Origin of the sequence: Paenibacillus antri (genome assembly GCF_005765165.1) — a bacterium.
Taxonomy (GTDB): Bacteria; Bacillota; Bacilli; order Paenibacillales; family YIM-B00363; genus Paenibacillus_AE; species Paenibacillus_AE antri.
The window spans coordinates 57672-113667 of the sequence record NZ_VCIW01000019.1; the positions used below are offsets into that span (position 1 = coordinate 57672).

Genomic DNA, 55996 nt, shown 5'->3' on the forward strand with positions numbered 1-55996 from the left:
CGACACGCATGCGCATCTCGACAACGTCGCTCGCCGCTGGACCGCGATCCAGGACATTCGCGCGGAGACGCCGAATTCGATCCTCTTGGACGCCGGGGACGTATTCTCCGGTACGCTGTACTTCAATCAATATGTTGGACAAGCCGACCTAGGGTTCATGAACGAAATGGGCTACGACGCCATGGTGCCGGGCAATCATGAATTCGATAAGGGTCCCGCTCCGTTCGCCGATTTCGTGGCGAAGGCTTCGTTCCCGATCCTCAGCGCGAACGTAGATTACTCCAAAGAGCCCGAGCTCAGCGGCCTCGTGAAATCCGATGTGTCGGCGGACGCCGCCGGCGGCGCGATCTACCCGGCGACGGTGCTCGAGGTCGGGGGCGAACGATACGCGGTATTCGGCCTGACGACGCCGGAGACGGCGTTCCTCGCCACCCCGGGCGACAACATCGCGTTCAAGGAAGAGATCGCCGCCGCGAAGGCGACGGTCGCCGATCTGACCGCCAAGGGCTTCGATAAGATCATCGCTCTTACCCATCTCGGCTATAACAACGACGTACGGCTCGCCGAGGCGGTCGAAGGCATCGACATCATCATCGGCGGCCATTCGCATACGCGCCTCGACGACGCGGTCGTCGTGAACGAAGACGGCGCGCCTACGCTCATCGCGCAGACCGGCGAATACGGCCAGTACCTCGGCCGCCTCGACGCCGACTTCGACGACAAGGGCGTGCTGACCGACTGGGCATACGATCTCATCGAGGTCGACGCTCAGAACGAAGCGGGCGAGTACTTGATCGCTTCCGACGAAGCGTTCGAAGCGAAGCTCGCGGAGCTGCAAGCGCCGATCGAAGAGATGAAAGCCGAGATCGTCGGCAACTCCGACGTCTACCTTGAAGGCAGCCGCACGCAGGTGCGCCGCGGCGAGACGAACCTCGGCAACCTGATCGCGAACGCGGTGCTGCACGCGGCGAAGCCGGCCGGCGCGACGATCGCGCTCACGAACGGCGGCGGCATCCGCGCCTCCATCGACGCCGGCGAAATTTCGCTCGGCGAAGTGCTGACCGTCATGCCGTTCGGCAACTCGATGGTGACGCTCGACCTGACCGGCGCGGAAATCGTCGAAGCGCTCGAGAACGGCGTCGGCGCCGTCGAAGAAGGCCAAGGCCGCTTCCCGCAAGTCGCAGGCCTTACGTTCGCTTACAACTTGGCGAAGCCGGCCGGCGAGCGCGTCTCGAACGTGAAGGTCGCGGCCGAGGACGGCTCGTACGCGCCGATCGATCCGGAAGCGACGTATACGCTCGCGACGAACGCCTATATGGCGGACGGCGGCGACAATTACGCCGTCTTCAAGCGGGCGAAGGACGACGGCCGCCAGACGGATCTGTTCGTCGTCGACTACGACGCGTTCACCGGGTATCTCGCGACGCTCGAGACGGCGTCCCCGAGCGTCGAAGGCCGCATTACCCGCGTCTTCGTCGACGCCGGCACGGACCATCCGGCTTATGAAGCCGTCCAAGCGCTCGCGACGAAGGACGTCTTCCCGGAATTGTCCGCGGGCGGCGACGCGTTCGCGCCGAAGGACGCGCTGAAGCGGATCGACACGGCCGTCTGGCTCGCCCGCGGCCTCGGCTTGAAGCTGCCGGAAGCGGCGTCGGCGTTCTCGGACGTCGCGGCCGACCACGGCTTCGCGAAGGAATTGCTCGCGGCGAAGGAAGCCGGCATCTTCCTCGGTCTCCCCGGCGGCGCGTTCCACCCGGACGCGGCGCTGACGAAGGGCCAAGCCGCGCTCGTGCTGGAGCGCGCCTTCGGCGAAGCGCCTACGATCGAAGGCGACGCGAACGCGGCCATTACGCGCGGCGAATTCGCGATCTTGCTGCACGAAGCGATGACGAAGTAATAGTCATGTAACACGAAGAAGGCTGCGGCCCGGTCCGAGTTTCGGATCCGGTCGCAGCCTTCTTTTTTACTTCGCGTCGTTACGGCGCTTCGGACTTGCGAGAGTAGAGCAGCGGGTTTAAGCGGGACGCGGCGACGTCTCCCGGGGCTAAGCCGGGCAGCCACGTCGCCAAGTCCGCCCGGCGGGCGTTGCTGTCCGGCTCCGCGATGCGGACGCCGTCCGCCGCGTAGATGATCGTCATCACCTTGCGCATTAAGTCCGTCGGGTTGCCCGGGGCGCTGTGCACGGTCCAGCCCGCGTGGAACGTCGCGTCGCCGGGGCGCATCGCGCCGTACGTTTTCTGAGGGAAGCCTTTCCCTTCGATATACTGCGCCAGAGTCCGATGCGATTCGTCGGAGATGACGGTCTTGTCGATCAACCCGTTGCGATGCGAGCCGGACGCGAACGTCATGGAGCCGACCGTCTCGGGAATCGGGACGAGCGGCATCCACAGCGTGATCGTCTTGTCGGTGTCCAGCGGCCAGTAAATCTGGTCTTGATGCCACGGCGTATGGCCGCCGCCCGGCTCCTTGTACAGCGCCTGATCGTGGTACAGCCGCACGCCGTCGACCCCCATCAGCTCCGCGGCGATCTTCGCGAACCGGCGAGCCAGCGTGAACCGCGCCGCGGCCGCGCTCTTCTCCCACAGGTTGCCCACCTGAATGAACGCCTTCCCGTACGTGTCCCGCTGCTCGACCGGCTTGTCGTGGCGGTTGCCGCGCCGCACCAGCTCCGACAGCAGCGGCTCGTACGCGGCGACCTCCTCCTCGCTCGCGACGCCGCGCAGCAAGATGTGGCCGTCCCGCGCATACGCTTCGATCTGCGACGCGGCGAGCGGATAGTCCTCCGACAACCCCGGCGGCAGTTCCCGTTCGACTTCTTCCATCCCTCGTTCCTCCCCTTGTCTTTAACGATCCTGATCCGTTATGGTACATTCATAGTAATGCATAACGGACGGGCGAGGCATTGTCTAAATCTTCTCCTTCGCTTGTCAAAACCGACTAATGTCATCCGATGCGGGAAAGGGGGAGGAAGGCGATGTCGACGGCGGGACCGATCGCCCCATACGTCCGGGAGAGCGACCATGCGTCGCGCCGGCCCTGGCGCGTGCCCGAGCGGCGGCTGCTCGATTATTTGCTCGTGTTCGTCCGGCGCGGGAGCTGCGTCTTTACGATCGACGGGCGGCGCCATGCGTTCCGGGACGGCGACTTCGTCCTGATCCAGCCCGGCTCCCTCTGCGAGCTGGAGGGACTGACGGAGACGGAGACGCCGTTCGCGCATTTCGATATTTTCTATACCCCCGATCGGGAGCGCAGCTTCCCGACGCGGCCGGGACAGACGGATTTGTCCGCGTATGCCGATCTGCTGCAGCCCCGGCTGGACGACGTCTTGGGCTACCCCGTCCCCGTCCGGCTCCGCCCGCGGGACCCGAAGCGGATGCGGGACGCCCTGCTGCGGCTCGTCGACGCGTGGCTGGAGGGCGGGCCGTTCGCGTCGCTGCGCGCGCAAGCGCCGGCGACGGAGCTCGTCGCGATGATCGCGGAGGATCATGCGCCGCCGGGTCAGGGCGGGACGCCGAAGGGCGAGCCGCCCGACGCGCTCCGCTGGATTCCGTCGTATTTGTCGCTTCATCTGCACGAGCCGCTGACCGTCGATACGATGGCCGCCCGCGCCGGCTTGTCGCCGTCCCGCTTCGCCGCCAAGTTCAAGGCGACGTACGGCTTGCCGCCGCATCGGTATTTGCTCGAGATGCGGCTGTCCCACGCGCGGGAGCTGCTGCGCACGACGGCGCTGTCGCAGGAGGCCGTCGCGGCGTATTGCGGCTTCGCGGACATTCACCATTTTTCGAAGGCGTTCAAGCGGCGGACGGGCGTCACCCCCGGCGCTTGGCGCGAGGAAGGAGCCCGATCGTAGATGGCCGAGAAGACGAACCCGAAGCTGAGCGAGACGACGCCGAAGACGATGCTGACGCCGACCGGCGGCTTCCTCGCCGGCTATACCCATACGCTGAATCCGTACAGCGGCTGCTCGTTCGCATGCGCCTACTGCTACGTGCGCCGGATGCCCGTCGCCCTGTTCCGGGGCGAGCCGTGGGGCTCCTGGGTCGCCGCGAAGCGGTTCGACCCGAACGCGTTCCGCCGCGAACTCGCGCGCGCGTACAAGAAGGGGCCGACGTCGATCTTCCTCTCGTCGGCCACCGACCCGTATCAGCCCGCGGAGCACGGGCAACGGCTGACGCGCGAGCTGTTGGAGCTGCTCGCGAACGACCCGCCCGCGTTCCTGTTCGTGCAGACGCGCAGCCCGCTCGCGACGCGCGACATCGACCTGTTCGCGCGCTTCCCGGCCGACCGGCTCCGCGTGAGCGTCACGGTCGAGACCGACCGCGACGATATGCGCCGCGCGTTCGCCCCATATTCGCCGCCGATCGCCGGGCGGCTCCGAGCGCTGCGCCGGCTGCGGGACGCCGGCATTGCCACCCAAGCGGCGGTCGCGCCGCTGCTCCCTTGCACGGCGGGCTTCGCCGCCGCGCTGGCCGGGGTGACGGAACGCGTCACCCTCGACACGTTCGCGCTCGGCGACGGCGCGAGCGGACGGCGCTCCGAGGCGCTCGGCATGCGAAGCCGCCTCGAAGCGCTTGGGCTCGCGGAATGGTACGCGCCCGAGAAACTGGAAGAAGTGCGCGGCCTATTCGCCGCGCACTTCCCGTCGGACCGCATATTCGTGTCGCAGGACGGCTTCGCCCCGCACTAACCCTTTTCCTAAAAATTGAAGTTGTCCGGATCGGCGCCGAAGCGGCGATTTTCGTTCATGGCGTCGATCTTGCCCATGTCCTCCGCGCTCAGCTCGAAGTCGAACACGTCCGCGTTTTCCTTAATGCGCGCTTCCTTCGTCGATTTCGGAATCGTCACGACGCCGTGCTGGAGGTCCCAACGCAGCACGATCTGCGCCGTCGACTTGCCGTGCTTCGTCGCGAGCTCCTTCAGCGTCGGATGGTCGAGGTTATTGCCCTGCATGAGCGGGCTCCACGCCTCCATCTGGATGCCTTTCGACTTGCAATAGGAAAGCAGCTCCACCTGCGACAGCAGCGGATGATACTCCACCTGATTGACCGCCGGCACGACGCCCGTGTCGTTAATAATGTCGTCGAGGTGATGGATATGGTGGTTGCTGACGCCGATCGCGCGCACCCGCTTCTCCTCGTACAGCTTCACGAGCGCCTTCCACGTCTCGCGATACTTGCCCTTCACCGGCCAATGCACCAGATACAGATCGACGTAGTCGAGCCCGAGCTTCTCGAGGCTCGCTTCGTGCGCGCGCAGCGTGCTGTCGAAGCCTTGATCCGCGTTCCACACCTTCGTCGTGATGAAGAGCTCCTCCCGCTTCACGCCGCTCTCCCGCACCGCCTTGCCGACGCCGGCTTCGTTGCCGTACACCGCCGCCGTATCGATGCTCCGATATCCGTTCGCGATCGCCGCCGCGACCGATTGCTCCACCTGCGAGCCTTCCTCCACCCGCCATACGCCGAGGCCGAGCCAAGGCATCTTCACGCCGTTGTTCAGGGTCGTCGTATCCGCGAGCCCTCTCGCCGTTACCGTCATTTCGATCCGCTCCTTTCGTTTCTAACGAACATGCTCCCCTTCGACTATACCAAAAGCGTCGGGAAAAACAAAAAAGCCCCCTCGCGGGAGCTCTCTTCGAAACCGTTCGTTATTCGGCGCCCAATTTCTTGATCGCCTTCTTCAAATCGTAGCCCGAATCGACGAGAATCGGCAGGCTCTTCGTGCCGCCGACCATCACCGAACGGCACTGCGGGCAGGTCGGGACGTCCGCGAACGAATAATCCGCTCGCATCCATCCGTTGCAGCTTTCTTTCGTACAGGACCAGATGGACGTCATTTCGCTGGGGAAATCGTCGAACGATCGCTTCCGAGAGTAAAACATGTCAGCCCCACCCTTCTTGGTCTTCCTAGAAAAAAGGCTGCCCTACTCGGAAAGCAGGGCAGCCGTTTTCTTCATCTTAGTATACTTTTACGACGTTCTCGGCTTGCTTGCCGCGTTGGCCTTGAACGACGTTGAATTCTACGCGTTGGCCTTCGTCAAGCGACTTGAAGCCTTCGCCCGTAATCGCGCTGAAGTGTACGAATACGTCTTCGCCGCCTTCAACCTCGATGAAACCGAAACCCTTTTCCGCGTTGAACCATTTCACTGTACCTGTTTGCATTGTGTGTAGCCTCCAAAATGTTTATTGTTACATGGACTATAAAAAAAGCCACCATCAAAAAGGTGCGGCATCGCAACCCTTTCCAATAGGTGACTCAAAAAAGTCTCATATACGATAGTCTTACTATGACACATCCGACGGAGAAAGTCAAATTTTCAGAATACCTTTTTCTGGGTGCTTGTCCGTTGTCCGGAATTGCCTTTTCTTGGCGCGGTGCAAACAAATGTTTTTCACACGAAGCGCCGAACCCATGGTACTGTTTAGAAAAAGAGGAGGCGAAACGAACCCATGAAAGACATGTTCGCAAACATGCTCCGCCACATGGCTTGGGCGGACCGCCGCATCGGCGCGGCGCTCGCGGCGGCTCCGGACGCTCCGGCGGATGCCGTGAAGTGGTACGCCCATATCGTCGGGGCGGAGACGATCTGGCTGTCACGCATCGAAGGCGGCGACAGCTACCCCGTCCCGGTGTTCCCCGCATGGGACGTCGCGGCGAGCCGCGAAGCGTCCGAGGAGACGCTGACGAACTACTCGCGCTTCATCGAGACTTGCGACGACTTCGAGCGGATCGCCGTCTACCGCCTCAGCACCGGAGCCGAAGCCCGAACGTCCGTCTCGGACATCCTGACGCACGTCTTCCTGCACGGCAGCTATCACCGCGGCCAAATCAATGCGAAGCTGCGCGGCGCGGGGCTCGAGCCGATGCCGGTCGATTACATCTTGTACGCGAGGGAGAACCGCATATGAACGAGCGCGTACGTCTCTATTTAGACCGGATCGGGTACGACGGCCCCTTGGACGGCAGCGCCGAAGCGTTGGCCGGCTTGCAGGACCGCCACCTTCATGCCGTGCCGTACGAAAACTTGGACATTCTGCGCGGCGTGCCGCTGTCGCTCGCCGTCGACGATCTGTTCGACAAGATCGTCGTGCGCCGCCGCGGCGGCTATTGCTTCGAGCTGAACGCCTTGTTCGGCTGGCTGCTGCGCGAGCTCGGCTACCCGACGACGGATTTGTTCGCCCGCTTCTGGCGAGACGAGCCGTCCCCGCCGCCCAAGCGCCGCCATCAAGTGCTGAAGGTCGAAGCCGAGGGCGCCTCCTATTTGTGCGACGTCGGCGTCGGCGGCATCGTGCCTCGCCGTCCGATCGTTTTGGTTGAAGGCTTGGAGCAGGCCCAAGGCGATGAACGATATCGCATGGAGAAGGATCCTTCCTTCGGATGGATGCTTTGCGAATGGAAGCGCGGGGAATGGAGCAAGCTGTATTCGTTCACCGAGGAGCCGCAGCTGCCGAAGGATTATACGATGGCGAGCTTCTGGTGCGAGCATGCGCCGGAGTCGATCTTCCGCCAGGGCGCGATGATCGCGATTCGCACCCGCAACGGCCGCAACTCCGTCGCGGGGAAGGAATTCCGGCTCTTCACCCCGGAAGGCGTCAATGCATTCACTCCGCAATCGGAGGAACAATATAAAGAGGCGCTTCGCGCTTATTTCGGCATCGTCATCGAGTAGGACGTTCATTCGCACTAAAGGGCCTCCCAGGCGCGAGTAGTCGGAGAAACTCCGATTACTCGGCCACGGCGGGCCCTTCCGTTGTAATTAGTCGGAGAAACTCCGATTAAACAGGCGCATCGAGTCCCGAAAACGCAAGTAGTCGGAGAAACTCCGATTACTCGGCCACGGCGGGCTCTTCCGTTGTAATTAGTCGGAGAAACTCCGATTAAACAGGCGCATCGAGTCCCGAAAACGCGTTTAGTCGGAGTTTCTCCGACTATTCGGCCACGTCAGGCCCTTCGGTGCCGTTCTGACCTTACCACGTGTACTCGTCCGGCACGTACGCCAGCTTCGAGACCGCCCGCAGGCGCAGCGTCGACGAAGCTTCGTCGTACGACACGCTCTCGGGATCGACGTAATACCAATGCTTCACGACCGGCTGACGGTCCTCCTCGAAGACGAAGACGTTGAGCTCCCGGCGCCACGACAACACGTTCCGGACGGCTGGACCGTCCTCGAGCTTCGCCTCGAACGTCCAGCCCGCTCCGCCCGGCAGCTCGTTCACCGCGAACGCCGCCGGCGTCTTCGCCGTGTCCACGAACGTCCGCCCGCCGACCGCGTGCTTGATCAGCAATCTTCCCTGCATCTCCGTCGCTCCTTCCGACGCTTACGGCAGGTCGATGAGCAGGAAGAACGCTTCTTCCCCGCCCGCCGCCGTAAACTTCAAATCCGGGGTTTCCGTAATGCGAGCCGTATCCCGCGCCCGCAGCGTCGCCGTCTCCGTCGGATCGCCCGCGTTCGAGACGTACAGCGAGCCTTCGATGACGAACAGAAAGACGCGCCGGTCCATGCCTTGCAGAAACTCGACCGTCTCCCCCGCCGGCAGCCGGGACAGGAAGATCGCCATGTGCTGATGAATCTTCGCCGCATTCGGGCCGCCGTCCGGCGTCACGATCGGCACGAGGTCGCCGATCAACGCTTCGGGATCGAAAGAAGACGTCTCGTACGAAGGCGTCAGCCCCGTCTCCTCCGGCTCGAACCATAGCTGCAGCAGGTTCACCGGCTCGTCGTCGGACGGATTCGCCTCCGTGTGCACGACGCCGGTCCCCGCCGACATGCGCTGCACCTCGCCGAAGCCCGTTACGGCGACGTTGCCCATGCTGTCTTCGTGGCGCAGCTTGCCGCTCAGCACGATGGACACGATCTCCATGTCCGCGTGCGGATGGGCGCCGAACCCGCGGCGCGGCGCGATGACATCGTCGTTGCACACGCGCATCGGACCGAATTTGGAATTGTTCTCGTCGAAATCCTCTCCGAAGGAGAAGCTGAAGTTCGACTGCAGCCACCCGTGATCGTGGCTGATTCTCGTATGCTTCGGATATACGCGGATCATCCGGCGAACCCCTCCCCTGCTTCCATTATCCTAGCAATGCGACGATCTTGCCCCGCACATGCCGCCCCGACAACCGGACCATGGCGGCCGGCACGTCTTCGAGCGGGATCGTCTCGGCGACGATCGACCGGAAGCCGCCTTCGACGTACAGCGCGATGAATTCCTCCGCCAGCGCGCCCAGCTCCGCCTCCGCTTTCGGATGTCCGAACGCGCCGCCTAACATAAGCTTGTGCACGGTGAACGTCTTCGACGACGGCTTGAAATCCGCGACGTTCTCCGGCGCCCCCGCGATGCAGGCGAGCTGGCCGCCGAACGCGAGCAGCTCGAGATCCGCCTGCGCCGTCGCCCGGTTCACCGTGTTCAGCGCGGCGTCGACGCCTTCCCCGTTCGTCCATTCCATCACGCGTTCGCGCAGCGACTCCGTCGTATAATCGACGACGGCTTCGGCGCCGAGGCTTCGCACGTAGTCGTGGTTCGCCGCCGACGCCGTCGCGAGCACCCTCGCCCCGACCGACGCGGCGTATTGCACCGCGAACCCGCCGACGCCGCCGGCACCGGCATGCACGAGCAGCGTCTGCCCTTCGCGAAGACGCATCTTCCGGTTCAGCGCCTGATACGCGGTCAAGCCGGCGGTCGGGATCGACGCCGCGTCCGCGAACGACACCGTGTCCGGGATGCGCGCCGCGGCGGCCGCGGACGCTACGGCGTATTCCGCGAGCGCCCCCCGCTTCGCCATATCGCCGTGGTAATACACGCGATCGCCGATCTTCCACGGCGCCGCGCCCGGACCGACCGCGTCGACGACGCCCGCGCCGTCGAGCCCGGGAATATGCGGATACGTCCAGGACGGCAAGCCGCCGCCCATAATTTTATAATCGGCCGGATTGAGCGAAGCCGCATGCACCCGGACCCGAATTTCGCCGGGACCCGGCTCGGGGAGGTCGATGTTCCCGATTCGCAGCGTGTCCGGGGTCCCCGGACGATCCAATAATACCGCCTTCATCGTCATGAGCGGCAGCCCCCTTCTCAAGTACGTTTCGTTCCATCCATGATACCACGCCGCGGCGGACGGGCAAAAGAAAGCCGACGCCCCGTAAGGCGCCGGCTCGAATCCGTTATTTCTTCACCGTTGCGTTGTACTCGCCGATCTTCTTCGTAATTTCCGCCGCGGCCGCATCCAGCGCTTCCTTCGCCGGCTTGGCGCCGTTGACCGCTTCCTCCATCGCCGTCTCGACCAATTGCCGCGCTTCCGGGAACACGCCCATGACCGCGCCTTGCGTCGCCGTGCTCAGCTTCGTGCCGTGCAGCTGGTCTACCGCCGTCTGGAATTGCGGGAACTTCTCCGCGTTCTCCTTGACGATCGCTTGATCGTACGCCGCCTTCGTGATCGGGAAGTAGCCCGTGTTCACGTGCCACCAAGCTTGCTGCTCCGGGGAGACGAGGAACTTCATGAATTCCCAAGCCGCCAGCTGCTCCGCTTCCGGACGGTTGTTCAGCATCCAGAGGCTCGCGCCGCCGACGATGACGCCGCCCTCGGCCGCGTCGGCCGGCTTCGGAAGGAAGCCCGTGCCTACTTCGAACTTGCCGCCGACCGCGTCGACGTAGCCGCGCAGGCCTGCCGTAGAGTCGAGCGTCATCGCCACTTGGCCCGCCGCGAACGCCGCCTTCGTGTCGGACGTCTTGCGGCCGAGGTTAAGCGCCGTGCCGTCCTTCACCATGCCCGTCCACCATTCCATCGTCCGGACGGCCAGGTCGCCGTTCACGAGCGACGCCGTCGCCATCGCGTTCCGGCCGTTGCCGTTGTCGACGTAGTCGACGCCCGCGTTCGCGTGGAACTGCTCCATGAACCAGCCGTACAGCGCGAACGACGCGCCGTATTTGCCGTCCTTCGTCAGCTTCTTCGCGTACTCCGCCACTTCCTCGTACGTCTTCGGCGGCTTCTCCGGATCGAGACCCGCCGCGGCGAACATATCCTTGTTGTAGTAAAGAATCGGGTTCGACGTGTTGAACGGCATCGAGTTTAGCTGCCCGTCGAACGTGTAATAGCCGAGGATGTTTTCTTCGAGCTGCGACAAATCGTAGCCTTCCGCGTCCACGAACTTCTGGATCGGCTGAATCGCGCCCGTATCGATCATGAAGCGGCTGCCGATTTCGTACACCTGCATCATCGTCGGGCCTTCGTTCGTGCCGAGCGTCGTCTTCAGCTTGTTCAACGCCTCGTCGTACGAGCCTTGGAACACCGCTTCGACTTCGACCGTGTCGCTCTGCGCGTTGAAATCCGCCACGAGCTTGTCTACCGCTTTCCCGAGCTCGCCGCCCATCGCGTGCCAGAAGACGACCTTCGTCGGTTCCTTCGCCGGGGCCGGCGCGGCTTCCGTCGCCGCGGGGGCGCTTGCGGCCGGTTCGGCCGGAGCCGCCGCCTGGTTGTCGGTCGTGGACGCTTGCTCCGCGTTGCCGCCTCCGCATGCCGCGAGCGTCAGCATCGCCGTCGCCGTCAGAAGCGCGCCTATCGATTTGCCTGCCTTCATGAAATTCTCTCCCTCTCTCTTTTCCGAAAATGTATATGTGGAGCCGCAGCCATCCGCCGCGGCGCTGCCACCGGGACTCAGCCCTTCACCGCGCCCGCCGTAATGCCTCTCACCAGCTGCTTCAGCCCGAACGCGAGCAGCAGCAGCGACGGCAGCAGCACCATGGACACGCCGGCGAGCACCAAATTCCAAGACATCATCTCTTCCCACTGCAGCATCGTGACGCCGATCTGCACCGTGCGCATCTCCTCGCGGTTCGTGACGAGCAGCGGCCATAAATAGCTGTTCCATTGATTCAGGAACGTGTAGACGGCCAGCGTGGCGAGCGCGGGGCGGCCGAGCGGCAGCACGAGTCGGAAGAACGCGCGCGCATGCCCGCAGCCGTCGATGCGCGCCGCTTCGAACAGCTCCTTCGGAAGCTGGAGGAAAAATTGCCGCAGCAGGAAGACGCCGAACGCCGAAGCGAGGAACGGCACGATGAGCCCCGGGTACGAGTCCATCCAGCCGAGCGTCTTGATCGTCAGGTAGTTCGGGATGATCGTCACCTCCCACGGAATCATCATCGTGGAGAGGAACGCCGCGAACAGCGCCGCCTTGCCGCGGAACCGGACGAACGCGAACGCATACGCCGCCATGCTGCAAGTGACGAGCTGTCCGAGCGTGACCGCGCCGGCCATGACGAAGCTGTTCCAGAGGAAGCGCGGGATCGGCGCCAGCTCGAGCGCGGTCCTGAAGTTGCCCAGGTACAACCCCTCCGGGAACAACGGCGGCGGATACCGCCCCGCTTCCTCCGCGGTCATGAAGCTGGCCAGGAACGTAAACAACAGCGGATACATCGCGACGATCGCCGCGACGCCAAGGAGCGCGTACCGCAGCCAAAGCGACGGCCTCGCGCGGAAGCGCCGGGGACGCGCCGAGGGAACCGGCCGAAGACCGGTGGACGTCAGCGTCATTGGTAATGCACCTTCTTTTCCACGAATACGAATTGTACGATGGTCAAGACAAGCAGAATCGCGAACAAGACGAGCGCTTGCGCGCTGCCCGTGCCGAAGCGGAAGTTGACGAAGGCGTCTTGATAAATTTGATAGACGATCACGTTCGTCTGGTTCATCGGACCGCCCTTGGTCAAGATGTGGAACTGCCCGAACGCCTGGAACGACCCGATGACCGATACGATCGTAATGAAAAACAACGACGGCGACAGCAGCGGCAGCACGACTTGCCCGTACTTGCGCAGCGGTCCAGCTCCGTCGACGCTCAAGCTGTCGAAGATGTCGTCCGCGATGCCGTTCAGTCCGCCCAGCAGCACAATGTAGACGAAGCCGAGATTCATCCAGACGGTCAAGATCGACACCGAGATCATCGCCCACTTCGGATCGGACAGCCAGAAGATCGGCGCGACGCCGAGCTCGCCGAGGAAGTAATTCAGCATGCCGACGCTCGGATGGAACAGGAGCAGCCAGATGACGGCGGCCGTGCCGACCGATATCGCGACCGGCAGCGAGAAGACGAACCGGAACCACCGCATGCCGGGCAGCGCGCGATGCGTCAGCATCGCCAGCATTAAGCCGATCAAGATCGTCGTCGGCACCGTATAAAGAATGAATTGCCCCGTGACGCGCAGTCCGCTGTAGAACAGCGGGGACGCGAACAACGACGCGAAATTGTCCAAACCGACGAATTGCGCGATGCGCCCCTGCGGATCGGTTACATGCAAGCTCAGATACATCGATTGCGCCATAGGGTAAAAGACGAACGCGGCAAACAACAGCGCCGACGGCGCTAAGAAGGCGTACGCGGCCAGCTCTTCTTTCCAGCGAACCGCCCTTCCCCCGCTTCGCGCCGCGCCCGCGGCCGTCTGCGGTCTCGCCTTCGCGCCCCATGCGCTCTGACTCGTCTCCACGGATCATTCACGCTCCTCGTCCGAATGGAATGCTTCCTCAGCATAGGGGACGTATGTTAACCCCGTGTCAGAGCGGGATGAAGAATTTGTAAAATAATAAAACATCCCCCTCCGGACTCGCCCGGAAGGGGATGCTTCAGATCGGCATGATCGCGACGGATATTCCGCCCGTCGATTATGCGGAATTGTTCGCCTCCATAGACACCCTTGTGCGCACGACGTTCCTGGTCTACGCGATCCTCGCCGCGAACGTCGCCGTAACGTCCCTTATGCTGCTGATCGATCTGAAGTTCCGAATCATCGACGGCGCGTTAGACGGCGGGCTCATCCTCGAGCATTCGATACGCATGGTTACGAACGCCGTCGCCGCGGTCGGCATCGCGCAAACTCCGCTCGCGATCGCGGCCTTCGGCTTCCTGCTCACGACGTTGACGCTGCGCAGCATCGACCGCGCCGACGTCGTATAAGTCAGAACAACGAAATTTGCTCCGGCGGCGGCTCGCCGCGCGATTGCCCGAGCATCGCCATGAGCCGCTTCGCGTTGCCGGCGCCGTGGCCGCCCGAGTTGTTGTTGAAGACGACGTCGATCGCCGACGTCCGCTTCAGCATCGCCTCCAAGAGGCCGACCCATTCGCGCAGCTCTTCGTCGTTGTAATCGTACAAGTACCGCACCGCCCGCCAGTCGGGACTGCCGCTCGAATGCCAGCCGCCTATGTTGCGCCCGTGGAATCTTACGATCGTCCGATCCGGATGCGTCGGCTCCGGCACGGTCGGAACCGAGCCGAGTCCGGCCTGCGGTTCGTCGCAGACGCTGTGCATCCAACCCTCGCGCTCCATGAACGCGAGGGTTTTCGCGCGGTATTCCGGCGCGAACCAGCTCTGATGCCGGAATTCGAGCGCGACCGGCGCGTCCCCCATGAGCGCCTTCGCCCGACGCAGCGTCGCGACGTTGTCGCGCGTGCAGTCGAACCAAGGCGGGTATTGGAACAGGAACGCCCGCAGCTTCCCGGCGCGCTCCATCGGCTCGAACGCGGACCGGAACGCGGCGAACATCGTCGCTTCCTGCTCCTCGGTCAGCTCCCCGAGCGCGTCTCCGGACGGCACCGCCTCCCCCGTCAGCAGCTTGCCGATCGCGCGGCGTCCGGCGTCCCGATCGTGCCCGGTCATGCCCTGGAACGCCTTCACGACGAAGCCGAAATCGTCCGGCGTGTCGTCGACCCAGCGTTGCACCGACTCCGGCGTCGGGATCGCGTAGAACGAGTTATCCACCTCGACGAGCGCGAATTGCCGGGCGTACATCGCCAGCTTTCGCGAGGCGGGCGTCGCCGCCGGGTACACCGTATCGTGTCCGCCCCAGCCGGCGAGCCCGACGAACACTTGTTCAAAGCCGCCACGCTTCGGATTCGCCGCCTTCACGAGTCGCTCCCCCAGAGCCGGCGGCTCTTGCGGAAGAAGCGGTACCCCTTGCGGACCCCGTTCATGAGGGAACTTGGAATCGCTACGGGGCGGTCGTGCAGGAAGGGGACATAGATGCGATGGTACGCCCTTTTCATATCCCGCCACATGTTGCAAGGCTCCGGCTTGAGGAAGTCCGACACGTCCACGACGACGCCGTGCCCGTCGCTCGTCATCATGACGTTCTTCCCATGGACGTCGTGCGGGTTCAGGCCCCGCTCCCGCGCATAGTCGAGCGCCTCGTCGATGTCCTCGATGACGCGCTTCGGGATGCGGACGCCCTGCAGCACGCATTCGTACAGCGTCTTGCCGTACAGTCGCTTGAGGACGAGGAACTCCCGATCCTTATCGGAATGCAGGCATTCCGAGTACGCCTCGTGCCGTCCGAGCCGTCGGTACACCTCGACCTCTTCCTCCCACCCGTCCCGGCCCGGCGCGTACAGCTTCACGACGCGGTCCGGGTAATCCGGGTGTACGACGACGGCGGCGTAGTTTCCGCGGCCGATCGTCTTCCACGGCTTCGGCAGCTCGGAGACGACGACGGGATCGTGCGGGTCGAGGCTGCGCACCTCGATGTCCGGCAGCAGCTCCTCGTAGATCAATTCGACGAAACGTTCCACCTACGCGCCACCTCCGTCTTGGAGAAGCTCCCAATCCTGCCGCAGCGCCATATACAGCGCAAGCGCCCAAGCGACGGCGGCCGGGCGGCCGGACGGCGCCGGGCGGGGCGGCGGTTGCGAATGTTGTTGCGCCGTCTGCGGTCGGGACGGTTCCTCCGAAGCTTGCGAGGCCGCCTCGAGCGGCCCCGTCCCCGGCGCCGGCGCGGGTGCGGGCGATCGGGCGGGGCTCCAAGGCGTCGACGCGGCCTCCAGCGCCTCCGCCCACCGTTCGCCGAGCCCGAGCTTCGGGGCGATCAGCGAGACGACGCCCTTCGCGAGCTCCTCCGCGCGCCGCGGCGCCAAATACGGCAGTCGCTCCGCGAAGGCGGACAACAGCTCCCATTCCTCCTCGTTCACCCGTTCGCGCGTCCATGGCTCGAGCGTCAGCTCCGGCAGGAACGGTCCCCAAGCGCGAAGCTGCTTCTCCATCCGTTTCGTCCGCTTCTTGGCGCCTCCGACGTCGTAGACGACGACGGTGCCGGCGGCCAAGTCGCCGAGCCGCTTGTCGTGCGGATGAAAGAAGCTGCACAGCGCCCCGACGACGTAGAGCATCGGCAGCGTGTCGATCACCCGCAGCAGGTTTCGGATGACCGAAGCAACGAAGCTAAGCGGCCGGCCGTTGTCCTGCATGACCCGAAGGCCCATCGCGCGCTTTCCGATCGTCCGGCCGCCCGTCGCGTACTCGCCGATGAGGAAGTAGCCGCCGTTCAAAGCGGCGAGGACGACGATCGCGATCGCGGCGGCGTATTCGTCCAGCCATGCGGCCGCCTCGACGGGAACCGCCTCGGCGACCAGCATCCACGCCAATACGAGCGCGACGTTCACAAGCAACAAAATGAGCGTGTCGATCAGCTGCGCGCCGACCCGGCTGCCGATGCCCGCCGTCTCGAAGCGCAGCTCGACGTGCTCGGGCGTCGTAACGACGATCCGCCGAGGCGGCGCCGCCTCATGAAACTCATTCATCCGCGCCCTTCCTCCTTCCGTTCTTTTTCTCTATAATAGGTCTAATAATCATAAATATGGAATTTCCCTCCGGAGGAGTCCGCCCGAATGTTGGAACTAACCGCGTTCATGCGCAAGAACAAGCCGCTCTGGAGCGAACTCGATCGCCGGATCGACGAGATGTCGAAGCGCGGCGCCCGCCCGAAGGCGGAAGACGTCGATCGATTCGCCTCGCTGCACAAGCAAGCGTCTTCGCATCTGGCTTATTTGTATACGCATCATCCGAATCATGAAGCGACGGCACACTTGAACCGTCTCGTCTCGCGGTCGCATCACGCGCTATACCGCGATCAATGGAACAGCACGGAGTCGATTCGCGCCTTCTTCCGAACCGGGTTCGTCTCGATGCTTCGCGCCCGCGGCGTCTTCGTCGCCGTCGCCGCGCTGCTCGTCGCGATCGGCTTCCTGTCCGGCTTCGCCGCCGTCTGGAGCGACCCGCTGAAGCTCGCGGCCATCGTACCCGCCGAATACGCGGGCGTCGACCCGAGCCGCGTGACGGACGAACGCGAGAACCTGCAGCAGTCCGTCATGTCCGCGTCGATCATGACGAACAATATTCGCGTCGCGATCTTAGCGTTCGCGAGCGGCATTACGCTCGGAATCGGGACGCTCTATCTGCTCGTGTACAACGGCGTTCTGATCGGCGCGCTCGCCGCGCTGTTCCACCGCGAAGGGGCCGGGTACGAATTCTGGGCGTACATCCTGCCCCACGGCGTCATCGAATTGACGGCCATCTTCATCGCCGGCGGGGCGGGGCTGTACATGGGCTACGTCTTTCTCGCCCCGGGACCGTTCACCCGCCGTTTCCGCTTCCTGACCGCCGCGAAGGAATCCGCGCTGCTGCTCATCGGCACCGTGCCGCTGTTCGTCGCCGCCGGTCTGATCGAGGGGTACATCACCCCGACGACGATGCCGCTCGCGCTGAAATACGGCGTCGCCGGCCTCACCTTGGCGCTGCTTGCCGTCTATTACGCATACGGCTTGAAGAAAGTTGCGATCGAAGCCGGCGAACGGGCGGAGCGGCTACAGCGCGTCTCTTGACTTCATCTCCAAATACGCGTTCACGGCGGCGAGCGCCAGCTCGTTCGCCGGAACGTCCAACGCCTCGATGCCGAGCGCGGCCATTCGCGCCGCGAACGCCCTTCGGTCCTCCATGAATTTATACGCCGCGCTCTTCACGTAGGCGTCCTTCAGCCGCGTCACCCCGATCCGAGACCACTCGCGAAGCACAGGATCCTGCAAGCAAAGCAGCAGCACCGGATGCGTCCGCCGCAGCCGGATCAAGTACGGCACCAGCTCCGTTTCGAATAATACGTTCTCCATATCCGTAAACAAGACGATCAAGCTCCGCTTCTTCTGGACTCGCGCCAGATGCGCGAGCGCCAAAGCGTAGTTCGATTCCGCCGTATCGCTCTTCAAGTCGTAAACCGCGTCGATCAGCGTCTGCAAATGCGCGACGCCCTTGCCGGGCGGCACGTACGTCGACAGCCGTCCCGAGAAGGCGAGCGCCGCCACCTGATCGCCGCGTTGCAGCGCCACCGCCGCCATCGTCAGCGCCGCCTCGAGACTCCGATCGAGCTTCGTCTGCCCTTCCAGCTCGACGCCCATCATCCGTCCGCAATCGATCAAGAGCGTAACGATCTTGCCCCGCTCCGGCTGGAAGACGTTCACCTTCGTCTGCAGCGCGCGAGCCGTCGCCGACCAATTGATCGCGCGAGGATCGTCGTCCGGCGTGTAATCGCGGATGCCCTGCAGCTCCGTGCCGGCCGACGCGCGGCGATAGACGCGCTTGCCGTCCAGCACGAGCGTCCGCTGCAGCGAGGCGAGCATGCCGCGCACGCCGCTGAGGTCCGGCAGCACGCGCACCTCGCTCTCGCACGGGACATGCGCCTGACGTTCCCAGAGGCCGAGCGCGCCGCGCAGCCGTACGAAGACGGCGTGCAGCGCGTACCGGCCCCGTTCGCGGGGAAGCACGTCGTAGCGGACCGCCGCTTCGGCGCCGTCGAAGGCGAGAGGACGCGGCGCCGTTCCCGCTTCGGCGTCGAACGTGTCCGGCAGGTCGTCGAGCAGCGTTCCGCGCCTCGGCAGACGCGCCCCGTCGATCGTCACCGAGACCGCCGACTCGAACGGCCTGCCGAGATCGACCTTCTCCGGCGCGTCCCGGCGGACGCGGACGGCGGATGCCGCCGGAAGCGACCATAGGTCGGCGGCGGAGAACGCGGCCAGCGTGCCGTTCCATGCGATGATCGCCAGCAGGCCTAGCTCCGGGTTCGCCGCATAGGCGAGACCCGCGACCGGCGCGCCCGCGGCCAGCCAGCCCGCCAGCCGGAACGTGGGCACGACGCGAAGCTTATCGCGGTACCGGGATCCCGGCGAGCGTCTCTTCGACGATAACGTCACTCGTCACACCCTCCAATTCGGCCTGCGGCGCGAGCAGCAGCCGGTGCCGCAGCGCCGGGCGGGCCACCAGCTTCACGTCGTCGGGCGTCGCGTAGTCGCGGCCGTCGAGATAGGCCCATGCCTTCGAGGCGTTCAGCATGGCGAGCCCCGCTCTCGGGCTGGCGCCGAGCAGCACCTTCTTGTTATCGCGCGTCCGTCGAACGATATGCGCGATATATTCGACGATGCCGTCCTCCACCGTCACGCGGCTCATCTTCTCGCGATGCGCCAGCACGTCCGCGAGCGAGCATACCGGCTCGATCGCTCCGCCGCCGGACGCGCCGAGGCCGTGCGTCTTGTACACCTCGATCTCCTGCGCCTCCGCCGGATAATCGAGCGTCAGCTTGAATAAAAACCGGTCGAGCTGCGCTTCCGGGAGCGGATACGTGCCCTCGTATTCGACCGGGTTTTGCGTGGCGACGACGAAGAACGGCGACGGCAGCGCGCGCGTCTCGCCTTGGATCGTTACCTGCCGCTCCTCCATCGCCTCGAGCAGCGCCGATTGCGTCTTCGGCCCGGTCCGGTTGATTTCGTCCGCCAGCAAGATGTTGCAGAAAACCGGGCCCTCGACCGCGACGTACCGATTTTCCTGCAGGTTGTAAATCACGTTCCCCGTAATGTCGCTCGGCATCATGTCCGGCGTGAACTGTACGCGCCGGTACGACCCGTCGGTCAGCGCCGCGAGCGTCCGCGCCAGCTTCGTCTTGCCGAGCCCCGGCACGCCTTCGAGCAGCACGTGGCCGCCGGCGAGCATCGCGGCGACGACGAGGCGCACGTTCGTGCGCTGGCCGAAGATCGTCCGCTCCATGGCTTCTATTAATCGATGCATCTTATCGATCCTCCTCGAGTAAGTTGAGCGCCTCCGCCAGGGCGACGCCGTCCGCGAGCCACGTCTTCTCGCCGTACTCCGGCTTGCCTCCGGCGGCGATCGTTCGCCGATGCGCCTCCCACCGCGCGAGCGCGGCGCGCAGCGCCGTCGTCGACCGCAGCCGCCCGCCGAGCTCGCGTTCCGCCGCGTCGACGAGCGCCGCCGCGCCCGCGTCGGCGGGAACGCCGGCGCGCGTCTGCAGCGTGCGGCGCAGGCGCATCACCGCCGCATCCAGCGCCTCGGCCGTCAGCCGGCCGCGCTTGTGCCAGCCCGCGACCGCGAGCAGCGTCTCGTCGCCGCGGCGGACGAGGAACGCTCTCGGCGTATACGCCGGGCCGAACCGCTTGCCGCGCCGCCACAGCCAGACGGCGCCGGCGATGGCCGCTTGCAGCAGCGCCGCCAGCAGCCAGGCCGGATACACTTGGCCGATGCCGGGCGATACCGAATACCCATGATGATATTCGTCGAAATAGACCGTCCGTCCGGCGAGCGAGTCTCCGCCGAGCAGCATCCAAACCAGCTCGAAATGCCGCTCATCAAGAATCGTATCGTTCCGCAGCCACTCCGCGGGCAGCGCCGCCGTAATCGATCCTTCGCCGACCGCCGCGCGCACGGCGAGCGCGCCGGCGGCGTCGCCGATCCGCTCCGCGACGGCGTCCGCCGCCGGCACGAAGCGCAGCTCGCCCTGGACAACGGCCGTCTCCGACCGGATCGCCGTCCCGTCTTGACCGAACACCGTCACCTCGCCGGTCGCCTCGTCCGGATCTACATAAGCGATCGTCGTCTCGTCCCCGAGCAGCTCATAGGCGGGACCGAATACGACGACGTCGTTCCCGAGCGCCGCCCAGTCGCGCAGCCGCTCCGCCGACTCGGCCGTCATGCCGACCGGCTCCACCGTGACGTAGAGCTGCCCGTCGGCCTCGGGCAGCCGCTCCGGCGCAAGCCGCCATTCCGTCACCTCGGCGTCTCGCCGCTCCATCAATAGGCGCAGCCCCTTAACCCCATCCTTATCCGGGGAGAAAGACAAATACGGCGCATAATCGACCAGACCCGGGCGGGTCGTCGCGAACGCGAGGCCGATCAAGAGAAAGAGACATAAAGCTAACGCGGCGTATAGAAAAGTAATCCGATTGGTTGCGCGGGCGGGACCCTTCATGACGCCGCCTCCTCGACCGCGATCGCCGCTTCGACCTCGCGGCGCCAATCGTCGTATTCGGCGGGAGCGATGTCCCGACCGCCGTACCATATCGCGTCGAACCGTACCGCCGACGACCGGAACAACGCCGCCGCCGCGCCGCCTTTCCCGGCCAGCTCCTCCGCGTATTCCCAGTTCGTCTTCCAATCCGTCACGCGCAGCAAGCCGCGTTCCTGGAAGCCGAGCAGCAGCGCCAGGAACAGGAGACGCGACGCCTCGCGGTACGCTCCGTTCGCCGCCGCCGTACGAGACCGGTCGAGCAGCCCGGCGGGCGCCGCTTCCATCTCGTCCGCGCTCGCCGCGGCCTTACGGCGGAGCGCGCGACGCTCCACCCAGAGCAGACGGAACAGAAAGAGCGACAGAACTGCGAGCGCAACGAGCCCTCCGCCGATAATGACGTACCCGAGCGCGTCCCCCGACCCTTCCGCCATCTCCAGCTCCGGGAACAGCTTGCCGAGCGCGTCGAACAGCCGCTCCAGCCAATAGAGGAGCAGATTTTGCCCCGGCTCCTCCGCATCCTTCAAATAATCCGTAAATTCGCGCTGCGAAAGAATGTCCCGCAGCTCCTCCTTTTCCGGCGTCATACGGTCCCCTCGGCTTCCCGCGTCTCCGATCCAAGCGCCGGCTCCGGTCCGCGAAGCCGCGCCAACGCGTCTTCGATGTCGTCCGCGTCCGTTCGCGTCTTCTGCACCCGGTACGTCAGCGCATAGACGACCAGCCCGGCGGGCAGAAACGCGCTGACGACGACGAGGGTGAGCAGCAGCCCGACCACGCTGACGCCGAGGCCGGCCACGACGATGCCCAGCGCGACCGCAAAGACGTAACTCAACGCCGCGAAATTGATGTAGACGGCCAGCAGCCGCCAGAAGCTTCTCCGGGTGAGCGACCAGCTGCGGCCGATCGCGACCGATTCGTTCTCGAACAGCAGCGGCGGCAAGAAATACCCGAATCGAATGAGAAAATAGTAATACGCCAATGCGCCGCCGTAAGCGAACAACACGTATACGACCAAAGCGAACGCGCCCGCGACCGTGACCGCCGCTTCCGAATTGCCGAGCGCCGCCGTCGACAAAATCGCCCCGCCGTACACGAGGCTCAACACGAAGTTACCGACCGATACGATACTGTACGCGCCCATCGAGATGAGCCAATACAACAGCCCGTTGCCCAGCACGCGGCCGTACCGCCGCCACGCCTCGCGCAGCGCGTCGCCGGACGTCACCGCCTCCCCGTCGATCGCGCGATTCGAGAGAATGACGGCCCAAGCGAAATAAACGGGAACGACAAGAAACACCAAGACCAGCCCGATGAGGAAAATGCCGAGCGCCCTCGCCCACACGGCCGCCCCGCCGGCGAAGAGCTCTTCCGAAAAGCGGCTTTCCCAAAACCGATCCATATCGCCGAAGTCGAAATTCGGCACGATCGGCAGCGCGTTCAGGTTGACGAGCAGCACGTTCGATACCAGATAGAACGGACCGAACGCGAGCAGCGTCCCCAGAAACAGAGACGCGAACAGCTTCCGATAAACTTGCAAAGAACGGTCCAGCATCGGACCGACGCCCATCGGGCGCAACGTCGAACGCGTCATGATTCCCTCCGAAAGATTGGAATTGTTTCCTATTGTACCATGACGAAAGAGCCGGCGTCTCCGCCGGCTCCTCCCGTTCTTATATTCGGTTCAGAATCAAAGCGACCCCGAGCACCCCGATCCGGGCGGCGTTCATGATCAAGAAGTTGGACACCGCGAGCCGGAACGTCTCCGCCTTGGACGGATTCGCCGCGAACCGCTTCGCATGCCGGCGGACCGGAACGATCGTCGCCAGCGCCGCCGCGAGCAGCCAGATCGGCACATCGAGGAAATACAATACGATCAGATCCAAATACGCGACGTAATACAACGCTTGGAACAGCTTCACCGCGTTCGCCTTGCCGATATAGATCGGAAGCGTGTACCGCTTGTTTTCGATATCGTCCTCCATGTCGCATATATTGTTGGCCAGCATAATGTTCGCGACGCCGCACACGGCCGGGATCGAAGCCGCGAACACGAGCGACGCTTCCAGCAAGTTCAGTCGGATATCCGCCATGCCGCCCGCGTACGCGATCTCGATCAATTGCGGATCCTGCGGATGAATGAACGCCGCTAGGAATACGATAAGAAACCCCATAAACAAACCGGAGAAAATTTCGCCGAGCGGCATCCGCGATATCGCGATCGGACCGAAGGAATACAGGATGCCCACCGCGAACGACAGCGCCCCGAGCAGCAGCACGACCGTCCCGGTTTCCCGCACGAGAAGCAGGCCGGACGCGACTGCAGCGAGAAACAGCACGGCGATGACCGTCAACGCCGCGCCTTCGCTAATGCGATCCTTCACCATCGCGTTATGCTTTTCGTAGCCGTACCCGGTCTTCTTCACGGCCTTCTTATAATCGATATAATTGTTGATCGCCGTCGTCGCCATATCGATGCACAGCAGCGAGAAGAACATCAGCGCGAACGACGCCCACCGAAACTCGGCGAACCGCAGCCCGGCGTACAACGAACCGATCGCGAACGGGATCATGCTCGCCACCTTCGTTTGAATTTCTACCAGCTTGAGAAAACCTCGGAACGTCATCGCGCGCCACCCCGATCCTGCGAGTATGAACTTCCTTCACTATACCGAGATTCGCGGAACGGGAATGTGAGAAAAATTACACCCGGATTCGCCTCGCCCCAGGACTAGCGGTCTCTCCCTTTTCCGCCGGCTCCTTTCCAAGGTGATTCCCTTTGATCAGGCACCCTGCGGATTAGAATTTTTCAATTGGATATAGAACGTATGTTCGGTATAATGGGGAAAAGGAGGCGGCGTTCATGGACCAAGCGGAACAAGCGGCTTATTTCTTTCGGCGGCGGTGGCCGAACGGGTTTTCCTGCCCGAGCTGCGGATATGGGGCGTATTATACGATCGCGACGCGGCAGCTCCCGCTCTACGAATGCCGCCTGTGCGGACATCAGACGTCCGTGACGGCCGGCACCGTCATGGCCAAGACGCGCACGCCGCTCGCCAAGTGGGCCGCCGCCATCGAGCTGCTCGCCTCTACGAACGGCGTGAACGCGAAGCGGCTCGCCGCGCTCATCGACGTAAAGCACAAGACGGCGTGGCGCATGCTGCGCAAATTCCGGCAGGCGATCGGAGAAGTCGAGGACGCCTTCAAGCTGCAAGGGACCGTACATACCGGGCTTCATTTTCTGGCGCCCAAGTACATATTCATCTTCCTGCCCCACCGGCACTACCGCTGCGAACGCGTCGTGTCCGTCTCGGCTTCCGTCGGAAGAGACGGCAAACCGACCGCCCTGAAGCTCGGGTTCGTGCCTCGAGACCGTCTCGTCCCCCGATTCAAGGAACCGACCGCGCATGGGAAGGCGCGCATTCTGGAGGAGCACGTCGATCCGAGCGCGGACGTTCAATGGTTGAACTCCGATCGGATGCACCATAGCCCGCTGCGAGATTGCCTGCTTGAGGCTCGCGGCTGGATGAACCGACTGTTCCGCGGCGTCGGCACGAAGTACCTGCAGGGCTACCTCGACGAATTCTGCTTCCGTTGGAACGCCGCGTCGCGAGGGAAGCCGCCGCGCGAGGCATGGGACATGTTATGTTTTCCGAGCGACATAGCTGCTTAGCCCCCCTTCTCCCGTGCGCAACCCCACGCCGCCTGAGCAGAGGACATCACCTTGGAAAGGAACGCGGAAAGACACGCCCCCTTCATAAAAGGAAGGACCCGGCGACGTCCGCCGAGTCCATGTTAGGTTTCTTTTCGCTGCCGCTTGAACTACTACTATCCGCTCGCTTTCGCAGCGAACGGATCCGGCTGCTTCACGCTCACGCCCGTCGTGGCCTCGAAGTCGTACAACGCCTTCGTCGTTTCGGAGAAGCGATCCAGCTCGTTGTAGGCCGGAATGCCGTGGTACGCCATATCGAGCCCTTCTTCTTCCTCCTCCGCCGTCGCGCGCAGGCCTACCGTAACCTTCGCGACGTACGCGATCGCGGCTCCTCCGGCGAAGCCCCACGCGATGATCGCCAATGCGCCGATGGCTTGCGCGGCGAGCAGCGACGCATCCCCCGTCGTGAAGAGTCCGCCCTGCGCGTCGAACAATCCGACGGCGATCGTGCCGAACGCGCCATTGAAGCCGTGAACGGCGACCGCGCCGACCGGGTCGTCCACCTTCAGCCTGTCGATGAAGAGCGTCGCCCAGATGACGATCAGGCCTGCGACGAGACCGATGACGATCGACTGCCATTGATTCACGAACGCGCAGCCCGCCGTGATGGCGACGAGGCCCGACAAGGCGCCGTTCATGACCATGGACGGGTCGGTCTTGCCGAAGCGGAACATCGTGAACAGCATCGCGGACGCGCCGCCCGCCGCCGCGCCGAGCATCGTGTTGAGCGCGATCGACGACAGCATGCCGTCGCCGGCGTTCAGCGTGCTGCCGGCGTTGAAGCCGAACCAGCCGAACCAGAGCACGAACACGCCGGCCGAAGCGAGCGGAATGTTCGACGGCGCGAAGACGTTGACGCTGCCGTCCTTATAGCGGCCTTGACGGGGGCCGAGAATCCAGGCGATGACGAACGCCGCGGAACCGCCGAGCAGGTGGATGACGGCCGAGCCCGCGAAGTCCTTCATGCCGAGCTGCGCCAGCCAGCCGTCGGCGTTCCAAGCCCAGTGGCCGGAAATCGGGTACAAGAGAAGCGCGATCAAGCCGGCGACGATGACATAAGCTTTGAAGTTCATTCGCTCCGCCACCGCGCCCGAGACGATCGAGATGCAGGCCACCGCGAAGCCGAGCTGGAACAAAACGTATGCGGCAGCCGGCAAATCGAGGCCGAGGTCGATTTGCTGCGGGGCAAAGAACAGCGACGTCCCGATCAGACCGCCCGCGTCGGACCCGAACATGAGACCGAAGCCGATCGCCCAGAACGCTAAGGCGCCGATGGTCAGGTCGACGAAAATCTTCATCGTGACGTTGACCGCGTTCTTCGTCCTTACGAGGCCGGCCTCGAGCAGGCTGAATCCGCCCTCCATGAACAACACCATGGCCGCCGCGAGCACGACCCAGATCGTATTGAGATGTATCGCTTCCACCATGATCGACTACGCCTCCCCTGTCAGCGGCCGAAGCTCGTCGATCGTCTCGTCGATCCGGCCGGTACGAATGTTATAGGCTTGCTCTACGGAGGAGATGAAGATTTTCCCGTCCCCCGCCTCGCCCGTCTGCGCCGCCGACACGATCGCTTGCACCGTACGCTCGACCATGAAGTCCGAGATGACGATCTCCATCTTTACTTTCGGGTGCAGACTGACGTTGTAATTTTGCCCTCTATAGATGCCGCTTCGTTCTTTCTGCAATCCGCGTCCGACCACCTGATTCACCGTGAACGCCGTTACGCCGATCGCGTGCAGCGCCTTGATCGTATCGTGCAGCTTCTGCGGTCTAAGAATCGCCTCGATCTTCTTCAACCGGGTTCGCCTCCGTTTTGGTTACTAATACTGCCATAGCAAAACCTCACATGTAGATGTTATCTACAATTACATGTAACAATATCTCACGTCACCCGCTTTTCGTCAATACATGTCGCTGTATTTCACATAAAAAGTTCGAAATCGTCGTCATTCCTTCGTGTCACAACTTTGCGCCGACTCTCGTTACATGGGTAAACCCAAGCGAGGAGTGGTGTGCGATGCAAACGATCGTAGTGGTCGGAGGCGGTTATGCGGGCATTCATACGGTGAAAGCGGTCAAGGCGGAGAGCGAGCGGACCGGCGCGCCGGTCCGCATCGTTCTGATGGACCCGGCGACTTATCACGCGAAGAAGGTGCGGCTCGTGCAAGCGGCGGCGGTGCCGACCAGCTTGCGGGTGCCGTGGGAGGCGTTGTTTCCCGCGGGCGAAGCGGATTTCGTACAGGGGCGCTGTCTTGCCGTCGACGCCGCGGCGCGGAAGGTGAAATACGAGGACGCGTCGGGCGTCGAACGAACGCTGGCGTACGACCGGCTCGTGCTCGCGCTCGGCAGCGTCGTCCGCGAAGCGCCCGAGGGCGCCGGCGGCATCGCGCTGCGGGACGAAGTCCATGCGGAGCGCATTCGCCTCGCCGTCGAGGCGAATTTGTCGGCGGCGGCCCAGGAGCGAGATGCCTCGCGGCAAGCGGCGCTGTGCGCCGTCGTCGTCGCCGGGGGCGGGATCAGCGGCGTCGAGACCGCCGCCGAGCTCGCTAAGGCGATGAGGCGTCGGGCCGCCGCGCTCGGGCTTCCGGCGACGCTGCCGCGCGTGACGATCGTCGCCGGCGGAACGCGGCTCGTGCCGCTAATGACGGAAGCCGCGTCTAAGCGCCTGGAAGCACGGCTGCGCGCGGCAAGCGTACGCATCGTCCGCGGCGCGCGCGTCGCCCGGGAGGGCGGCGACGGGTTCGCCGTGCTTTCCGACGGGAGACGCCTCCCCTGCGGCCTCGTTATCTGGACAATCGGGGTAGACCCAAGCCCGTCGCTGCGCGGTCTCGGGCTGCCGCTCGGCTCGAACGGACGGCTCCAGACCGATTCGTGGTATCGGGTGCAAGGCGGCTATGATACGATATATGCCATTGGGGACAACGCGCGGATCGTCGATTCGGCGACGGGTATCGAAGACGGGATGACGTGCCGCGAAGCGATCCAACAAGCGCAGCGGCTCGGGAGGGTGCTGCTCGCGGACATCGCCGGCCGCCCCGCCGAACCGCATCGCGCGGCGACGCGGCAGCAGTATTGCGTGGACCTCGGCGAAGGCGAAGGCTTCGCATGGATCCGCCACTGGGGCGTCGACTTTACGATCGGCGGCGCGCTCGGCGGCAAGGTAAGAGAGTACACCTGGAACCTCGGCAGCTTGATGAAGTAATCGGAAGTCGATATAAGATTCGGTAGAGGAGCGCGATGGGAATGACGGAATCGTCGGCGGCGGCCGGAACGGAACATTTATATGAGAAATACAGGCCTTTGTTATTTTCATTGGCGTACCGCATGACCGGCTCCGCCGCGGAAGCCGAGGACGTCGTGCAGGACGTCTTCCTCCAGTGGGAGCGCCGGACGCCGGATGCGCGGGCGCTCGAGTATCCGAAGGCGTATTTGTGCAAGATGACCGTCAATCGTTGCACCGACCTCGCTCGCTCCGCCCGCGCGCGGCGGGAGACGTACGTCGGCCCTTGGCTCCCCGAGCCGCTCCTGACGACCGGAGCCGAGGGCGACCCGGCGGTCGTCGCGGAACGCGACGAGACGCTGTCGTTCGCCATGCTGCTGATGATGGAGCGGCTCTCCCCCGTCGAGCGCGCCGTCTTCGTGCTCCGGGAAGCGTTCGGCTTCGAGTATGAGGAGATCGCGGGCCTCGTTGACAAGTCGGCGGCGAACGTCCGGAAAATCATGAGCCGCGTCAGAGTCAAGCTCGACGCCGATCCCATGGAGGCCGCCGCGCCGTCCGAGCAATTCGCGGAAGAGCTGCTCCGGGCGTTCCATCACGCGGCCGGCACCGGCGACATGGAGCCGCTCTTTCGGCGGCTGGCGCCGGACGTCGTGCTTCTGTCGGACGGAGGGGGCAAGGTGTTCGCGGCGACGGCGCCGATCGAGTCGAAGCCGAGGGTCGCCGCCTTCCTCGGCGGCTTGCTGCGGAAGATGGCTCCCGATACTTCGGTCGTGCCCGTCGTCGTCAACGGCGGCCCGGGCCTCGCCATTTTCGAGGGAGAGGATCGGACGGTACGCAGCGTGATGGCGTTCCGGCTCGGTGGGGACGGAGAGGTTCGGGCCGTCTACATCGTCCGCAACCCGGACAAACTGAGTCATGTTTCGCGGGAGCTGCGAATACCCTAGTACCACTACGGACAAACGGGGTGGAGCATGTCCTGGATCGAAGCCTTCGTACTCGGACTCATTCAAGGGTTAACGGAATTTCTCCCGATCAGCAGCACCGGTCATCTCGCGCTCGGGCGCCATGCGTTCGGTCTGCAAGAGGCGGGATTGTTCCTCGACACGATGCTGCATATCGGCACGCTGGCCGCCGTCGTGTTTTATTATCGCGAGGAGCTGTACGGCATATTGAAAAATCCCCTCGGCAAAGTCAGCCTGCTGCTCGTCGTCGGCACCATTCCAGCCGTCGTCGTCGGCTACTTGTTCGAGGATTTCTTCGAGGAGATTTCCGTCAGCGGCGCGACGATCGGCTGGGAATTTCTCGCGACGGGCTTCTTCCTCTGGTTCGCGGACGGGATGCGGAACGGGCGCAAGAAGATGCAAGACCTGACCTATACGGACGCGCTCGTCATCGGCTCGTTCCAGGCCGGCGCCATTCTTCCGGCGATCTCCCGCTCCGGACTGACGATCGTCGGCGGCCTGATTCGGAAGCTCGACCGCGAAACGGCGGCGTACTTTTCCTTCCTATTGTCGATCCCGGCCATTCTCGGCGGCATCGTCCTGCAGTCGACGAAGCTGCTGGAGGGCGGCGGCGCGGCCGGCTCCGTCGGCATTCCCGCGCTCATCGTCGGCTCCGTCGCCTCCGCCGTCTTCGGGTACGTCGCGGTGCGCTGGATGATCGATTTCTTGAAGCGCGGTTCGCTGAAAATTTTCGCCGTCTACGTCTGGGCGCTCGGCCTCGTCGTCCTCGGCGCGCAGTTCCTCGGCAAGTGGTAACGCCCGGCGCGGCCTCGAGTTGAACCGCTCCCTCCGCTTCGCTACAATAAGAGCATTACTTATCGAGGAAGCGGTGGTTTCGTGGCAGGTCGAGGTCGCGGACAGCAAGAACGAGGCGGACGCCGGGGCTCCGGCGCCGGACAACAGGAGCGGACCGGGCGCCGCGGCGGCGGCGGCGCGGGCGGCGGGCGCGGAAGCGCGTCGTTCGGCGGCGGGCGTCCGCCGCGCGGCGAGGCCGGCCGAACGCGCGACGCGGCGGGCTCCGGCGGGCGCGGCAGAGGCGCCGGCATGGCGGCTTCGTCCGCCGGCGGAAGGCCGCGAAGCGCGGCGTCGCCCGACGGCGGGTACGGCCGCGGCGAGCCATCGGCCGGAGCTCGCGGCCGCGGCGGCTCTGGGGCGCGCCGCTCCGAGGCGGGCGTTCGCGGAGACTTCGGGATCCCGGGCTTCGGGGGCCCCCGCGTTCGCGGCGCCGGCCCAGCCGGTCGCGGCTTCGCGCATGGCGGTTCCGCCCCGCTGCCGTCGGCCGCCGGGCTGCAGCTGAACGCCGCCAAGCGCAAGGGCGAGTGGCTGGAGCTGAAGCTGCCGGAGTCGTTGGCGGCGGTGCCGCTGAACGGCTTGATGCAGCTGCTGCCGATCCCGGGGAAGGTCGCCGGGCGGCTCATCTCCGTCAACGGCGTGCAGCGCCAAGGCAAGCTGCTCCGGCTCAAGCTGTTTCCGGAGGAGCGCCCCGAGTTCGACCCGGAATGGATGGAGCTCAACATCTTGTACGAAGACGACTTCACCCTCGTCGTGAACAAGCCCCCGGGCATGGAGGTCCACCCGAGCGTCAAGGACCAACGCGGGACGCTGGCGCATAAGGTCGCCGCGTACTACGACATGACGAACCAGGCATGCCGGGTTCGCCATGTCCACCGGCTCGACAAGGATACGACCGGACCGGTGCTGTACGCGAAGAACGAGCTCGCGCACTACGTCTTCGACGCGGCGATGCGCGAGAAGCGCATCGAACGCATCTACGCCGCCCTGGCGGAGGGCGTCGTCAAGGACGCGAAAGGCGTCATCGACGCGCCCATCGGACAAGACCGCCACCACTCCACGCGGCGGCGGGTAAGCGAGACCGGCGAGTCGGCGGTCACGCGGTACGAGGTGATCGAGCGGTTCGCCGATCACACCCTCGTGCGGCTGCGGCTCGAGACGGGCCGCACGCATCAAATCCGGGTGCATCTGTCGCACCTCGGGCACCCGATCGCCGGCGACGGCTTGTACGGCGGCCATCGCCCGATCATGCAGCGCCAAGCGCTGCATGGCGAGAAGCTCGTCTGGCCGCATCCGTGGACCGGCGAACGGATGAGCGTCCACGCGCAGCTGCCCGACGACTTCGCCGCCGCGCTGCGCGCCCTGCGCGACGCGAACGGATACAGCAAGCGATAAAAATAACCTCCCGCCGATCGGCGGGAGGTTTATTTTGCTTACGCCGATCCGCCGCCCATCCGCGCCGCGGCGGCCCGGACTTCGTCGATCAACCGATCGAAGCCGACGGCCACCGCCTCCTTCAGGTCGGTCACCGCTCGGCCGATGCTTTCGAGCGCGCCCGTCTGCTCTTCGATCGCGGCCGTCTGCTCCTGAATCGACGCGTTCACGCCGGTCACCTCTTGCGTTAAGCCCGTCAACGCGAAGACGATCGCGCCGACGGCGATCATGAGCGCCAGGACGAGCACCCATCTCTGATTGTACCAAGGCGTCGGCTTCGCATGCGTCTCCCTTCTCGGACCGAAGTCCTCCATCGGATACATATAATAACTGCGGTCGTCTTCGATTCGGTAATGTCGATGCGGCGCATCCGGCCGGCGAGGCGCCGGCGGCAGCCGCTCCTCTCCTGCATCGATCGAATTCGGATTCGGGTTTCTGTTCGGTTCGTTCATCGCGCATTCCTCCTCCTTCGCCTTGCGATCGGCGGAATTGCCATAGCGTTCGAGGCGAAGGGCCGTTTTCGGTCGGTCGACGCGAGGTGCGCCGCATAATTGGGCGCTCTTTACAAAAACTATAGAAGGAATTCCTTCAAAGGGCTCCCTACATTTCATTTTATGGAGGAGATCCACCGATGAAAAACCAAGGCAACAGCATGCAGTCGCAAAACCCGTTGTCGCAAGCCCAGCAGTCGCTCGACCATCTGCATAACGCCGTCGCGATGGCGCAGTCGAAGCCGAACGATCAGATGATCCAACAGGCTCAGAATTCCTTAGAAAAGGCGTCCCGCTCCGTCGACCAAGCCCAATCCGCCGGCAACCCCAACGCTTCGCAGCTGGTGCAAAGCGAGCTGCAAGAAGAGCAAGAAAACCTGCAATCGCTCCAATAAAACAGAGGGACTTCGACGGTACGCCGTCGAAGTCCCTCTTTCTTCTCTGGCGTTCCGAGCCGCTCCTCCGGTAAACTGGAAGAAAGGAGCGATGAAGCATGCCGACGTGGAAGCACGCCGCCGCCCGGGTATGGAACGGCTGGAAGCGCCGCAGGGTGCTGTCCTGGTTCCGCCCCGGCGCGGTCGTCAAGGGACGGTATACGATCGTTAAGCCGATCGGCGAAGGCAGCTACGGCCTCGCCTACTTGTGCAGAGACCGCCGCGCGGGAGACCGGCCGTGCGTGCTGAAGCATGTCCAGCCGCTGCGCGGCGGCGCGCTCCGCACGGAAGCGGTATACAGCCTGGAGACCGCGATGCTGGAACGGCTGAGCCACCCCTCGGTGCCGCGTCTGTTGGATCGCTTCCGATACCGCGGCGCGTTCTGCTTCGCGATGGAATACGTACCCGGCCTTAGTCTCGAGAAGCTGTTGTTCGAGGAGGAACGGACGTTCACCGAAGCGGAAGCTTTGCTGCTGCTTCGGCGGCTGATCGACGTCGTGGCCGATATCCATGCGGCGGGCATCGTCCATCGCGACATCCGGATCGCCAACGTCATCGTAGACGGCGAGCGCGTGCACTTGATCGATTTCGGGCTGGCTCGCGATCTAGCGCCCGGAACGCCGGATCCCGTGCCGGACGACGTTCTGGACGACGATCCGATGGAGAAGAAACTCCGGCGGCGCGTCGACGTGACGAGCGATTTTTACGCGATGGGGCACCTGCTTCTTTTTCTGCTATACAGCTCATATCCCGAAACCCGCGAGGAGCGCAGCTGGGAAGAAGAACTCGCTGGACTCGCCCCGGAAACGAAAAGGCTGCTCCGCCGATCGCTCATGACGGAACAGCCTTACGCCTCTGCCGAGGAGCTGCGCGACGACTTGGACGCCGCGATCCGCGCCTCCGCGCATTAATTAACTGCTGTAGCTGGAATATCCCTTCTTCTTGTAGTAGCCGTGGCCGTATTGATTGTGCTTCGGGGGTACCCCGTACGTCGGCTTATGGAAATGATCGCTGCTGCTAAACTTCTTATATCCGCCGTAGTGCGGTCCGTGATGCTTCTTGTGCGAGGACGAGAGAAGCGTCTTCAACAATCTCTTCAACATCGTCGAGCCCTCCTAGCCTTTTGATTACTTATACGAGAGGTCCTCTTGTCCGGTTGCGTTTCCCGAACGACTTTGGTACGTTGACACTATCGAACAATCCCGCTACGGCGCGAGCGAAAGGAAGCTGATCCGATGTCCGTATACGATTTCAGCGCGAGAACGATTCGAGGCGAAGAGCGCTCGATGTCCGACTATCGCGGCAAGGTGCTGCTCATCGTCAACACCGCCAGCGAATGCGGCTTCACCCCGCAATACAAGGGCCTTCAGGAGCTTTACGAGAAATACCGCGACGCGGGCCTGGAAATTCTCGGCTTCCCTTGCAACCAATTCGGCGGGCAGGAGCCGGGCGACGAGGCGGCGATCGCCGGCTTCTGCGAGACGAACTTCGGCGTGACGTTCCCGTTGTTCGCGAAGGTCGACGTGAACGGCGACGACGCGCATCCGCTGTTCAAGTATTTGACCAAACAGGCGCCCGGCATTCTCGGCACGAGGTCGATCAAGTGGAACTTCACGAAGTTCCTCGTCGACCGCGAAGGCAACGTCGTAACGCGCTTCGCGTCCACCGACAAGCCGGAAGACTTGGAACGCGATATTCAGAAATATTTGGGGTAACCCTCTCCCTACTCCCGGATCCGATGCGGGTGCGAGTACACGTTCAGCGACGCCCCTCGAACGAAGCCGACGGCCGTAATGCCGAGGTCGCGCGCGAGCTCGACGGCGAGCGTCGTCGGCGCCGACTTCGACAGGACGACGCCGGCGCCGAGCTTCGCGACCTTCAGGACGACCTCGGAGGAGAGGCGGCCGCTGAACGCGACGATCGCGTCCCGCGTCGGGAGGTTCTCGAGCAGGCAGCGCCCGTACAGCTTATCGAGGGCGTTGTGGCGGCCGATATCGGATCTCGCGAGCAGCAACCGATCCGGCGAGCACAGCGCCGCGTTATGCAAGCCGCCCGTCCGCCGGAACGCCTCCGACGCGTCCTCGAGCTCGCGCAGCCGGTCGACGCACTGCCGCACGGTCAGCTTCACGGGGCTGGTCGACGTACGCGCGGCGCGGGCGTCGTTCACGAAGTAGAATTGGCGGCTCTTGCCGCAGCAGGAGCCGATGAACCGTTTCGAGACGGCGTCCTTGCCGGCGGCGCGCGGATTGCGCAGCTGGACGCGAGCGAAGCCGGAGACGGGGTCGATCGCGAGCGACGCGACCTCGTCCGCCCGGCGGATGATGCCTTCGGACGCCAAGAAGCCATACGTAAGCTCCTCCAGGTCGCTCGGCGTGCACACCATCGTGGCGAACTCCGCGCCGTCGAGCAGGATCGTCAGCGGCCGTTCGACCGCGATCCAATCCTCCGTCTCGCGGAAGCCGGAGACGTCGTAGCGCACGACGGCGCGCCGCTCCGCCGCGTCCGCGTCCACGGAGGCGTAAGCGTCGTCGTGAATCTCTCCGTTTTCCATCCCGCTCAGCTCACTTCCGTCTCCAAGTCTTCGATCCGCTTCTCCGCGTACCGCATGTCTTTCCCTGCATGATAAGCGTCCGCCTTCTCCAATGCGACGGTCGTATTGTATTCCGGAATGCCGGCATGCGGCTCGTATACGCCCTTCGGCAGCAGCGCGTTGCCTTCCGGCCAATAGACGGCGAGGTTGCCCGGCCGCGTGTCGGCGAGCTTCGCCCGGCCGTGGAAGACGCCGTAGCGGTTATGGAGCACGACGCCGTCGCCGTCGGCGATGCCGCGAGCCGCCGCGTCGGACGGATGGAGCAGCACGTCGCGGCGGTCGGCGGCGTTGAAGGGATCCTTCTCTCCGTAGATCATCGAATTGAACTGCTTGCCGCGACGGGTCGTGAGGAAGTAACGGCCTTCCTCCCGCCGCGTCTCTGGCAGCGCGATCGGCAGCAGACGCCCCCGGCCGTCGGCTGTCGGGCAGACGCCGTCCTCGCACAGCCACGCGCCGCCCCATTGGAAGACGTCGCCCTTGCGGCGCAGATGCTGAATGCCGTCGTACGACGGGTTCGCGAGCGCGATCTCCGCTCGGATCGCCTCCGCCGACGCGAAGGCGACGCGCTCGGCTTCCTCCGGCTTCACCCGACGCGCCAGATCCACGTAAATCCGCCACTCGGCGCGCGCTTCCTCGATGCGCGGGCCTTCGATTTCCGGAGAGAAATACACCATCCGCTCCGTCGACGTGGACGTACCGCCGCCCGGCTGCTCGTATCGCGTCATCGCCGGCAGCACGATGACCTCTTCGCGCGCATCGACCAAGGTGGACGTATTCAAGATGATGTCCTGGTGCACCCGCAGGTCGACGTTCTCGAGACAGCGGCGCACGAAGTCCGGATCGGGCATCGTCTCGAGGAAGTTGCCGCCCGACGTATAGAAGATGCGCAGCTTTCGCGCGTCGTCGTCGGGAAGGGCCGCGTTTTCTAAGGACACGCCTACGATATCGCCCTGCCACCGCGGCAGCCGGAAGCCCCAGAGCTTCTCGATGCGCTCGATCGTCGCCGGGTCCCACTCGCCGCCCGGCAGCGAGAACGGGTCCGCCCCCATCTCCCCGGACCCCTGCACGCCGGAATGCCCGCGGATCGGCATGACGCCGCAATGCTTGCGCCCGAGGAAGCCGCGCAGCATCGCCAGATTCGCCACCTGCGAGATGTTGTCGGTGCCGAACCGATGCTGCGTGAGGCCCATCGACCAGACGAACACGCCGGAGCGCGACCGCGCCAGCAGCTCGGCGAATTCGCGCATGCGCGAGCGCGTCATGCCCGCGGACGCTTCCAGCGCCGACCAATCCAGCGCCTTGACATGCGCCTGCAGCGCCTCGAGGCCGGTCGTATGCGCCTCGACGAACGCGCGGTCGACCGCCGACCCCGGACGCTCCGCCTCCATCTCGAACCACGTCTTCATGACGCCGTTCATGAACGCGATATCGCCGCCGATGTTGACCTGATACACGTCGTCGACGAGCTTCGTGCCGAACAAGGCGCTCTCCGGGATCGACGGGATCCAATACTTTTCCATAGAAGGCTCGCGGTACGGGTTGATCATAACGATCTTGGTCCCTTGCCGCTTCGCCGCGTACAAATACTTCGTCGACACCGGCTGATTGTTCGCCGCCACCGACCCCCAGAACACGACGACGTCGGATCCGATCCAATCCGAATAGCTGCAGCTCGACGCGCCGATGCCGAGCGACCGCTTCAGCGCCGTCTTGCTCGGCGAGTGGCAGATGCGCGAGGCGTTGTCGATGTTGTTCACGCCAAGAAATCTAGCGACCTTCGCGGCGGTATAGTACACTTCATTCGTGATGCCCCGCGCCGTCAGGAAGAACGCCGTCTGCTTCGGGTGCGTGCGCTTCATCTTCGCCGCGATTCGATCCATCGCTTCGTCCCACGACACCCGGGAGAACGTCCGCTCCCCCTTGCGCCGCAGCAGCGGATACGGGATGCGCCCGAGCCGGCGCAGCTCCGCGCTGTCGAGCTTCCGCAGCTCGTCGATGTCTTGGTGCAAGACGTCCGGTTGGATCGCCGGCATCGTGTTCAGCCGCAGCACGTTCAGCCGCGTCGTGCACAGATGCGGGCCCGCGAGCGTCCGATCCTTCAAGCCCGCCACGCCGAGCGCGCAGCCGTCGCAGACGCCCTGCGTCAAGATGCGCGCCGCGTACCCTAGATTGTCCCGATTGTCCCAAGCGACCTTCAACGTCTCGCGAATATGCGCGGGCTTCACCTTCCCGAGCCCGAACGGCACCGGACTGACCCACAGCCGCGGGTCCGGAGCGAAGGGAAGCTTCTGCGGCCCGTCGTGTTTCGTTTTCCCCATGATTGGATTTCCTCCCTTAAAAAACATCCGAAAAACGCAAAAACCGCGCACGAAACCATCCCGGTTGGGAACGGCCGTGAGCGGTTAGTCTAGAGCAGGATCGCTGCCAAGTGCCAACCTTACGGATTCAACCTCTGCCGAACTTCTCTTCGATATTCGCGTCGAACACGAATACGGACATGCCGAAATCCTTCTCGATGTCGATGTCGACGAACAGGTCCACGAGCTTCGCGCCCAGGAACGCCTCCATCTCGACTGGAGGATGCTTGCGGTACAGCTGCTTCACCATCTCGGTACGGGCCGCGCGGAGCATCGGCTTCCCCTCGTCGTGCTCGGCGATGAACTTCTCCACCGGCGACAGGTTGCCTTCCATCTCGCAGATCGCCCACTGCTTGCAGAACGTCGTCCGGATGTGCCCGGGACCCTTCCCCATATGCCGCTTGCGAAACGCGCGCACCAGATTGCTGAACTCAGCTTCGTATTTATTCATCGGAATCAGCCTCTCATGTCAGCATTATCTTAGCATGAGAGCGATTGCATGACAACGGGTAAGGCTCGCCTCTTCTATCCGCCGAGGAGCGCGCGCAGGCCGGCGAACGCTGCGGCGTACACGACGGCCAAGTACAGGAACGTCGCGGCCAGCATTCCGTAGCCGGCGAGGACGAGCACGCCGTCGCGGCGGAGCAGCCCGAGCGCGAAGAAGACGATCGCGTACGCCGGGATGGCGTTCGACAGCGGCATCGGCAGCGGGAGCATCATCCCGACGGAGCCGGCGACGATGCCGACCGCATGCGCCGCGCGAAGCGTCCGCGTCCCCGTCAAGGCGCCCCATCGCGGCTTCGCCCATGCCTCCAGCCGCCGCAGCAGGGCCCCCGCCTTGTCGGCGATCGTCCGCATATGCTTCTGCTTGACGCGAAGCCGCCCGAGGCGGCGCGGCAAGCGCAAAGGCCCGCCGGTGACGAGGCTGAGGCAGATCAAAATAATGAGCGTGCCGAACGGCGTGCTCATGCCCGGGATCGACACCGGCAGCAAGAAGGGCGCCGTCAAGATCATGACCGCGATCAACAGACCTTCCCGGCCGATGCGCTCGAACAGCTCGTCCATCTCCAGCCCTTCCGGCGGCGTAGCCGCGGCGAGCTCGCCGACGAGCGCGGATACGCTCGCTTGTTCCTCGTTCGAAGCCTTCCCCATAGCCTTCTCCTTACGGTCCCGTTTCCGTTACTCCGCCTTCTTCGCGACCCGCTTGCGAACGAACCAGACCGCCGCGGCGACCGCGCCCAACGCTAACGCGACGTAGACGATATTCGAATATACGTCCATGTACGCGACGATCGTCTCCCACGAATCCCCGACGGCGGCGCCCACGTAGACGAGCGCCGTATTCCAAATCAACGAACCGATCGTCGTCAGCAGCAGGAACGGAAGGAAGCGCATGCCCGAGCTTCCCGCCGGAATCGAGATCAAGCTGCGGACGAGCGGCACGAGTCTGCCGAAAAACACGGCCCACGGCCCGTGCTTGTCGAACCAGGCGTCCGCCTTCCGAATATCCTCCGGCTTCAGGCGAAGCACCCTGCCGTATTTGACGACGATCGCCTCGAGCCGTTCCGCCGACAAGATGCGGCCGATGCCGTACAGTATGATCGCGCCCGCGAGGGACCCGGCCGTCGCGAACGCGATCACCCCGATCGGCGTCAAATCCGTCGACGTCGTCATAAACCCGCCGAACGTCAAGATGACCTCCGAGGGAATCGGCGGGAATAAATTTTCCAACGCGATCAATAAGAAAATACCCATATACCCGTAAGCGTCCATGACTTCCGCGATCCAATGCTCCATGTTCGTCTCCCGCTCCTTCGTCTCTTAGCCGAAATAATCTCTAACTTTCCGATATAGGACATTGTCCATAACTTTATACAAGAAAAACAACGCAAGGAAGCAAAATCCGTATACGGCCGCGACCGTCGTCGCGATAAGCGCGAACAACGACCGGGTCGGCAGCGCGTGACCGATCGCCGCGAAAGCGGCGGCCGCCGTCAGCGTGAGGCCGGAGAGGCCGAGCAAATAATGGTGCCCGTGCGTCTCGAACGGACTCGAGTACTTCGACATGGACAGCAGTTCCTTCACCTTAAACTGCGTAATGGCCTCCTTCGCCGCGTCCTCCTTGCGCCTTCCTTGCCGTTCCAGATCGGCCGCGAAATCCTCCAGATAGTTCCGCAGCTCCTGCCGGTCGTCCGCGCTCAACGCCAACTGATCCACATACGCGCCGATGTCGGTCTGCTTCCGTAACAGGCGGTTCATGCGCAGATGTCCGACGTAATTCGCCGCCGCCCAAGCCGCGGCCGCCGTGAAAGAGGCGAAATACGAAACGGAAAGCCACAGCTGATCGCCGGGATTCACCCGTTCGTCGATCGCGAACGTGACGACGCAGATCGCGACGGAGAGCAGCAGCAGCCAGACGTGTTTGATTTCGCCCATACTGAAAATTTTACGCGCCAGAAGTTTCATCGTTTCACCTCCGAATCGTTCAAATAAACCGATTCACGATCTCGGTCGTCTTCTTCCAGTCGGCAATCGATTGCCGCAGCGCTTCCCGGCCGTCTTCGGTCAACGCATAGTATTTCCGCCGCCCGCCGTGGCTCTGGTCTCCCCAGTAGGCGGACACGGCGCCCTGCTTCTCCAGTCGCTTCAAGGCTAAATACAGCGTGGCCTCTTGAATTTCGAACATCCCTTCCGTGCGCTCCTTAATGGATTTCGAAATCTCGTACCCGTAGTTATCCTTCGCCGTCAGGACGGACAGGATGAGAAGGTCGATCGTTCCTTTCAGCATTTCCGCATTCAAGAGGCGCTTCCCCCTACATCGATTACTCAACGACATTGAGTAGTTCGTTAGCAAGTATATCCCACACTACCTAACAATGCAATATACTTATAAAAATTAAGGACTCCCTCATGTTTTCTTCTCGTGATATGATGCTTCTTGTAGGCTTTCTAGGGTTCCTCGAGACGCGCGGCGCGCGATTCGGTACGGTCCGAGAGAAAGCCGCGCGGGGGCATGGGATTGCCTCGCGTACACGGAGGGATAAAAGCCCGGGAGATATCTAACGATATGTCTCGGGCTTCTTTTTTGCGTTCGTTCGCTTGCCCGGGCTTTCGAGAAAGGAGGTTGCTGCTCTATGGCGTGGATCTACCTGCTCGCGGCCGGCGTCTTCGAGGTCGTCTGGGCGATCGCTCTGAAGGCGTCCCACGGCTTCACGCGTCTTTATCCGTCTCTCGTCACGCTCGCCTTCATGGCCCTGAGCTTCTATCTGCTGGCGCTCGCGACGAAGACGCTCCCGATCGGCACCGCGTATGCGGTATGGACCGGCATCGGCGCGCTCGGCGCGGCCGTGATCGGCATGGTCGCCCTGCACGAGCCCGTCAGCGCGCTCCGTTTGCTGTTCCTCGCGCTCATTCTCATCGGCCTGGTCGGCCTCAAAGTGACGTCCGGCCACTAAATTGGAAAAGGACCATCCGATTCCCGTCGGACGGTCCTTTTTCGCCTCTCTTCGCGCCAACTGCTCAAAATTCGATACCATTTCGCCGAACTGCTCAATTTTTGACGCCATTTCGGCTAGCTGCCCCTTTTTGCGTCTTCGGCGGGCTGCGGCCACCTCGTGTTCCGTAGTATGTCGCCCCGCCTTCTCACCTCTCTTCGCGACAACTGCTCAAATTTTGATACCATTTCGGCTAGCTGCTCCTTTTTACGTCTTAAGCCGGCCGCACCCGCCTCATATTCCGCACGATGTCGCCCAGCCTTCTCGCCTCTCTTCGCGCCAACTACTCAAAATTTGATACCATTTCGCTCAACTGCTCAAATTTTGACACCATTTATCTTCGAGCGAAAAAAACGCCGATCCCCCGGAATCGGGCGACCGGCGCTTGGCCATGTCCTGCGTTATACTTCGAACGAGCTCTTCAGCGACACGATCCGGTTGAACACCGGCCGCCCCGGCGCGGACGTCTTCGGATCGACGTTGAAGTAGCCGTGGCGGAAAAATTGGAACTTGCTGTGTGCGGCGACGTCCTTCATGTCCGGCTCGACGAAGCCGTTGGCCGTCACGAGCGAATTCGGATTGATCCGATTCAGGAACGACTTATCGGCGCCCGCGGCGCCCGCCAGCCGTTCCCCCTCCGCCTCCAGCGATCCCGCCGGAGCCGCCTCGGCGTCCGGGTCGGTTTCGCCGTCCTCGTCGTAGATAAGCGGCTCGTACAGACGGAATTCCGCCGGCACGGCGCGCGTCGCTTCGACCCAGTGGATCGTCCCCTTCACCTTGCGGCCGGTAAAGCCCGTGCCGCTCTTCGTCTCGGGGTCGTACGTGCAGCGAAGCTCGACGACGTTGCCCGCCTCGTCCTTCACGACTTCTTCGCACTTGATGAAGTACGCGGACTTCAGCCGCACCTCATTCCCGGGGTACAATCGGTGATATTTCGGAGGCGGCGTCTCCATGAAATCCTCGCGTTCGATGTAGATTTCGCGCGAGAACGGAATGCTGCGGGAGCCGAGCTCCGGGTTTTCCGAGTTGTTTTCGATTTCCAACATCTCGACCTGCCCTTCCGGGTAGTTCGTGATGACGACCTTCAGCGGGTCCAGCACGGCCATCGTGCGCGGCGCGGCCAGCTTCAGATCCTCGCGGATGTAATGATCGAGCATGCGCGCGTCCACCGCGCCGCTGCCCCGGGAGATGCCCGTCGCCGTAATAAAGTCGCGGATCGACTTCGGCGTGAAGCCCTTGCGGCGGAAGCCGGAGATCGTCGGCATGCGCGGATCGTCCCAGCCGTCCACGACCTTCTCGTCGACGAGCAGCTTCAGCTTCCGCTTGCTCATGACCGCGTTCGTCAGGTTCAGCCGGCCGAATTCGTATTGTCGCGACACGTGCGGCATCTCGCATTCGCGAATGACCCAATCGTAGAACGGGCGCTGATCCTCGAACTCGAGCGTGCAGAGCGAGTGCGTGACGCCTTCGATCGCGTCCTCGAGCGGATGCGCGTACGCGTACATCGGATAGATGCACCATTTGTCGCCCGTGTTATGGTGATGCGCGTGCGAAATCCGGTAGATGACCGGGTCGCGCATGTTGATGTTCGGCGACTTCATGTCGATCTTAGCGCGGAGCACCTTCTGCCCGTTCTGGAATTCCCCGGCCCGCATCCGCGCGAACAGGTCCAGGTTCTCCTCGACGGAGCGGTTCCGGTACGGGCTCTCCCGGCCCGGCTCGGTCAGCGTGCCGCGCATCTCGCGGATTTGATCCGCCGTGCTGTCGTCCACGTAAGCGAGCCCTTTCTTAATCAAGAGCACCGCGCGGTCGTACATCTCCTCGAAGTAATCCGACGCGAAGAACAGCCCGTCCCACTCGTACCCGAGCCACTTCACGTCTTCCTTGATCGCCTCGACGTACTCGACGTCCTCCTTGACCGGATTCGTGTCGTCGAACCGCAGGTTCGTCCGTCCGCCGAACTCGTCGGCGACGCCGAAGTTGAGGACGATCGACCGCGCGTGGCCGATATGCAGGTAGCCGTTCGGCTCCGGCGGGAAGCGCGTGACGATCTCCTTCGCCCGGCCCGCCTTCAGGTCTTCGACGATAATCGTCTTGATGAAGTTGGAGTTCTCTTCCGTTCGCTCGGTTGCTTCCGTACGTTCGGTACGTTCTGGCATGGCTATCCCATCCTTTGCGATCCCGTTTTCTATATCGTCGGTTATGCTAATCCCTAAATCGTACCATAAACCGACGGAAAATAAAAAACGGATTCGCGCCGCTACGCCGTTTTCCGCTGAAAATACGCGAAGCCCGCCGCGAAGAACAAGACGAAGCTGCCGGCGACGACGAGCATGAGCTTCTCGTACGGCGCCTCGAACGCGCCGAAGCTGTCCGCCGCCCACGGGATCGTCGCAAGCGCGGGCTGCGCCCACGGGTACCACGGGCCGTACGTTTCGGAGTTGGCGATAAGAATGCTGGGCAGCGTGAAAATGACGTTCAGCGCCAGCGGCGCCGCGAAGCTCTGCCACAAGGCGGACGCGCCGAGCTGCAGCGCCGCGATCGGCAGGCACGCCGCCCAGCCGCCGAGCAGCGATTGCGCCAACACGTCCCACGGGATCGGCGTCGGCCAGCCGCGAATCGCACCCGCCATCAGCACGCCGGCGAGCAGGAACAGCTGGGTCAGCAAGAGAACGCCCATAACGATCGCGTACTTCGACAGGTAGACGGCGCCGCGCGAGACAGGCAGCGCGAGCAGCTGCTTCCAGCCGCCGCCGACATGCTCGAAGCGGCAGACGAAGGCGGCGAACACGCCCGAGAGCAGCGGCAGGAACAAGAGACCGTGCAGCAGCGCGGCATTCGACAGCGTGCCGATCCACGGGTCGCCGCCTTCCGCTGCTTCGAAGAGGCTGACGAGCGTCATCAGCGCCGGGCTGACGAGCGCCAGCAGCCAGATCGGCGACTTGCGGAGCTTCAGCAGCTCCGCGGCGAATACGTTGTGGAACGTCATCGCACGTCCCTCCTTCCGAAATGCGCCGCGCCGAGCCCGTACAGCAGCAGCCCCGCTCCGGCGCCGAGCGCGAGCGTCAACGGCACCGGCCAGCCGGTCTCGCCGACATAGAGCCATTTGTACGGCACCCAATCCGCGAAGGCGAACGAATACATCGCCAGCACGGTGCCGAGAATGCCGACGGTCAACGGTACCGCCTGGTTGTGCAGGACAGTCGAGAGCCATGTCTGCAGCGCGAGGAACGGAAGCGCGGCGACGAGCGGCAAGTACGACATCGCAAGGACGTCCGCGAACGGCGCCCCCGTCAAGTCGTGGCCGAGCGCGGCGCCGAGGACGAGCGTGCCGAGCGCGAGCAGCGTACAGGACGCAAGCAACTGCATCGTCAGCACGGACACCTTCGCCGTGTATACGGCCGTCTTCGACACCGGCAGCGCGAGCGTCTGCTTCCAGGCGTTCGTCGCGTGCTCGTAGCCCGCGAGCATGGAAGCGACGATCGCGAGGCCGGCCATGAGCGCGGGGACCGCGAGCCACTTCACGTTGCCGACGAGGCCGCCCCATGGGTCGTCCGCGTACAAATTCGTTAAATAATCGTAGCGCACGGCGTAATTAGCCGCCTGCAGCGCGACGACGCCGATCGGGCCGAGCGCGACGAGTCCCCAGACGAACGTCCGCCGCTGCTTGGCGAGCTCCGCGCGAAGCGCGCGTCCGTAGCCCCCGCTCATAAGCTCGCCCCCGTGCCGGTCAGCTCGAGGAAGATGTCCTCCAGCGACGTCTTCGACTCCTCCACGCGATAGACGGACACCTCGGCGGCTACCAGCCGTTCGACCGCCGCCGCCACCGCCTCGTTCGAGGTCAAGCGGAAGCTGATGCCGGTCTCCGTCCGTTCCGCCCCGAAGTTGGGCTCCGACAAGGCTTCCAGCGCCCGCGCCGGATCGTCCACCGTCATGCGGATGCTCGACTGCGACCGGCGGCGCAGCGCTAGAATCGAATCCTGAAAGATGAGCCGGCCGCCGGAAATGATGCCGACCTGCGTCGCCGTCTGGTCGATCTCCGACAGCAGGTGGCTCGAGACGAGCACCGTCATGCCGTATTCCTTCGGCATGCTGCGGATCAGCTCGCGGATTTCCAATATGCCCGCGGGGTCGAGCCCGTTCGTCGGCTCGTCGAGCACGAGCAGCTCCGGCTCGCCGAGCAGCGCCGTCGCGATGCCGAGCCGCTGCTTCATGCCGAGCGAGAAGCCTTTGACCGGACGATGCGCTTCCTTGTCGAGCCGCACCGTCTTAAGCGCCTCGTCGATACGGCGCTTCGGCGCGTCGAGAATGCGCCGGACCGCTTCCAAATTTTCATAGGCGGTCAGATGTCCGTAGTAGGAGGGGTTCTCTACTAAGGAGCCTATCCTTTTCAAAATCGCGAGCTTATCTTTCTTCAGCCCCATCCCGAACACGCGGATGTCGCCCGACGTCGGACGCATAAGGCCCAGCAGCATCCGAATCGTCGTCGTCTTGCCGGCGCCGTTCGGGCCTAAGAAGCCGTAGATTTCGCCTTTTCCGATGCGGAGATCGACCTGATCCACCGCCGTCTTCGCGCCGAGGCGCTTCGTCAATCCTTTGGTTTCCACGATCCATTCCATCTTCTCTTCACCTCGCCCCCTATCATATCGGGCCGAGGTTAAGACGAAGGAGGGGCCAAGGTTAAGATTCGTTTAAATTTCGGTCGATCGTCACCGTCGTGCCGGACGGGCCGCTCTCGAACGTCCAGCGAAGCCGCATCTCCCGCAGCATCAGCTCCGCGATCGACAGACCGATGCCCGCGCCCTTCTCGCCGGAGCCGCGCTCCATACCGCCGCCGCGGTCGGCGATCGCGATCCGGGCTTCGCCCCGCCCGTCGACGCTAAGCCGCACGCCGACGTATCGGCCTTCCTTCGCATGACGCAGCACGTTCTGGAACAGGTTGTCCAGCACCCGTTCCATCCAGCCCGGATCGATCTCCCAGACGACGGCTTCCTCCGGCAGCTCGACGTCGATCTCGAACCCTTCCCGCTCGAACGTCGCGTACCAGCCCGCGCAGGACGTGCGCACGAGGCGAGCGACGTCGGTCGGCTTCGGGTGGAACGGGTACTTGCCGGCGGAGAGCAGCGTGTACGACAGCAGATTGTCGATGAGCCGGTCCATCTGCCCGATCCTGCGGTCGATGAGCGCCGCCGACTCCCGGCCGGCCTCGGTCGACGCCTCCTGCGCCAGACGGTACGCGTGGCCGCGAATCGCCGTCAGCGGCGTCCGGAGATCGTGCGAGAGGCTGGCGATCAGCTCCCGGCGAAGCGCCTCCTCCTCCCGCTCCCGCTCGCGGCTGTGGGTCAGCTCCGCGAGCATGTCGTTGAACGCCCGCTCGAGCTGGCCCACCTCGTCCTCAAGCTTCGGGGCTACCGGCTCCGGCAGCCCGCCCGGCGCGGACGGCGACGTCATCGCGTCCCGCAACCGGAGCAGCCGCCCCCGCACGCGGTAAAAGAACATGGCGGACACCGCCATGAACAGCGCCAACACGAGGAACGTGCCGACGATCGCGCTGTATTCGCCCAGGCCGTATCGGTTGACCGGTTCGGACTCGAACACGCGGCGCGGCACCGTAAGCGCCAAGAAGCCTCTCTCGCCCTCCGTGCCGAGCTGCGCCACGACGGTGAACGGATCCGCGTCATACCCGTCCTTCATGAACCGGATCGTCTCCGCCCTCGTCCAAGACGCCGGGTAGCCCGCCGTATCAGGGGCTTGCATGACCCTCCGCCCCTCGGCGTCCACCCAGACGACGGTGGAATCCGGGTACTCGGCTTGCCACCGTTCGAGGCTCGCCGCTACGTCGGCCTGCGGCGCCGCCTCGAGCGACCGCGCCTCCTCGTGCCACAGCGCTTCGACGTCGAGCGCCGACAGGAAGTCCCCCTTCCCGTCCGGCAGCACGCCGCGAGACGGCTCGTAGAAGAGGATCGTGATCGTCGTGAACGCGACGGGCAGCAGCAGGACCGCGACCGCGATCAGCAGCAGATACTTCCACAGCAGCGAGTGCCTCTTCTTCACCTTCATAGCCTCACCCGATAGCCGATCCCACGGATCGTCTCCAGGATCGTCGGCGAGGCCGGATCGAGCTCGATCTTCTCCCGCAGATGCCGGATATGCACCATCAACGTCTTATCCCCGTCGAGATACGGCTCGCCCCACACCGCCTCGTAGATTTGTTCTTTCGTCGCGATTTGATTGGGACGCCGCAGCAGGTACATGAAAATATGAAACTGCTTGCCGGTGAGCGCGATTTCCTCGCCCGTCCGCCCGTCGACGACGACGTTGTCCCGCATGCGCACCGACAGGTGGCCGACGGCGAGCTCCTCCGGCGCGCCGGCCCCGGCGCGGCGCAGCAGCACGTCGATGCGGGCCGTCAGCTCCTCGGGGTGGAACGGCTTCGTCAAGTAGTCGTCCGCGAATTGCAAGCCGGTCAGCTTGTCTTCCACCGCGGCCCGCGCGGACAGCATGAGGATCGGCCTTGCCGGCGCCTCCGCCTTCAGCCGCCGGCCGACCGTAAATCCGTCGAGCCCCGGCAGCATGACGTCCAACACGACGACGTCCGCGTCCCGCGCGCGTTCTATCGCCCCTTCCCCGGAGGGCAGCCAGACGACCTTATGTCCGGCCCGCTCCAGATGCTCCCGTACCCATCCGGCGATTTCCGTATCATCCTCGATATATAATACCGTTGCCATACAGATGCAGCCTCCTATCGTTCGAACCCAGTATAAGGAAAAGCGTCGGCGTTGTACAAGCGCGCCGGCGCCGGACAGGTTATGAGCAATGGCGAGGGAGCGAAGGAAATTTAAGGAGAAGGAGCGTCCGAGCGCATCGCTTCATCCCCCGCCGGGTCCCGCAGCATAAAAAAACGGCCCGACTTGTCGTCGGACCGCTCTCATAGGTTCGCGCCGCAAAGCGCCTGCCGCCTCTCACCCTCGCGAAGCCAGCCACTCGCGAACCGCTTCCTTTTCCATCGGCTTGCCGTAATAATACCCTTGCATCACATGGCAGCCGGCGTCGCGCAGCAGCGCGATCTGCTCTTCGGTCTCGACGCCTTCCGCCACCATCTCCATCCGGAGCTCCGACGCCAGCGTAACGATCGCCTGCAGGATCGCCTGCTTGGACGATATGTTGCTCTCCCGGATAAACAATTGATCGATCTTCAGCGTATCGAGGGGCAGCCGGTCGAGCGACCCCAGCGAAGAATACCCGGAGCCGAAGTCGTCCATCGCGATCTTCACGCCGAGAGCGCGCAGCTCGGTGAGCTGATGAACGATTTCTTGCACGTTGTACAGCAGCAACGACTCCGTGATTTCCACCTCCAACCGCTCGGGCTCGAGACCGGCCGCACCCAGCGCGCCGGTCGTCATCTCGAACAGATGCTGGCTCTCGAACACGCGCACGGACAAGTTGACGGACACGCAAGCCTCGGCCCAACCGTCCCGGCGCCATTCCGCGGCTTGGCGGCACGATTCGAACATGACCCACCGCGTCAACGGAATGATCAATCCCGTCTCTTCCGCAAGCGGAATGAATTCCGCCGGAGAGACGACGCCCAGCTCCGGATGCCTCCACCGCGCGAGCGCCTCCATGCCGATCGGCCGTTCGGCCGTCGAGTGCCACTGGGGCTGGTAGACGACGTAAAATTCCTCGAGCGCCATCGCCTTGCGCAAATCCTTCTCGAGCCGCAGCTTGCGCTCCATGCGTCGGCCGAGTTCGGCGTCGAAGACGGCGTGCCGGTTTTTCCCGGCCCGCTTCGCCTCGTACATCGCCGTATCCGCCGCCTTCATCAGCGAGGACCGATCGCTCGCATGCTCGGGCGCCAAGCTGATGCCGATGCTGGCCGTAATATACAGCTCGTTGTCGCCGATCCGGTACGGCGCCTTGATCTCCTGCAGCAGACGCAGCGCCAGCGCTTCGGCTTCCGTCCGTTCGCTGCCGGGCAGCAGCAGCAGAAATTCGTCGCCGCCGAGGCGGTAGACGGCTTGCCCGGGCGACAAACCCGCCCGAAGCCGCCCGCTCACCTGCAGGATCAGCTCGTCGCCCGCGTCGTGACCGAGCGTATCGTTGATCGTCTTGAATCGATCCAGATCGAGGAACAAGACGGCCAGCTTTTTTCCCGCCCGCTCCGACAGGAGCTCCTCGAACACTCGGTCGAGCACGTGGCGGTTCGGCAAGCCCGTCAACGGATCGCTGTAGGCCATCCGCTCCAACACATGCCGGTCGAAATAGACGGCCACCCACGACAAGAACAGAATGATCGATATCGTCAGCGCGACGCCGATCAATAAGAACGAGAAGTTCGTAACGCCTTCGCCCGTCGCCGTTCCCGGCTCCGCCGAAAACTTCGCCGCGGCCATCCCGGTGTAGTGCATGCCGCAGATCGCGAGGCCCATCGCGGCGGCGCCCGCCCATCGCCGCGCCCGCATGCCCTTCCGCGAGCGGAAGCGCATGAACAGAAACAAGGCGGCATACGAGACGAGCAAGGCGACGACCGCGGACAGCGTCCAGACGACCTTATCGTACGCGATCGACCCGTTCATGCGCATCGCGGCCATGCCGGTATAATGCATGCCCGTGATGCCCGCGCTCATCGCCAGGCCGCCGAGCGCAAGACGGCGCTTGCCGACGCGGGCCGTCGACGTCGCCGCGAACGCGACGCACGAAGCGAAGACGGCCAGCAGCAGCGAGACGATCGTCGTCGGAACGTCGTATCGGATCGTGATCGGCAGATGAAACGCCATCATGCCGATGAAGTGCATCGACCAGATGCCGCAGCCCATGACGATCGAGCCCGCCGCGATCCAGCCTGGCTTCGCGCGCCGCGAGGCGCTCATGATTTTCGACGTTAGGCTTAACGCCGTATAGGACGCGAACATCGCGATCGCGAACGACAAGAATACGATCCATGGGTTATAGTGACCATGCAACGTTGCCATGACAGTCCCCTCTGCAATGCATTTCATGCTTCTTCCCAGAATATCTCGATTTCGTAAGGTAGGATACAAAATTTGGCGCACGTCTAATTTTTAAGCCCACGTTCGTACGAAACGCTGAGTAAAGAAAAAAGACGACGCCCCGAACGTCGGAACGTCGGAGCGCCGCCGCGCCTCAACCCGCCTTGCCCGCGATCGATACGCGGTTGCGCCCTTCCCGCTTCGCCTCGTATAACGCCTCGTCGGCTCGCCGAATCAGCTGAAGGAACGTCTCGTCCCCGCCCTTCCACTGCGCGACGCCGATGCTTACGGTGCAGTACAACGGCTGTCCCTTCGGCTGGCCGAACGGCTGCGCCCGCACCGCCGCGATCAACCGGTCCGCCGCGATGCGGGCGCCTTCGATCGTCGTATCCGGCAGGAGCACCATGAACTCCTCGCCGCCGAACCGGCCGAGCACGTCCGTCCGCGGGAAGCCGGACTTCATCAACTGCCCCATCTCGCGAAGCACCTGATCGCCCGCCTCGTGGCCGTACGTGTCGTTCACCTTCTTGAAATGGTCGACGTCGATCATCAGCAGCGAGACGGCGCGCCCCGGCCTCGCCCGCGTGGCCGCCTCGAAGACGTGGCTCACGTATCTTCGGTTGTACAACCCGGTCAGCTCGTCGGTATCCGCCAGACGCCGCGACTCCTTCATCAACTCGACCGCGCGGTCTTTCTCCTTGCGCATCCGCTGAATATGGTCGGCGAGCCCCCAAGACAGGACGACCGCTTGAAACGCGGACCCCGCTTGAGACGCGTACGTCGTCCACCACGTCATCGGGAGCCACCCCGCGTCGGACAGCGACGACAGCATCGCCCCGATCATAAAGACGCCCCAGCCGAGCAGGAAGTACTTCGCCGTATGCGAGCCGTTCCGCCAGCCGGCGACGCATGCCGCGATCATCAGCAGCTGAATGGCTACGATGCTGTAGATGGACATCTGCAGCCCGGTCGGATAATCGACGAACAGCACCGCTACGTTTGCGGTCTCGAGGACGACCAGACCCGTGAACGCTCGATACAGACGCGGGCTCTCCAGCTTCATGTTCAAGATGTTCCGCGTGAACAGCAGCGCCGCCACGTGGCTCAAGCAAATGAAGAAGACGATCGCTCGGTTGTTCCACCAGACCGCGTCCGGCCAGATGTATTGATACGCCGTACCGTTCAACGTTAAGTATAGGAACAACGTAGAGACGTTGATCAAGACGTAATATAAGTACGCCTTGGAACGCAGCGAGACGGCCAAGACGCTGTTGTAGATAATCATGATGAGCATAATGCCGTAATAACATCCGAGCAGCAAGACGACGGATTGCTCCTTGCCGACGAACCGCTCCGGCGACGAGACGCTGACGGGAAGCGCCAGCGCGCCCTCCGTTTCGGCCCGCAGGTAGATCGTCGCGCGCTCGCCCGGATCCAATTCCATCGGAAACACGAAGTTCCGGTTCGGCAGCGGCCGTTCTTCGAACGGGAGCGCGTCGCCCGTCGACTTCTCCGAGACGACCGACCCGGACGCATCGATCATATACAGCTGCAGCCGGTCCAACGGCGGGTACGCCACCGACAGCAGCCACTCCCGCCGCTCGGATTCGTTGACGATTTCGAACCGCGCCCAATGCACCGGCGCCCCGTACCCGTCGTTCGGCGTACGCTCCTCCGCGAGAACGAACGAGCCGGCGTCGTAGACGGACCGAATGTCCTCCACCGTCCGGCTGCCGGCTTCGTCGCGGAACAATTCCATCATAGGAACGTATTCATGGGCGTCCGCGCGCAGCGTCAACGTCGCCCCCGCGTCCGCCGCATCGTCCGCGGACGCGATGCCGGACGCGAAGCCCGCCGTCGCATAGAGCAGCGCGAGCAGCCCCCATAACCATTTTCTCATACCCATCCCCGCGTTTCTGCGGCCTTACGGCCTTCTTTCTTTCTATTATGGGAGTTTCGGCGGAAATTTGCTGTGAAGCGCATTACAAATGTGGGGAAAGCCCACGAAAAAACCGCCGCCGCGCATGAGGCGCGGAAGCGGCTTCCGTGGTCCGGTCAATAAACGACTTTCACCGGTTGGCCCGTATCGGCGGATAGGTTCGCCGCGGCGGTCACCGCCTGCGTTCGGTACGCGTCCGCGTAGTCGGAACGGATGCGCGAGACGTCGCCCGTGCGCACGGCGTGAAGGAACGCCTCGTTCTCGGCCGCGTACGGATCGACCGCGTCGGTGTAGTCGGACCGGCTGCCGCCGCCGATCGCCGTCAGTCCCGACGGCGTCCAGTCGAGGCGCCCCTCGGGCGTGAAGAAGCTCAGCTGCACCGAGCCCGCGTCTCCGGGCAGCAGGCACGTATTCGAAATCGTCGCCACCGCGCCGCCGCTCAGCTTCAGCACGACCGAGCCGACGTCCGGCACCGTTACGTTCTCGTGCGTCTTATGCATCGCGCGGCTGCCGTAAGCGGCGTACACCTCGTCTACCTCGCCGGCGACGTAGCGAAGCAGGTCGACGAGATGCGTCGTCTGCTCGACGAACTGCCCTCCGGAGCCTCCCATGCTTCTCCACCACGGCACGCCCGGCATGCCGCCCATCCAGCCGCCCGTCGCCATGCCGACCGTGCGCTCCGCTAAGATCGCGCGCAGCCGCTCCGAAATCGTTCGATAACGAAAATGATACCCGACCGACGTAATCAATCCCTTGTCCCGGATCCGGCCGAGCAGCTCCTTCGGAAGCGCGGCGTCGATGCCGAGCGGCTTCTCCACCAAGAACGGGATGCCCCGTTCGATCAGCTGCCGCTCCATATCCCCGTGCGCCATCGGCGGCACGCATAGATAGACGGCGTCCAGCTTCTCCCCGTCCAACATGTCCTGCATCGACGCGTAGCCGCGCGCGGCGTCGAAGCCGGCGGCCATCGTCTCCGCCTTCTCCTTCGTCGTGCCCAAGATCGCCGCGACGCGCACGCCGTCCGTCTTCGTCAGCTTGTCCGCATGCACCTTCGAGAACCAACCGGTGCCCGCGATTCCGATTCGCAATGTCATATCGGCCTTGCCTCCTCCTCATCGGGTTCCGTTGGCATGGCTTCGACGGCGACCAACCGAATACGCCTCGAACCTTATTCCCCACGGTCCCTTCGATGGTTTTGCTCCCATCTTACACGAACCGTCCCGGCATGACTATATTCTTCCTTCACTCCGCCATCAAGACGGACGGGTGAAAGACGCGGTCCACCGCGGTCAGCACCCGGTCCGCGTTGAACGGCTTCAGAATATAATCCTTCGCGCCGCGATGGACCGAATTGACGATCAAGTGCCGGTGACCGAGCGCGGAGCACATGATGACCTTCGCCTTCGCGTCCATCCGCATGATATGCTCCAGCGCTTCGATGCCGCCCATCTCCGGCATGTTCAGGTCCAGAATGACGAGCTCGGGACGATACGCCCGATACTTATCGATCGCCTCCAGGCCGTTCGCCGCCTCCGTTACGACCGTATGTCCGGCCCTCTCCAACAGATCCTTCAACATGACCCGCAAAAAAGCGGCATCGTCCGCGATCAATATCGTCGCCATCCCTAACTCAGCTCCTTCTCGCTTCCCAACCGTTCCTTGTTTTTACCAATTGTAGCACCCCCCGCTGAACAAAAACTGAACAACAAAAAAGAACGGGGGCCGCGATGCCGCGCTCCCCGTTCCCTCGTTACGCCCTTCCGTAATGCTCCTCGTACCAAGCCGCGATGCCGGCCTCCGGTTCCTCGCCGGCCTCCTCCCGCAGCGCCTCCCGCATCTGCGCGTACGTGCGCCGCACCTCCTGCGCCTGTCCCTGCCGATGAAACATTCGCATCAACAACGAATAGCTCTCCTGCACGGACGGGAATCGGGCGATCACGTCCGTCAGCAGCGAATACGCGACGCTGCTCCACGACCGTCCGCCGAGCTCGCCGGCGAAGCGCAGCGCGCTCTCCAACCACTTCATCCGGAGCCGTTCCCGCTCCTGCTCCGCCCATAGATAGCCTTCTTGCTCGAAATAATCGCCCCGATACAACGCCATCCAACGCTGCAGCTCCTCGATCGGCAGCGGATCCTTGTCGACCAAGTCCGCCAGCTTTCGCTCCCACAGGTCGACGTCCACCGCGACGCCGTGCAGTTCGAGCCGATAGCCGCCGTCCACGAAGCTCAGCTTGATCGGCAGCGACAGCCCCTTCACCGTCTGGCGAATTTGATATACGGTCGTATGCAGATGCGTCTGGGCTTTGAGAAGATCCATCTCCGGCCACATCAGATCGAGAAGGGCGTCTTTGGATACCGCCCGGTCCCGCATATGAAGCAGGTACGAGAATACCTCCTTCGCCTTCGTCGTGCGCCAAGGGATCTCCAGCGCCCGCTCCTCCCCTTCGCTCGCCCCGGCGCTGAGCCGAAGGAAGCAGCGTAACGCCGGGGCGGCCCGCTTCTCCTCCGTCTCGTCCGCGCCGGACGGACGGGGCATCCGCGACGCGAGCCGCGCCAGCGTCGTCTCGAGCCGCTTCGTCTGCACCGGCTTCAGCAAGTAGTCCGTCGCGTTCAGCTCGAAGGCGTTCACGGCGTATTGATCGTATGCCGTCACGAACACGATCTGCACGTCGGGAAGCCGCGCGAGCAGCCGCTCCGCCGCGACGATCCCGTTCATCCCCGGCATCTCGATATCGACGAAGGCGACGTCGGCCGCGAGCGACTCCGCTTGAAGCAGCGCCTCGCGCGGATCCGAGAACGCGCCGAGCACGTCGACCCCTTGACGCCGAAGCATACGTTCCATGCCGGCGAGCGACAGCGGTTCGTCATCCAGAATGATCGCTCTCATGTTCATCGATTTCGGTCGGCACCTCCTTCGTTCCGATCGGAATTTCGAAGCGAACGGTCGATCCTCGGTCCGGCGAGGACTCGATCGTCAGCCCTTGGCCGTATACGTGCAGCAAGCGCCGATGAATGTTCGTCAGTCCGATGCCGCCCTCGTGCCGTCCCGACAAGATGCGCTCGGCCGTTCCTTCCGCGAAGCCGATCCCGTTGTCCGAGACGGCGACGACGATTCGATCCATCCGCGGCTCGACGTCGATCCGCACCTCGCCGCCGCCGGGCCGCTTCAGGATGCCGTGCCGCAGCGCGTTCTCGACGATCGGCTGAATCGACAGCGGCGGCAATTCGAACGCGGCGTACTCCGGCACGTTCGCGACGATGCGCATCCGCTCTCCGAAGCGCGCCCGCTCCACGGATAAGTACGATTCGACGAGCGTCCACTCCATCGCGAACGGAACGACGTCGTTCAGATTGCGAAGATCGAAGCTGTTCTTCAAATACAAGCCGAAGTCCGTCAGCACCTCCCGCATCCGGTCGGGATCCGTCTCGCTCAGACTGGCGATCGTGTTGAGCGCGTTAAACAGGAAATGCGGCTTGATCTGCGCTTGAATGAGCGCCATCTCCATATGCAGCTTCTCCCTGACGGACTGCTTCAGCTGCAGCAGCGTCCGCACGCGCGCCTTCAGCTCGGCGGAATCGACCGGCTTCAGCACGTAATCGTTCGCGCCGGCGTCGAAGCCGGCCATCAGATCCGCGGGCTGGCTTCGGGCCGTCAAGAACAAGACCGGCAGCTCATGGAACGAGAACCGGCTCCGGATGAACCGGCACAGCTCGTACCCCGTCTTGCCGGGCAGCGAGACGTCGAGAATGACGGCGTCCCATCGCGGCGCGCCCGTCAGCGCCCGCATCGCCTGCGAGCCGTCCGACACCGCGTCGACGCTGTATCGCTCGTTCGTCAACAGCTCGTACACGACCTTCAGGCTGACCGGGTCGTCCTCGACGAGCAGGATGCGCGGCGCGTCCCTCACTTCCTTGCGGTACGACTTCTCCATCGCCCTCGGCCGATCCTCCGTCTCGGATCGATTCTTCCAACCGGACGCGTCCTGCAGGGAGGCCTTGCTCCGTTCCTCCAGCTTCGCCGCGGCGGCGGCCGTCTCGGCAAGCACCGACGCGGGCGCCAGAGGGAGCGTGAACCGGAACGCCGTATGCCGGCCCGGATTCGACTCGACGGAGATCGATCCCCGCTGCAGCTCGACCAGCTTCCGCGTGATGGCGAGGCCGAGACCCGCTCCCTTCGGCGCGGCCTCGCCTTCCGCATACCCTTGCCGGAACTCGTCGAAGATCGCATCGAGCTGATCCGGCGGGATCCCCTTCCCGTCGTCCGTCACCGAGATCTCGACGAACGAGCCGACCGTCTCGGCTTCGACCGCGATCGTCTTCGCGTCGGCGTGTTTCATGGCGTTGTTAAGTAAATTGAACAAAATTTGCATCACCCGCTGATCGTCCGCCAGCACCCTCGGCAGGTCGCTCGGCACCCGGTTCTCGAAGCGGACGGTTCGATCCTCGGACACGTAC

58 protein-coding genes and 1 riboswitch (2 of these 59 only partly in view) are annotated in these 55996 nt (G+C 63.8%); of the genes, 16 read left to right on the top strand and 42 right to left on the bottom strand.

Annotated elements, in window-relative coordinates:
• A protein-coding gene (locus FE782_RS23745) for a 5'-nucleotidase C-terminal domain-containing protein (RefSeq protein ID WP_158299516.1) crosses the window boundary here: on the top strand, positions 1 to 1897 show its 3' portion. 140 nt of this gene lie to the left of the window's left edge; the window shows 1897 of its 2037 coding nt (coding positions 141–2037); the start codon falls outside the window, past its left edge; it ends in the stop codon at positions 1895 to 1897.
• Between the two features lie 79 nt (positions 1898 to 1976).
• On the opposite strand, the gene FE782_RS23750 is transcribed toward FE782_RS23745, so the two are convergent.
• Entirely contained in the window at positions 1977 to 2822 is an 846-nt protein-coding gene (locus tag FE782_RS23750) for a phytanoyl-CoA dioxygenase family protein (protein WP_138196842.1), read from the bottom strand.
• A 152-nt stretch (positions 2823 to 2974) separates the two neighbouring features.
• On the opposite strand from FE782_RS23750, the gene FE782_RS23755 reads away from it, so the two are divergent.
• On the top strand, positions 2975 to 3850 hold the full coding sequence (locus tag FE782_RS23755) for an AraC family transcriptional regulator (protein ID WP_138196843.1): 876 nt from the start codon (positions 2975 to 2977) through the stop codon (positions 3848 to 3850).
• A complete protein-coding gene (locus FE782_RS23760; protein ID WP_138196844.1) occupies positions 3851 to 4687 on the top strand; it encodes a radical SAM protein in 837 nt (278 codons plus the stop codon).
• A gap of 8 nt (positions 4688 to 4695) precedes the next feature.
• Here FE782_RS23760 and FE782_RS23765 read toward each other — a convergent pair whose 3' ends face one another.
• The 3 genes from FE782_RS23765 to FE782_RS23775 form a co-directional block, all read right to left on the bottom strand.
• Positions 4696 to 5535, bottom strand: coding sequence for an aldo/keto reductase (locus tag FE782_RS23765; RefSeq protein WP_138196845.1), 840 nt, complete (start codon positions 5533 to 5535; stop codon positions 4696 to 4698).
• A gap of 109 nt (positions 5536 to 5644) precedes the next feature.
• Positions 5645 to 5878: a cold-shock protein gene (locus FE782_RS23770; protein ID WP_138196846.1), complete on the bottom strand. Its 234-nt coding sequence runs from the start codon at positions 5876 to 5878 to the stop codon at positions 5645 to 5647.
• A 76-nt stretch (positions 5879 to 5954) separates the two neighbouring features.
• Entirely contained in the window at positions 5955 to 6158 is a 204-nt protein-coding gene (locus FE782_RS23775) for a cold-shock protein (RefSeq protein WP_138196847.1), read from the bottom strand.
• Positions 6159 to 6446: 288 nt separating this feature from the next.
• Between FE782_RS23775 and FE782_RS23780 the strand changes: the two genes are divergently transcribed.
• Both FE782_RS23780 and FE782_RS23785 read left to right on the top strand, forming a co-directional pair.
• Entirely contained in the window at positions 6447 to 6905 is a 459-nt protein-coding gene (locus FE782_RS23780) for a DinB family protein (protein ID WP_138196848.1), read from the top strand.
• Entirely contained in the window at positions 6902 to 7666 is a 765-nt protein-coding gene (locus FE782_RS23785) for an arylamine N-acetyltransferase family protein (RefSeq protein WP_138196849.1), read from the top strand. The genes FE782_RS23780 and FE782_RS23785 overlap by 4 nt, the downstream gene beginning before the upstream one ends.
• Before the next feature lie 298 nt (positions 7667 to 7964).
• On the opposite strand, the gene FE782_RS23790 is transcribed toward FE782_RS23785, so the two are convergent.
• From FE782_RS23790 to FE782_RS23815, 6 genes are all read right to left on the bottom strand, one after another.
• On the bottom strand, positions 7965 to 8294 hold the full coding sequence (locus tag FE782_RS23790; RefSeq protein ID WP_138196850.1) for a hypothetical protein: 330 nt from the start codon (positions 8292 to 8294) through the stop codon (positions 7965 to 7967).
• A 21-nt stretch (positions 8295 to 8315) separates the two neighbouring features.
• Positions 8316 to 9041 carry a pirin family protein gene (locus tag FE782_RS23795; RefSeq protein ID WP_138196851.1) on the bottom strand — a complete coding sequence of 242 codons (726 nt, stop codon included), beginning with the start codon at positions 9039 to 9041 and terminating at the stop codon, positions 8316 to 8318.
• Between the two features lie 25 nt (positions 9042 to 9066).
• Positions 9067 to 10050, bottom strand: coding sequence for a zinc-binding dehydrogenase (locus FE782_RS23800; RefSeq protein ID WP_238392638.1), 984 nt, complete (start codon positions 10048 to 10050; stop codon positions 9067 to 9069).
• A 106-nt stretch (positions 10051 to 10156) separates the two neighbouring features.
• A complete protein-coding gene (locus FE782_RS23805; protein WP_138196852.1) occupies positions 10157 to 11569 on the bottom strand; it encodes an ABC transporter substrate-binding protein in 1413 nt (470 codons plus the stop codon).
• 77 nt (positions 11570 to 11646) lie between these two features.
• Positions 11647 to 12405 carry a carbohydrate ABC transporter permease gene (locus tag FE782_RS23810; protein WP_238392645.1) on the bottom strand — a complete coding sequence of 253 codons (759 nt, stop codon included), beginning with the start codon at positions 12403 to 12405 and terminating at the stop codon, positions 11647 to 11649.
• A gap of 113 nt (positions 12406 to 12518) precedes the next feature.
• Positions 12519 to 13472, bottom strand: coding sequence for a carbohydrate ABC transporter permease (locus FE782_RS23815; RefSeq protein ID WP_238392639.1), 954 nt, complete (start codon positions 13470 to 13472; stop codon positions 12519 to 12521).
• Positions 13473 to 13618: 146 nt separating this feature from the next.
• Between FE782_RS23815 and FE782_RS23820 the strand changes: the two genes are divergently transcribed.
• Positions 13619 to 13939, top strand: a complete 321-nt coding sequence (locus FE782_RS23820; RefSeq protein ID WP_138196854.1) for a hypothetical protein — start codon at positions 13619 to 13621, stop codon at positions 13937 to 13939.
• A 1-nt stretch (position 13940) separates the two neighbouring features.
• Here FE782_RS23820 and FE782_RS23825 read toward each other — a convergent pair whose 3' ends face one another.
• From FE782_RS23825 to FE782_RS23835, 3 genes are read right to left on the bottom strand one after another with little or no spacing between them, the layout of a single operon-like run.
• Positions 13941 to 14888 (bottom strand): DUF72 domain-containing protein, encoded by a 948-nt coding sequence (locus FE782_RS23825; RefSeq protein WP_238392640.1) that lies wholly within the window; start codon positions 14886 to 14888, stop codon positions 13941 to 13943.
• Entirely contained in the window at positions 14885 to 15547 is a 663-nt protein-coding gene (locus FE782_RS23830; protein ID WP_138196855.1) for a serine/threonine-protein kinase, read from the bottom strand. The genes FE782_RS23825 and FE782_RS23830 overlap by 4 nt, the downstream gene beginning before the upstream one ends.
• Complete coding sequence (locus tag FE782_RS23835) at positions 15548 to 16549, bottom strand: RDD family protein (protein ID WP_138196856.1); 1002 nt, start codon at positions 16547 to 16549, stop codon at positions 15548 to 15550.
• Positions 16550 to 16636: 87 nt separating this feature from the next.
• Here FE782_RS23835 and FE782_RS23840 point away from each other — a divergent pair, with 87 nt between their 5' ends.
• Complete coding sequence (locus FE782_RS23840; protein WP_238392641.1) at positions 16637 to 17629, top strand: stage II sporulation protein M; 993 nt, start codon at positions 16637 to 16639, stop codon at positions 17627 to 17629.
• On the opposite strand, the gene FE782_RS23845 is transcribed toward FE782_RS23840, so the two are convergent.
• The 6 genes from FE782_RS23845 to FE782_RS23870 form a co-directional block, all read right to left on the bottom strand.
• Positions 17612 to 18988, bottom strand: a complete 1377-nt coding sequence (locus FE782_RS23845) for a DUF58 domain-containing protein (RefSeq protein WP_138196857.1) — start codon at positions 18986 to 18988, stop codon at positions 17612 to 17614. The genes FE782_RS23840 and FE782_RS23845 overlap by 18 nt on opposite strands.
• On the bottom strand, positions 18939 to 19856 hold the full coding sequence (locus FE782_RS23850; RefSeq protein WP_138196858.1) for an AAA family ATPase: 918 nt from the start codon (positions 19854 to 19856) through the stop codon (positions 18939 to 18941). The genes FE782_RS23845 and FE782_RS23850 overlap by 50 nt, the downstream gene beginning before the upstream one ends.
• A 1-nt stretch (position 19857) precedes the next feature.
• Positions 19858 to 21051: a DUF4350 domain-containing protein gene (locus FE782_RS23855; protein WP_158299517.1), complete on the bottom strand. Its 1194-nt coding sequence runs from the start codon at positions 21049 to 21051 to the stop codon at positions 19858 to 19860.
• Entirely contained in the window at positions 21048 to 21674 is a 627-nt protein-coding gene (locus tag FE782_RS23860) for a DUF4129 domain-containing protein (RefSeq protein ID WP_138196860.1), read from the bottom strand. Before FE782_RS23860 ends, FE782_RS23855 begins: the two co-directional genes overlap by 4 nt.
• Positions 21671 to 22678, bottom strand: a complete 1008-nt coding sequence (locus FE782_RS23865) for a hypothetical protein (RefSeq protein ID WP_138196861.1) — start codon at positions 22676 to 22678, stop codon at positions 21671 to 21673. The genes FE782_RS23860 and FE782_RS23865 overlap by 4 nt, the downstream gene beginning before the upstream one ends.
• 79 nt (positions 22679 to 22757) lie before the next feature.
• Positions 22758 to 23711, bottom strand: a complete 954-nt coding sequence (locus FE782_RS23870) for a 1,4-dihydroxy-2-naphthoate polyprenyltransferase (protein ID WP_138196862.1) — start codon at positions 23709 to 23711, stop codon at positions 22758 to 22760.
• 236 nt (positions 23712 to 23947) lie between these two features.
• Here FE782_RS23870 and FE782_RS23875 point away from each other — a divergent pair, with 236 nt between their 5' ends.
• The gene (locus tag FE782_RS23875; RefSeq protein ID WP_138196863.1) at positions 23948 to 24757 is read left to right on the top strand and encodes a transposase; all 810 of its coding nucleotides are present in this window, start codon (positions 23948 to 23950) and stop codon (positions 24755 to 24757) included.
• A 155-nt stretch (positions 24758 to 24912) separates the two neighbouring features.
• On the opposite strand, the gene FE782_RS23880 is transcribed toward FE782_RS23875, so the two are convergent.
• Both FE782_RS23880 and FE782_RS23885 read right to left on the bottom strand, forming a co-directional pair.
• On the bottom strand, positions 24913 to 26223 hold the full coding sequence (locus tag FE782_RS23880) for an ammonium transporter (protein ID WP_138196864.1): 1311 nt from the start codon (positions 26221 to 26223) through the stop codon (positions 24913 to 24915).
• 6 nt (positions 26224 to 26229) lie between these two features.
• On the bottom strand, positions 26230 to 26595 hold the full coding sequence (locus tag FE782_RS23885; RefSeq protein ID WP_138196865.1) for a P-II family nitrogen regulator: 366 nt from the start codon (positions 26593 to 26595) through the stop codon (positions 26230 to 26232).
• Positions 26596 to 26816: 221 nt separating this feature from the next.
• Here FE782_RS23885 and FE782_RS23890 point away from each other — a divergent pair, with 221 nt between their 5' ends.
• The 4 genes from FE782_RS23890 to FE782_RS33210 all read left to right on the top strand — a co-directional run bounded on the left by FE782_RS23890 (position 26817) and on the right by FE782_RS33210 (position 31207).
• A complete protein-coding gene (locus tag FE782_RS23890) occupies positions 26817 to 28001 on the top strand; it encodes an NAD(P)/FAD-dependent oxidoreductase (protein ID WP_158299518.1) in 1185 nt (394 codons plus the stop codon).
• A 41-nt stretch (positions 28002 to 28042) separates the two neighbouring features.
• Positions 28043 to 28963: an RNA polymerase sigma-70 factor gene (locus FE782_RS23895; protein ID WP_138196867.1), complete on the top strand. Its 921-nt coding sequence runs from the start codon at positions 28043 to 28045 to the stop codon at positions 28961 to 28963.
• 27 nt (positions 28964 to 28990) lie between these two features.
• On the top strand, positions 28991 to 29776 hold the full coding sequence (locus tag FE782_RS23900) for an undecaprenyl-diphosphate phosphatase (protein ID WP_138196868.1): 786 nt from the start codon (positions 28991 to 28993) through the stop codon (positions 29774 to 29776).
• A gap of 81 nt (positions 29777 to 29857) precedes the next feature.
• The gene (locus tag FE782_RS33210; RefSeq protein WP_338016915.1) at positions 29858 to 31207 is read left to right on the top strand and encodes an RluA family pseudouridine synthase; all 1350 of its coding nucleotides are present in this window, start codon (positions 29858 to 29860) and stop codon (positions 31205 to 31207) included.
• A gap of 38 nt (positions 31208 to 31245) precedes the next feature.
• Here FE782_RS33210 and FE782_RS23910 read toward each other — a convergent pair whose 3' ends face one another.
• Positions 31246 to 31698 (bottom strand): hypothetical protein, encoded by a 453-nt coding sequence (locus FE782_RS23910; RefSeq protein ID WP_138196869.1) that lies wholly within the window; start codon positions 31696 to 31698, stop codon positions 31246 to 31248.
• 179 nt (positions 31699 to 31877) lie between these two features.
• Between FE782_RS23910 and FE782_RS23915 the strand changes: the two genes are divergently transcribed.
• Both FE782_RS23915 and FE782_RS23920 read left to right on the top strand, forming a co-directional pair.
• A complete protein-coding gene (locus FE782_RS23915; protein WP_138196870.1) occupies positions 31878 to 32132 on the top strand; it encodes a hypothetical protein in 255 nt (84 codons plus the stop codon).
• 98 nt (positions 32133 to 32230) lie between these two features.
• Positions 32231 to 33082, top strand: a complete 852-nt coding sequence (locus tag FE782_RS23920) for a serine/threonine protein kinase (protein ID WP_138196871.1) — start codon at positions 32231 to 32233, stop codon at positions 33080 to 33082.
• On the opposite strand, the gene FE782_RS23925 is transcribed toward FE782_RS23920, so the two are convergent.
• Complete coding sequence (locus FE782_RS23925; RefSeq protein WP_138196872.1) at positions 33083 to 33274, bottom strand: hypothetical protein; 192 nt, start codon at positions 33272 to 33274, stop codon at positions 33083 to 33085.
• Between the two features lie 132 nt (positions 33275 to 33406).
• Here FE782_RS23925 and FE782_RS23930 point away from each other — a divergent pair, with 132 nt between their 5' ends.
• Entirely contained in the window at positions 33407 to 33886 is a 480-nt protein-coding gene (locus tag FE782_RS23930; protein WP_138196873.1) for a glutathione peroxidase, read from the top strand.
• An 8-nt stretch (positions 33887 to 33894) separates the two neighbouring features.
• Here the strand turns inward: FE782_RS23930 and fdhD are convergent, their stop codons facing one another.
• The 7 genes from fdhD to FE782_RS23965 all read right to left on the bottom strand — a co-directional run bounded on the left by fdhD (position 33895) and on the right by FE782_RS23965 (position 39918).
• Positions 33895 to 34722: a formate dehydrogenase accessory sulfurtransferase FdhD gene (gene fdhD, locus FE782_RS23935; RefSeq protein WP_202914596.1), complete on the bottom strand. Its 828-nt coding sequence runs from the start codon at positions 34720 to 34722 to the stop codon at positions 33895 to 33897.
• A gap of 5 nt (positions 34723 to 34727) precedes the next feature.
• Entirely contained in the window at positions 34728 to 37079 is a 2352-nt protein-coding gene (locus FE782_RS23940) for an FdhF/YdeP family oxidoreductase (protein ID WP_138196874.1), read from the bottom strand.
• A gap of 127 nt (positions 37080 to 37206) precedes the next feature.
• Complete coding sequence (locus FE782_RS23945; RefSeq protein WP_138196875.1) at positions 37207 to 37569, bottom strand: Na-translocating system protein MpsC family protein; 363 nt, start codon at positions 37567 to 37569, stop codon at positions 37207 to 37209.
• A 74-nt stretch (positions 37570 to 37643) separates the two neighbouring features.
• Positions 37644 to 38270 (bottom strand): exopolysaccharide biosynthesis protein, encoded by a 627-nt coding sequence (locus FE782_RS23950; protein WP_138196876.1) that lies wholly within the window; start codon positions 38268 to 38270, stop codon positions 37644 to 37646.
• A gap of 27 nt (positions 38271 to 38297) precedes the next feature.
• A complete protein-coding gene (locus FE782_RS23955) occupies positions 38298 to 38915 on the bottom strand; it encodes a DedA family protein (RefSeq protein ID WP_138196877.1) in 618 nt (205 codons plus the stop codon).
• Between the two features lie 24 nt (positions 38916 to 38939).
• Complete coding sequence (locus tag FE782_RS23960; RefSeq protein ID WP_138196878.1) at positions 38940 to 39584, bottom strand: hypothetical protein; 645 nt, start codon at positions 39582 to 39584, stop codon at positions 38940 to 38942.
• A 19-nt stretch (positions 39585 to 39603) separates the two neighbouring features.
• The gene (locus FE782_RS23965; RefSeq protein WP_138196879.1) at positions 39604 to 39918 is read right to left on the bottom strand and encodes a PadR family transcriptional regulator; all 315 of its coding nucleotides are present in this window, start codon (positions 39916 to 39918) and stop codon (positions 39604 to 39606) included.
• A 138-nt stretch (positions 39919 to 40056) separates the two neighbouring features.
• A riboswitch (guanidine-I (ykkC/yxkD leader) is annotated at positions 40057 to 40175 on the top strand.
• A gap of 77 nt (positions 40176 to 40252) precedes the next feature.
• Here FE782_RS23965 and sugE point away from each other — a divergent pair.
• Entirely contained in the window at positions 40253 to 40573 is a 321-nt protein-coding gene (sugE, locus tag FE782_RS23970) for a quaternary ammonium compound efflux SMR transporter SugE (protein ID WP_138196880.1), read from the top strand.
• Between the two features lie 440 nt (positions 40574 to 41013).
• On the opposite strand, the gene FE782_RS23975 is transcribed toward sugE, so the two are convergent.
• From FE782_RS23975 to FE782_RS24030, 12 genes are all read right to left on the bottom strand, one after another.
• Entirely contained in the window at positions 41014 to 42771 is a 1758-nt protein-coding gene (locus tag FE782_RS23975; protein ID WP_138196881.1) for a glutamine--tRNA ligase/YqeY domain fusion protein, read from the bottom strand.
• A 101-nt stretch (positions 42772 to 42872) separates the two neighbouring features.
• Positions 42873 to 43601, bottom strand: a complete 729-nt coding sequence (locus tag FE782_RS23980) for an ABC transporter permease (RefSeq protein ID WP_138196882.1) — start codon at positions 43599 to 43601, stop codon at positions 42873 to 42875.
• Positions 43598 to 44323 carry an ABC transporter permease gene (locus FE782_RS23985; protein WP_138196883.1) on the bottom strand — a complete coding sequence of 242 codons (726 nt, stop codon included), beginning with the start codon at positions 44321 to 44323 and terminating at the stop codon, positions 43598 to 43600. The genes FE782_RS23980 and FE782_RS23985 overlap by 4 nt, the downstream gene beginning before the upstream one ends.
• Complete coding sequence (locus FE782_RS23990; protein ID WP_138196884.1) at positions 44320 to 45231, bottom strand: ABC transporter ATP-binding protein; 912 nt, start codon at positions 45229 to 45231, stop codon at positions 44320 to 44322. The genes FE782_RS23985 and FE782_RS23990 overlap by 4 nt, the downstream gene beginning before the upstream one ends.
• Positions 45232 to 45292: 61 nt before the next feature.
• A complete protein-coding gene (locus FE782_RS23995) occupies positions 45293 to 46666 on the bottom strand; it encodes a HAMP domain-containing sensor histidine kinase (RefSeq protein WP_158299519.1) in 1374 nt (457 codons plus the stop codon).
• A gap of 2 nt (positions 46667 to 46668) precedes the next feature.
• A complete protein-coding gene (locus FE782_RS24000; RefSeq protein WP_202914597.1) occupies positions 46669 to 47340 on the bottom strand; it encodes a response regulator transcription factor in 672 nt (223 codons plus the stop codon).
• A gap of 234 nt (positions 47341 to 47574) precedes the next feature.
• A complete protein-coding gene (locus FE782_RS24005; RefSeq protein ID WP_138196887.1) occupies positions 47575 to 49584 on the bottom strand; it encodes a bifunctional diguanylate cyclase/phosphodiesterase in 2010 nt (669 codons plus the stop codon).
• Positions 49585 to 49756: 172 nt separating this feature from the next.
• Entirely contained in the window at positions 49757 to 51502 is a 1746-nt protein-coding gene (locus tag FE782_RS24010; RefSeq protein ID WP_158299520.1) for a diguanylate cyclase, read from the bottom strand.
• 155 nt (positions 51503 to 51657) lie between these two features.
• Positions 51658 to 52635, bottom strand: a complete 978-nt coding sequence (locus tag FE782_RS24015; RefSeq protein ID WP_138196889.1) for a Gfo/Idh/MocA family protein — start codon at positions 52633 to 52635, stop codon at positions 51658 to 51660.
• Positions 52636 to 52783: 148 nt separating this feature from the next.
• A complete protein-coding gene (locus tag FE782_RS24020) occupies positions 52784 to 53164 on the bottom strand; it encodes a response regulator (RefSeq protein ID WP_138196890.1) in 381 nt (126 codons plus the stop codon).
• A gap of 127 nt (positions 53165 to 53291) precedes the next feature.
• Complete coding sequence (locus FE782_RS24025; RefSeq protein WP_138196891.1) at positions 53292 to 54434, bottom strand: response regulator; 1143 nt, start codon at positions 54432 to 54434, stop codon at positions 53292 to 53294.
• Positions 54406 to 55996, bottom strand: the 3' portion of a protein-coding gene (locus FE782_RS24030) for an ATP-binding protein (protein ID WP_138196892.1). The gene runs 1550 nt beyond the window's last position; 1591 of the gene's 3141 nt are visible here — the last part of the coding sequence; the start codon falls outside the window, past its right edge; its stop codon occupies positions 54406 to 54408. The genes FE782_RS24025 and FE782_RS24030 overlap by 29 nt, the downstream gene beginning before the upstream one ends.

Coding starts and splice junctions, on each gene's coding strand:
- FE782_RS23750 (WP_138196842.1), bottom strand. CDS start 2,822: ATGGAAGAAGTCGAACGGGAACTGCCGCCGGGGTTGTCGGAGGACTAT.
- FE782_RS23755 (WP_138196843.1), top strand. CDS start 2,975: ATGTCGACGGCGGGACCGATCGCCCCATACGTCCGGGAGAGCGACCAT.
- FE782_RS23760 (WP_138196844.1), top strand. CDS start 3,851: ATGGCCGAGAAGACGAACCCGAAGCTGAGCGAGACGACGCCGAAGACG.
- FE782_RS23765 (WP_138196845.1), bottom strand. CDS start 5,535: ATGACGGTAACGGCGAGAGGGCTCGCGGATACGACGACCCTGAACAAC.
- FE782_RS23770 (WP_138196846.1), bottom strand. CDS start 5,878: ATGTTTTACTCTCGGAAGCGATCGTTCGACGATTTCCCCAGCGAAATG.
- FE782_RS23775 (WP_138196847.1), bottom strand. CDS start 6,158: ATGCAAACAGGTACAGTGAAATGGTTCAACGCGGAAAAGGGTTTCGGT.
- FE782_RS23780 (WP_138196848.1), top strand. CDS start 6,447: ATGAAAGACATGTTCGCAAACATGCTCCGCCACATGGCTTGGGCGGAC.
- FE782_RS23785 (WP_138196849.1), top strand. CDS start 6,902: ATGAACGAGCGCGTACGTCTCTATTTAGACCGGATCGGGTACGACGGC.
- FE782_RS23790 (WP_138196850.1), bottom strand. CDS start 8,294: ATGCAGGGAAGATTGCTGATCAAGCACGCGGTCGGCGGGCGGACGTTC.
- FE782_RS23795 (WP_138196851.1), bottom strand. CDS start 9,041: ATGATCCGCGTATATCCGAAGCATACGAGAATCAGCCACGATCACGGG.
- FE782_RS23800 (WP_238392638.1), bottom strand. CDS start 10,050: ATGACGATGAAGGCGGTATTATTGGATCGTCCGGGGACCCCGGACACG.
- FE782_RS23805 (WP_138196852.1), bottom strand. CDS start 11,569: ATGAAGGCAGGCAAATCGATAGGCGCGCTTCTGACGGCGACGGCGATG.
- FE782_RS23810 (WP_238392645.1), bottom strand. CDS start 12,405: ATGTATCCGCTGTTGTTTACGTTCCTGGCCAGCTTCATGACCGCGGAG.
- FE782_RS23820 (WP_138196854.1), top strand. CDS start 13,619: ATGATCGCGACGGATATTCCGCCCGTCGATTATGCGGAATTGTTCGCC.
- FE782_RS23835 (WP_138196856.1), bottom strand. CDS start 16,549: ATGAATGAGTTTCATGAGGCGGCGCCGCCTCGGCGGATCGTCGTTACG.
- FE782_RS23840 (WP_238392641.1), top strand. CDS start 16,637: ATGTTGGAACTAACCGCGTTCATGCGCAAGAACAAGCCGCTCTGGAGC.
- FE782_RS23850 (WP_138196858.1), bottom strand. CDS start 19,856: ATGCATCGATTAATAGAAGCCATGGAGCGGACGATCTTCGGCCAGCGC.
- FE782_RS23855 (WP_158299517.1), bottom strand. CDS start 21,051: ATGAAGGGTCCCGCCCGCGCAACCAATCGGATTACTTTTCTATACGCC.
- FE782_RS23860 (WP_138196860.1), bottom strand. CDS start 21,674: ATGACGCCGGAAAAGGAGGAGCTGCGGGACATTCTTTCGCAGCGCGAA.
- FE782_RS23865 (WP_138196861.1), bottom strand. CDS start 22,678: ATGACGCGTTCGACGTTGCGCCCGATGGGCGTCGGTCCGATGCTGGAC.
- FE782_RS23870 (WP_138196862.1), bottom strand. CDS start 23,711: ATGACGTTCCGAGGTTTTCTCAAGCTGGTAGAAATTCAAACGAAGGTG.
- FE782_RS23875 (WP_138196863.1), top strand. CDS start 23,948: ATGGACCAAGCGGAACAAGCGGCTTATTTCTTTCGGCGGCGGTGGCCG.
- FE782_RS23880 (WP_138196864.1), bottom strand. CDS start 26,223: ATGGTGGAAGCGATACATCTCAATACGATCTGGGTCGTGCTCGCGGCG.
- FE782_RS23890 (WP_158299518.1), top strand. CDS start 26,817: ATGCAAACGATCGTAGTGGTCGGAGGCGGTTATGCGGGCATTCATACG.
- FE782_RS23895 (WP_138196867.1), top strand. CDS start 28,043: ATGACGGAATCGTCGGCGGCGGCCGGAACGGAACATTTATATGAGAAA.
- FE782_RS23900 (WP_138196868.1), top strand. CDS start 28,991: ATGTCCTGGATCGAAGCCTTCGTACTCGGACTCATTCAAGGGTTAACG.
- FE782_RS23910 (WP_138196869.1), bottom strand. CDS start 31,698: ATGAACGAACCGAACAGAAACCCGAATCCGAATTCGATCGATGCAGGA.
- FE782_RS23915 (WP_138196870.1), top strand. CDS start 31,878: ATGAAAAACCAAGGCAACAGCATGCAGTCGCAAAACCCGTTGTCGCAA.
- FE782_RS23920 (WP_138196871.1), top strand. CDS start 32,231: ATGCCGACGTGGAAGCACGCCGCCGCCCGGGTATGGAACGGCTGGAAG.
- FE782_RS23925 (WP_138196872.1), bottom strand. CDS start 33,274: ATGTTGAAGAGATTGTTGAAGACGCTTCTCTCGTCCTCGCACAAGAAG.
- FE782_RS23930 (WP_138196873.1), top strand. CDS start 33,407: ATGTCCGTATACGATTTCAGCGCGAGAACGATTCGAGGCGAAGAGCGC.
- fdhD (WP_202914596.1), bottom strand. CDS start 34,722: ATGGAAAACGGAGAGATTCACGACGACGCTTACGCCTCCGTGGACGCG.
- FE782_RS23940 (WP_138196874.1), bottom strand. CDS start 37,079: ATGGGGAAAACGAAACACGACGGGCCGCAGAAGCTTCCCTTCGCTCCG.
- FE782_RS23945 (WP_138196875.1), bottom strand. CDS start 37,569: ATGAATAAATACGAAGCTGAGTTCAGCAATCTGGTGCGCGCGTTTCGC.
- FE782_RS23950 (WP_138196876.1), bottom strand. CDS start 38,270: ATGGGGAAGGCTTCGAACGAGGAACAAGCGAGCGTATCCGCGCTCGTC.
- FE782_RS23955 (WP_138196877.1), bottom strand. CDS start 38,915: ATGGAGCATTGGATCGCGGAAGTCATGGACGCTTACGGGTATATGGGT.
- FE782_RS23960 (WP_138196878.1), bottom strand. CDS start 39,584: ATGAAACTTCTGGCGCGTAAAATTTTCAGTATGGGCGAAATCAAACAC.
- sugE (WP_138196880.1), top strand. CDS start 40,253: ATGGCGTGGATCTACCTGCTCGCGGCCGGCGTCTTCGAGGTCGTCTGG.
- FE782_RS23975 (WP_138196881.1), bottom strand. CDS start 42,771: ATGCCAGAACGTACCGAACGTACGGAAGCAACCGAGCGAACGGAAGAG.
- FE782_RS23980 (WP_138196882.1), bottom strand. CDS start 43,601: ATGACGTTCCACAACGTATTCGCCGCGGAGCTGCTGAAGCTCCGCAAG.
- FE782_RS23985 (WP_138196883.1), bottom strand. CDS start 44,323: ATGAGCGGGGGCTACGGACGCGCGCTTCGCGCGGAGCTCGCCAAGCAG.
- FE782_RS23990 (WP_138196884.1), bottom strand. CDS start 45,231: ATGGAATGGATCGTGGAAACCAAAGGATTGACGAAGCGCCTCGGCGCG.
- FE782_RS24000 (WP_202914597.1), bottom strand. CDS start 47,340: ATGGCAACGGTATTATATATCGAGGATGATACGGAAATCGCCGGATGG.
- FE782_RS24005 (WP_138196887.1), bottom strand. CDS start 49,584: ATGGCAACGTTGCATGGTCACTATAACCCATGGATCGTATTCTTGTCG.
- FE782_RS24010 (WP_158299520.1), bottom strand. CDS start 51,502: ATGAGAAAATGGTTATGGGGGCTGCTCGCGCTGCTCTATGCGACGGCG.
- FE782_RS24015 (WP_138196889.1), bottom strand. CDS start 52,635: ATGACATTGCGAATCGGAATCGCGGGCACCGGTTGGTTCTCGAAGGTG.
- FE782_RS24020 (WP_138196890.1), bottom strand. CDS start 53,164: ATGGCGACGATATTGATCGCGGACGATGCCGCTTTTTTGCGGGTCATG.
- FE782_RS24025 (WP_138196891.1), bottom strand. CDS start 54,434: ATGAACATGAGAGCGATCATTCTGGATGACGAACCGCTGTCGCTCGCC.